The 57,671-nt window shown below is 66.7% G+C and carries 45 protein-coding genes and 5 pseudogenes; 24 read left to right on the forward strand and 26 right to left on the reverse strand.

From position 1 onward, the window contains the following. The first annotated feature begins 1,766 nt into the window (after positions 1 to 1,766). The 3 genes from ACIQWG_RS37750 to ACIQWG_RS37760 all read left to right on the forward strand — a co-directional run bounded on the left by ACIQWG_RS37750 (position 1,767) and on the right by ACIQWG_RS37760 (position 3,883). Positions 1,767 to 2,369 carry a replication/maintenance protein RepL gene (locus ACIQWG_RS37750; protein ID WP_404104664.1) on the forward strand — a complete coding sequence of 201 codons (603 nt, stop codon included), beginning with the start codon at positions 1,767 to 1,769 and terminating at the stop codon, positions 2,367 to 2,369. An 18-nt stretch (positions 2,370 to 2,387) separates the two neighbouring features. Continuing rightward, positions 2,388 to 2,786, forward strand: coding sequence for a hypothetical protein (locus ACIQWG_RS37755; protein WP_404104667.1), 399 nt, complete (start codon positions 2,388 to 2,390; stop codon positions 2,784 to 2,786). 179 nt (positions 2,787 to 2,965) lie between these two features. Continuing rightward, positions 2,966 to 3,883 (forward strand): hypothetical protein, encoded by a 918-nt coding sequence (locus ACIQWG_RS37760; protein WP_404104670.1) that lies wholly within the window; start codon positions 2,966 to 2,968, stop codon positions 3,881 to 3,883. 86 nt (positions 3,884 to 3,969) lie between these two features. Here ACIQWG_RS37760 and ACIQWG_RS37765 read toward each other — a convergent pair whose 3' ends face one another. The 3 genes from ACIQWG_RS37765 to ACIQWG_RS37775 are packed head-to-tail and all read right to left on the reverse strand — an operon-like array spanning position 3,970 to position 7,629. Next, a complete protein-coding gene (locus tag ACIQWG_RS37765; protein ID WP_404104673.1) occupies positions 3,970 to 5,901 on the reverse strand; it encodes a hypothetical protein in 1,932 nt (643 codons plus the stop codon). Then, positions 5,898 to 6,461, reverse strand: a complete 564-nt coding sequence (locus ACIQWG_RS37770) for a hypothetical protein (protein WP_404104676.1) — start codon at positions 6,459 to 6,461, stop codon at positions 5,898 to 5,900. Before ACIQWG_RS37770 ends, ACIQWG_RS37765 begins: the two co-directional genes overlap by 4 nt. Further along, positions 6,448 to 7,629 (reverse strand): dsDNA nuclease domain-containing protein, encoded by a 1,182-nt coding sequence (locus tag ACIQWG_RS37775; protein ID WP_404104678.1) that lies wholly within the window; start codon positions 7,627 to 7,629, stop codon positions 6,448 to 6,450. The genes ACIQWG_RS37770 and ACIQWG_RS37775 overlap by 14 nt, the downstream gene beginning before the upstream one ends. 346 nt (positions 7,630 to 7,975) lie before the next feature. On the opposite strand from ACIQWG_RS37775, the gene ACIQWG_RS37780 reads away from it, so the two are divergent. Beyond that, the gene (locus ACIQWG_RS37780; RefSeq protein ID WP_404104681.1) at positions 7,976 to 9,229 is read left to right on the forward strand and encodes a helix-turn-helix domain-containing protein; all 1,254 of its coding nucleotides are present in this window, start codon (positions 7,976 to 7,978) and stop codon (positions 9,227 to 9,229) included. Between the two features lie 219 nt (positions 9,230 to 9,448). On the opposite strand, the gene ACIQWG_RS37785 is transcribed toward ACIQWG_RS37780, so the two are convergent. The 5 genes and pseudogenes from ACIQWG_RS37785 to ACIQWG_RS37805 all read right to left on the reverse strand — a co-directional run. Then, positions 9,449 to 10,021, reverse strand: coding sequence for a hypothetical protein (locus tag ACIQWG_RS37785; RefSeq protein ID WP_404104683.1), 573 nt, complete (start codon positions 10,019 to 10,021; stop codon positions 9,449 to 9,451). Then, positions 10,021 to 12,555, reverse strand: coding sequence for a DnaB-like helicase C-terminal domain-containing protein (locus tag ACIQWG_RS37790; RefSeq protein WP_404104686.1), 2,535 nt, complete (start codon positions 12,553 to 12,555; stop codon positions 10,021 to 10,023). The genes ACIQWG_RS37785 and ACIQWG_RS37790 overlap by 1 nt, the downstream gene beginning before the upstream one ends. A 654-nt stretch (positions 12,556 to 13,209) precedes the next feature. Next, positions 13,210 to 13,696 (reverse strand): annotated as a pseudogene (locus ACIQWG_RS37795) (hypothetical protein). Between the two features lie 936 nt (positions 13,697 to 14,632). After that, on the reverse strand, positions 14,633 to 15,592 hold the full coding sequence (locus ACIQWG_RS37800) for an NAD-dependent epimerase/dehydratase family protein (protein WP_404104688.1): 960 nt from the start codon (positions 15,590 to 15,592) through the stop codon (positions 14,633 to 14,635). Between the two features lie 1,386 nt (positions 15,593 to 16,978). Further along, positions 16,979 to 17,420, reverse strand: a pseudogene (locus tag ACIQWG_RS37805) (prepilin peptidase); the annotation flags it as partial. A gap of 519 nt (positions 17,421 to 17,939) precedes the next feature. On the opposite strand from ACIQWG_RS37805, the gene ACIQWG_RS37810 reads away from it, so the two are divergent. After that, positions 17,940 to 18,482, forward strand: a complete 543-nt coding sequence (locus ACIQWG_RS37810; RefSeq protein WP_404104690.1) for a hypothetical protein — start codon at positions 17,940 to 17,942, stop codon at positions 18,480 to 18,482. Here the strand turns inward: ACIQWG_RS37810 and ACIQWG_RS37815 are convergent. The 3 genes from ACIQWG_RS37815 to ACIQWG_RS37825 all read right to left on the reverse strand — a co-directional run bounded on the left by ACIQWG_RS37815 (position 18,457) and on the right by ACIQWG_RS37825 (position 19,665). After that, positions 18,457 to 18,738, reverse strand: a complete 282-nt coding sequence (locus ACIQWG_RS37815) for an HU family DNA-binding protein (RefSeq protein ID WP_404104693.1) — start codon at positions 18,736 to 18,738, stop codon at positions 18,457 to 18,459. The two genes, ACIQWG_RS37810 and ACIQWG_RS37815, sit on opposite strands and share 26 nt — an antisense overlap. Before the next feature lie 253 nt (positions 18,739 to 18,991). Further along, positions 18,992 to 19,363, reverse strand: coding sequence for a fic family toxin-antitoxin system, toxin component (locus tag ACIQWG_RS37820; RefSeq protein WP_404104696.1), 372 nt, complete (start codon positions 19,361 to 19,363; stop codon positions 18,992 to 18,994). Beyond that, entirely contained in the window at positions 19,360 to 19,665 is a 306-nt protein-coding gene (locus tag ACIQWG_RS37825) for a hypothetical protein (RefSeq protein ID WP_404104698.1), read from the reverse strand. Before ACIQWG_RS37825 ends, ACIQWG_RS37820 begins: the two co-directional genes overlap by 4 nt. Positions 19,666 to 20,064: 399 nt before the next feature. Between ACIQWG_RS37825 and ACIQWG_RS37830 the strand changes: the two genes are divergently transcribed. Beyond that, entirely contained in the window at positions 20,065 to 20,577 is a 513-nt protein-coding gene (locus ACIQWG_RS37830) for a Shedu anti-phage system protein SduA domain-containing protein (RefSeq protein WP_404104701.1), read from the forward strand. 80 nt (positions 20,578 to 20,657) lie between these two features. Here ACIQWG_RS37830 and ACIQWG_RS37835 read toward each other — a convergent pair whose 3' ends face one another. Together ACIQWG_RS37835 and ACIQWG_RS37840 are read right to left on the reverse strand one after the other, a co-directional pair. Then, positions 20,658 to 21,026, reverse strand: coding sequence for a hypothetical protein (locus tag ACIQWG_RS37835; protein WP_404104704.1), 369 nt, complete (start codon positions 21,024 to 21,026; stop codon positions 20,658 to 20,660). A 481-nt stretch (positions 21,027 to 21,507) separates the two neighbouring features. Beyond that, positions 21,508 to 22,557: a hypothetical protein gene (locus ACIQWG_RS37840; RefSeq protein ID WP_404104707.1), complete on the reverse strand. Its 1,050-nt coding sequence runs from the start codon at positions 22,555 to 22,557 to the stop codon at positions 21,508 to 21,510. Between the two features lie 1,078 nt (positions 22,558 to 23,635). On the opposite strand from ACIQWG_RS37840, the gene ACIQWG_RS37845 reads away from it, so the two are divergent. Then, positions 23,636 to 23,791 (forward strand): hypothetical protein, encoded by a 156-nt coding sequence (locus ACIQWG_RS37845; RefSeq protein WP_404104710.1) that lies wholly within the window; start codon positions 23,636 to 23,638, stop codon positions 23,789 to 23,791. A 140-nt stretch (positions 23,792 to 23,931) separates the two neighbouring features. Here the strand turns inward: ACIQWG_RS37845 and ACIQWG_RS37850 are convergent, their stop codons facing one another. Further along, on the reverse strand, positions 23,932 to 24,330 hold the full coding sequence (locus tag ACIQWG_RS37850) for a hypothetical protein (protein WP_404104712.1): 399 nt from the start codon (positions 24,328 to 24,330) through the stop codon (positions 23,932 to 23,934). On the opposite strand from ACIQWG_RS37850, the gene ACIQWG_RS37855 reads away from it, so the two are divergent. Beyond that, positions 24,329 to 24,850: an NAD(P)-binding domain-containing protein gene (locus ACIQWG_RS37855; RefSeq protein WP_404104715.1), complete on the forward strand. Its 522-nt coding sequence runs from the start codon at positions 24,329 to 24,331 to the stop codon at positions 24,848 to 24,850. The genes ACIQWG_RS37850 and ACIQWG_RS37855 overlap by 2 nt on opposite strands. Positions 24,851 to 24,956: 106 nt before the next feature. Then, positions 24,957 to 25,247, forward strand: a complete 291-nt coding sequence (locus ACIQWG_RS37860) for a hypothetical protein (protein WP_404104718.1) — start codon at positions 24,957 to 24,959, stop codon at positions 25,245 to 25,247. Positions 25,248 to 25,771: 524 nt separating this feature from the next. On the opposite strand, the gene ACIQWG_RS37865 is transcribed toward ACIQWG_RS37860, so the two are convergent. Together ACIQWG_RS37865 and ACIQWG_RS37870 are read right to left on the reverse strand one after the other, a co-directional pair. After that, complete coding sequence (locus ACIQWG_RS37865; protein ID WP_404104720.1) at positions 25,772 to 26,512, reverse strand: hypothetical protein; 741 nt, start codon at positions 26,510 to 26,512, stop codon at positions 25,772 to 25,774. Then, entirely contained in the window at positions 26,512 to 27,231 is a 720-nt protein-coding gene (locus ACIQWG_RS37870; RefSeq protein ID WP_404104723.1) for a hypothetical protein, read from the reverse strand. Before ACIQWG_RS37870 ends, ACIQWG_RS37865 begins: the two co-directional genes overlap by 1 nt. A gap of 219 nt (positions 27,232 to 27,450) precedes the next feature. On the opposite strand from ACIQWG_RS37870, the gene ACIQWG_RS37875 reads away from it, so the two are divergent. From ACIQWG_RS37875 to ACIQWG_RS37885, 3 genes are all read left to right on the forward strand, one after another. Next, on the forward strand, positions 27,451 to 27,756 hold the full coding sequence (locus tag ACIQWG_RS37875; protein ID WP_404104726.1) for a hypothetical protein: 306 nt from the start codon (positions 27,451 to 27,453) through the stop codon (positions 27,754 to 27,756). Positions 27,757 to 27,832: 76 nt separating this feature from the next. Then, the gene (locus ACIQWG_RS37880; protein ID WP_404104728.1) at positions 27,833 to 28,024 is read left to right on the forward strand and encodes a hypothetical protein; all 192 of its coding nucleotides are present in this window, start codon (positions 27,833 to 27,835) and stop codon (positions 28,022 to 28,024) included. 295 nt (positions 28,025 to 28,319) lie between these two features. After that, positions 28,320 to 28,976 carry a hypothetical protein gene (locus tag ACIQWG_RS37885; RefSeq protein WP_404104731.1) on the forward strand — a complete coding sequence of 219 codons (657 nt, stop codon included), beginning with the start codon at positions 28,320 to 28,322 and terminating at the stop codon, positions 28,974 to 28,976. Positions 28,977 to 29,211: 235 nt separating this feature from the next. On the opposite strand, the gene ACIQWG_RS37890 is transcribed toward ACIQWG_RS37885, so the two are convergent. The 3 genes and pseudogenes from ACIQWG_RS37890 to ACIQWG_RS37900 all read right to left on the reverse strand — a co-directional run bounded on the left by ACIQWG_RS37890 (position 29,212) and on the right by ACIQWG_RS37900 (position 32,438). Continuing rightward, positions 29,212 to 29,586 (reverse strand): hypothetical protein, encoded by a 375-nt coding sequence (locus ACIQWG_RS37890; RefSeq protein ID WP_404104734.1) that lies wholly within the window; start codon positions 29,584 to 29,586, stop codon positions 29,212 to 29,214. 1,102 nt (positions 29,587 to 30,688) lie between these two features. Continuing rightward, a pseudogene (locus tag ACIQWG_RS37895) lies at positions 30,689 to 31,540 on the reverse strand (IS5 family transposase). A gap of 529 nt (positions 31,541 to 32,069) precedes the next feature. Next, a complete protein-coding gene (locus ACIQWG_RS37900) occupies positions 32,070 to 32,438 on the reverse strand; it encodes a hypothetical protein (RefSeq protein WP_404104736.1) in 369 nt (122 codons plus the stop codon). A 768-nt stretch (positions 32,439 to 33,206) separates the two neighbouring features. Between ACIQWG_RS37900 and ACIQWG_RS37905 the strand changes: the two genes are divergently transcribed. From ACIQWG_RS37905 to ACIQWG_RS37915, 3 genes and pseudogenes are all read left to right on the forward strand, one after another. Continuing rightward, complete coding sequence (locus ACIQWG_RS37905; protein ID WP_404104978.1) at positions 33,207 to 34,469, forward strand: ParA family protein; 1,263 nt, start codon at positions 33,207 to 33,209, stop codon at positions 34,467 to 34,469. Next, positions 34,466 to 35,551 (forward strand): ParB/RepB/Spo0J family partition protein, encoded by a 1,086-nt coding sequence (locus tag ACIQWG_RS37910; protein ID WP_404104739.1) that lies wholly within the window; start codon positions 34,466 to 34,468, stop codon positions 35,549 to 35,551. The genes ACIQWG_RS37905 and ACIQWG_RS37910 overlap by 4 nt, the downstream gene beginning before the upstream one ends. Positions 35,552 to 35,747: 196 nt before the next feature. After that, positions 35,748 to 36,450, forward strand: a pseudogene (locus ACIQWG_RS37915) (DUF2637 domain-containing protein); the annotation flags it as partial. A 1,619-nt stretch (positions 36,451 to 38,069) separates the two neighbouring features. On the opposite strand, the gene ACIQWG_RS37920 reads toward ACIQWG_RS37915, so the two are convergent. Further along, a protein-coding gene (locus tag ACIQWG_RS37920; protein ID WP_404104980.1) for an IS5 family transposase occupies positions 38,070 to 38,971 on the reverse strand; the annotation gives its coding sequence in 2 pieces (ribosomal slippage) (positions 38,070 to 38,606 and positions 38,609 to 38,971; 900 coding nt in all). Between the two features lie 38 nt (positions 38,972 to 39,009). Beyond that, entirely contained in the window at positions 39,010 to 39,207 is a 198-nt protein-coding gene (locus tag ACIQWG_RS37925) for a hypothetical protein (protein ID WP_404104742.1), read from the reverse strand. 636 nt (positions 39,208 to 39,843) lie between these two features. On the opposite strand from ACIQWG_RS37925, the gene ACIQWG_RS37930 reads away from it, so the two are divergent. From ACIQWG_RS37930 to ACIQWG_RS37965, 8 genes and pseudogenes are all read left to right on the forward strand, one after another. Beyond that, a complete protein-coding gene (locus tag ACIQWG_RS37930) occupies positions 39,844 to 40,734 on the forward strand; it encodes a DUF3152 domain-containing protein (protein ID WP_404104982.1) in 891 nt (296 codons plus the stop codon). A gap of 446 nt (positions 40,735 to 41,180) precedes the next feature. Then, the gene (locus ACIQWG_RS37935; protein ID WP_404104745.1) at positions 41,181 to 42,068 is read left to right on the forward strand and encodes a hypothetical protein; all 888 of its coding nucleotides are present in this window, start codon (positions 41,181 to 41,183) and stop codon (positions 42,066 to 42,068) included. Next, positions 42,065 to 43,459, forward strand: coding sequence for a peptidoglycan-binding protein (locus ACIQWG_RS37940; protein ID WP_404104749.1), 1,395 nt, complete (start codon positions 42,065 to 42,067; stop codon positions 43,457 to 43,459). The genes ACIQWG_RS37935 and ACIQWG_RS37940 overlap by 4 nt, the downstream gene beginning before the upstream one ends. Then, on the forward strand, positions 43,456 to 44,181 hold the full coding sequence (locus tag ACIQWG_RS37945; RefSeq protein WP_404104752.1) for an ABC transporter ATP-binding protein: 726 nt from the start codon (positions 43,456 to 43,458) through the stop codon (positions 44,179 to 44,181). The genes ACIQWG_RS37940 and ACIQWG_RS37945 overlap by 4 nt, the downstream gene beginning before the upstream one ends. A 262-nt stretch (positions 44,182 to 44,443) precedes the next feature. Then, the gene (locus ACIQWG_RS37950) at positions 44,444 to 45,718 is read left to right on the forward strand and encodes an ABC transporter permease (protein ID WP_404104755.1); all 1,275 of its coding nucleotides are present in this window, start codon (positions 44,444 to 44,446) and stop codon (positions 45,716 to 45,718) included. A 1,123-nt stretch (positions 45,719 to 46,841) separates the two neighbouring features. Next, positions 46,842 to 47,294: a MarR family transcriptional regulator gene (locus ACIQWG_RS37955; RefSeq protein ID WP_404104758.1), complete on the forward strand. Its 453-nt coding sequence runs from the start codon at positions 46,842 to 46,844 to the stop codon at positions 47,292 to 47,294. After that, the gene (locus ACIQWG_RS37960; protein ID WP_404104985.1) at positions 47,294 to 47,605 is read left to right on the forward strand and encodes a replication initiation protein, RepL2; all 312 of its coding nucleotides are present in this window, start codon (positions 47,294 to 47,296) and stop codon (positions 47,603 to 47,605) included. The genes ACIQWG_RS37955 and ACIQWG_RS37960 overlap by 1 nt, the downstream gene beginning before the upstream one ends. Before the next feature lie 389 nt (positions 47,606 to 47,994). Next, positions 47,995 to 48,443 (forward strand): annotated as a pseudogene (locus ACIQWG_RS37965) (DUF5707 domain-containing protein). Between the two features lie 898 nt (positions 48,444 to 49,341). Here the strand turns inward: ACIQWG_RS37965 and ACIQWG_RS37970 are convergent. Genes ACIQWG_RS37970 through ACIQWG_RS37990 form a run of 5 tightly spaced genes read right to left on the reverse strand, consistent with a single transcriptional unit; the run spans position 49,342 to position 55,148 of the window. Next, on the reverse strand, positions 49,342 to 50,172 hold the full coding sequence (locus ACIQWG_RS37970) for a carbohydrate ABC transporter permease (protein ID WP_404104760.1): 831 nt from the start codon (positions 50,170 to 50,172) through the stop codon (positions 49,342 to 49,344). Next, positions 50,162 to 51,064: a carbohydrate ABC transporter permease gene (locus tag ACIQWG_RS37975; protein WP_404104988.1), complete on the reverse strand. Its 903-nt coding sequence runs from the start codon at positions 51,062 to 51,064 to the stop codon at positions 50,162 to 50,164. Before ACIQWG_RS37975 ends, ACIQWG_RS37970 begins: the two co-directional genes overlap by 11 nt. 58 nt (positions 51,065 to 51,122) lie before the next feature. After that, complete coding sequence (locus tag ACIQWG_RS37980) at positions 51,123 to 52,409, reverse strand: ABC transporter substrate-binding protein (RefSeq protein WP_404104763.1); 1,287 nt, start codon at positions 52,407 to 52,409, stop codon at positions 51,123 to 51,125. A 47-nt stretch (positions 52,410 to 52,456) separates the two neighbouring features. Then, a complete protein-coding gene (locus ACIQWG_RS37985) occupies positions 52,457 to 54,121 on the reverse strand; it encodes an FAD-dependent oxidoreductase (RefSeq protein WP_404104766.1) in 1,665 nt (554 codons plus the stop codon). Beyond that, positions 54,114 to 55,148, reverse strand: coding sequence for a LacI family DNA-binding transcriptional regulator (locus ACIQWG_RS37990; RefSeq protein WP_404104769.1), 1,035 nt, complete (start codon positions 55,146 to 55,148; stop codon positions 54,114 to 54,116). The genes ACIQWG_RS37985 and ACIQWG_RS37990 overlap by 8 nt, the downstream gene beginning before the upstream one ends. Before the next feature lie 226 nt (positions 55,149 to 55,374). On the opposite strand from ACIQWG_RS37990, the gene ACIQWG_RS37995 reads away from it, so the two are divergent. Continuing rightward, positions 55,375 to 57,267 carry a hypothetical protein gene (locus ACIQWG_RS37995; RefSeq protein WP_404104772.1) on the forward strand — a complete coding sequence of 631 codons (1,893 nt, stop codon included), beginning with the start codon at positions 55,375 to 55,377 and terminating at the stop codon, positions 57,265 to 57,267. Positions 57,268 to 57,671 lie beyond the last annotated feature (404 nt).

Raw genomic sequence — 57,671 nt, forward strand, 5'->3', positions numbered from 1 at the left:
CCGCTTCGCTCTGCCTCCGGCAGCCGAATACTCGCTTCGCTCGTTTCGCGCGTCCCCGCGCGAATTGCCCGCCTCCGGCGGGGAGTTGGGAAATTGGCCTCCGGCCATTTCCCAACTTGCGTGCCTCCGGCACGGAAGGCGGGGAATGGTTTGTGCCTCCGGCACAAATTTATGGTGCTGAATTATTTTATGGCAGTGGGGTGTTCGGGTTCGAGTTGAGGGAGTATCAGGGGTGTTGTCGGTAGGGGTGTTTGGGGAATCTCCGATTCCCTTCGAGGGTACGGGAATTGACGGGTATTCCGTGGTGGAAAGTATTCCACGGAATACCCGTGTGCGACAGGGAGTCGGGCCCCCCTCCGGGGCTCCTCCTCCCTGTCGCCCGATGAGGGTTGGCTGGAGTGCCTCCGGCACAACCAGCCGCAAAGGAGTCAGGCAGAGCGAAGAGAACAGGGCCGAGAAGCGCGTCAGACGAGCTGGCGCAGGCCCGCCCCAGGTCGAGGCCCTTCCCCAGCGAGCACGTACCCCTGGGCCCCCGCTTCACGGCAGCACAGCTACATCCCTGACAGACCCATTCCCGCGCTCCGCCCCGCGAAGGCCGGCTAGTAGGCCGGGGACATGCTTCCAACTGGCTTGGAATTGAGGTTAGTTGACTGTTTGCGAGGTGATGTGGGCTCCATCTGCGATGAGGTGCTTCTTTAAGTAAGAGCTCTGAGCGAAAAGGCCCTCTGACCTGCGGCTTTACAGAACCCAATGTCGGTGGCCACCGACATTGGGTTGTCCTGAGTGTCAGTCAGTACCTACATTCAGTCTTGAAACTTGCGACTGTGCGCAACTCTCGGCAGAAACATGCGAATAGTCGCAAGGTTTGCCTCTCGATGCGTGAGGCCAGCGGATGGAGGGGCGGTACTTCCGCCATCGCCGCGAACCGACGGCTGCCACCTCGGAGCTCCGGAACGGCGCCCGGGCAGGCAGGGGGCCATATATGCGTCACTTACCACTGATCGTGACCGAGCGTAAGTAAACCCCGACATTGGAGCGTTGATGCGCTCTGCGTCTAAGAAATCGTTCATTCGGTGATCTGTATCGATCATCCTGCGGTGCCGGTGCGCCACTCTCGTGCGACGCGCTTCTGGCCCCGCACAACCAGGTTTAGCGTCCTTCATTGCTCGCCCCAGAGGAACGGGGGGTGCCCCGGCAGGCGCCCCCCGTTAAACCCTCGCTCACCCGACCAGGGCGATGCAGAAGGACTAAGTCATGGAACCACAACGCTGGAATGGCGGATGGCGCTTCGAGTGGAAACGCCCCAGCCTTGCCGACGCCCTCGCCGCGGGAAGCCTCTTCTACCTCCTCCACGATGCCTCGGCTGTTCATGAACTGACGGCCGCCGGCGTGGGCCTAGCCCTCCGCTGTGTCCGATGGATCCGAGTAGGCGAGTAGCCACTGGCGCCGCTACGCGGCCCCTGTCTATGGCATCCGGTGTGGAGTCGGCGGCGGACCTCACACCGGATGCCCGGCCTCCCTCACGGCTCGGCACACCAAGATTGCTCGCCGCGAACAACAACGCCGCGCTGCGCAACGGCAGTTCCGGAGCCCGCCGACATCCCCAAGCTGGGGGCCCGGCCGCTCCCTCCGCACTGATTCAGCGAAGTGTCGGCGGCCACCGACACAAACTTGCGGCGATCAGCAACTCTCCGGCGCGTAACATGCGGATGCTCGCAAGTTTTGCCGTACAGTGCCGATCATCTGTACGCGAAAGGATCATCTACATGGACGCAGCAGCCGAGAGCTTGCGCGCCTGGCGGGCAAGCCCTCGCTCCCAGCCGCCCAAGCCCTCCAAGCCCATGCGGGCAGTCCAGGCCGACGATGGCGGCGCGGACCTCGCTCGCCAGATTGCGGAGCAGTTCGGCAAGGGCCCCGTCCACGAGGTGAAGGCCGTCGTCTATCGTCGGCCTCCGCACGACATGCTCGGCGAGGCCGGCTATTCCCTCGTCAGCAACTACTTCCTGCGCCGCGTCCTGCCCTACTGCCTGATGCACAACATCATCAGCAAGCTTCAGGCAGCCATCCTGTCCAACCTCATCGGCAGGCAGAAGAAGGGCAAGATCGAGTGCACGCACGCCGAGATCGCCACCGAGCTGGGCGTGAAGCGCACCAGCATCGGCCACGCCCTGGACGCCCTGTGCGAGAAGAACCTCATCCGTAAGGTCAAGAGGTCCTCCTACCAGCTCAACCCCCGCGTCGCGTATAACGGGAACGGTCAGGAGCAGCGCGACTTCCTGACCGAGCTCCGTGCCCTCGCGCTCGACTCCAAGTTCCCCGACGAACTCGCTCCCGAGCTCACCCTGTTCTCCAGGACCGAGCTCGGCTGACCGAAGGGATCCCTCGCCATGCTTCTCAACACCACGGGCCTGCTGGGCATGCTCTACCAGCTCCAGCTGACTCCCACGGCGATCGATGTCCTGTCAGTGATGGCCGAGCGCCAGCAGTCCGGCGGCGCGGTCGGCATGAAGCAAGCGGAGATCGACGAGATCCTCGGCGTCGGCCAGGCCTCGATGAGCCGCGCGATGGGCCTCCTCGTCGAACGCGGTGTGGTGCTGCGCTCCGGAGGCGGCCGCGGGCACCGGTACGCCCTCAACCCCGCGGTGGCCGGCTACGAGTCGCAGCACGAGCTGGAGAGGGCGATGACCGAGCAGCTCGCCGTCGGCGGGCCGCCTCCGATCCGGGTGCCCGGCTACGCCAAGCGGCCTCCCAAGCCTGGCAAGGGCGGACTGATGTCCGTCGCCTGACCACCCCCAGACGCAGCGAGGCCCCGGCGGGATTGCCGGGGCCTTCTGCACCTGTACGCGTATGCGTTCAGCATCAGTATGCCCTCTCCGCAGCCGTGCACGCATCTGGTCGCCCACGACGCTCGCCCGGCGCTTAGACCCCCAACGCTCTCCGTCTGCGAAGAAGTGAGACTGCGCCAATGGCCATACCGCGCCCCTTAACGACCTTGCGTCGCTTTCGGATGAGGCAGGCGGACTCGTATGTCAGAGCCATGCAAAGCGATTTATGCGATGCCGGATATAGCTGGGTTGCACTGCCTCTTCATATTCGTTCTGCTCTTCAGTCCTATCATCTATGGCGCGGAATCGCCCTGTTTCAGTTCGGCTGCCGCATTATGCTGGCCTATTGCCTAACAATCATGATCCTGGCGAGTGTGGCTGAAGCGGCCGTGAGGTCGCCCACGATTGTGGTGCTTTTCTTTCTCTCTATCTACGGCATAATGTGTTCCTTCAGTGCTCCGTCACAGATGCGGCGAAGTCAGTTGGTGGCTGAATGCGCTGCAGCAATCCATGTCGTCGCTGGAGCAGCGAAAGCGAGTGGCCGTGACCGGCCCGATGCTGTGCGGCAGGTCTCCGTGGCAATGAGGACCGTAGAACGTGCCATCTTCAGGGCAGGCCGGTCTCACCAGACCGTGCCACGCGGCCGATGGTTTCGGCATGCACTACTACGGCGCCACGCCGAAAGAGTCGTCGCCACACTGCGGGCCGCCGAGACAGAGTTGGACGGGCCCCGGCCAGACGCGGCTCTCGAGAATCTCACCGGGCTGCTGTTGCGCATCGCCGCCAACAGTGCGGCCGGCCGCACTGGCGTGCTGCTGCCCGACAGCCTGACCGAGAACCACAAGGATGAACGCGTCCGGAACACCGAACTACTGCGAATAGCCGGTGTTGTGCTCATGATTCTTGCCGCCGCGAGCGGCGTGGTGGCGCTGAAGGTACCCGACATAGCAGCCGTGACCATCATCGCGGGCGTCGGCGTCCTCTCTGCCATCGCCCTCCTCGGCAGCGGTTGGACGAAGGCGGTCTCCGTCATCGAACTCCTTAAGGGCGGGCCCTGAGGAGTCTGCGGTGCCCCGGCTTGTTCGCGCCTGGCGGGCAGGCGCCGCCTCGCTCGTGAAGGCCCAGGAGCAGCTGCTCGATGGGCTCACACGGAATCGTTTGCTACACCGTCCCGGCCGGTCTCCTCGCTGCCCTGGGATCCATCGCCCGACGATTCTGTTGGTACGAGACGATCTGTATCCGACAGCTCCAGGGCGCGGTGGATGCCGTCAATGGGTGGCGAATCGTTGTCTGTGACGATGATCTGGAGCCGGTCCATGTGTTCGGTGGCGGTGTCCAGCAGGGTGGCGTACATCTTTCGCAGCCGTTCCAGATCGATTCCCTCGTGCCCGACGTTGCTACTGATGCCGTCGATGATCAGCAGGTTGGGCAGGGGCATGGAGTCGTCGTGGAGCGCTACCTGCTGGTGTGCGAGGACATGGGCGACGTTGACGAGGACCTCGACCCCCTGCGACTGGAGGTCGGAAAAGGAACGCCCGTCGACGACCGGCATGTAGGTATCCCGGTTGATGCGGGAGCCCGGCTGACTGTCGAAGCGGGGAGCGTCGAAGCTGCGGAGGGCGGTTTCGAAGGCTTCGTCGAGGGCGTCCAGACGCGCGTGAAGATCCGGGTTGGTGTGCCGGGCCGCGGCGATGCGATCGTTGAGATCTTCCTGTTCCCGCTCAAGCTCCGCGATCCGTTCACTCTGTCCCTGAAGTCGGTTGTGCAGGGCGAGAGCGTCGCCGATCCGGGCCAGGTGCTCTTCCAGCCGCGCCTGTTCAGCAGCGATGGCACGGATGTGGTCCGCCTGGTCGGTCACGTAGGTGGCCGTGGCGCGGTCGAGCTTCTCCCCAAGAATGGTGCGGCGACGTGTCTGGACGGCTCGGGCAGCCTCCAGCTCGTCAAGGCGACGTTTGCTCCGCTTGATGAGTTCCTCGGTCTCGGTGACCTGCTCGATCACGCGATCTTGCTCGGCGGCGAGCGTGGACGGGGCGGGATCCTGTGGCGGGGTCTCCAGGCACAGCCGGCAGGTGTCCTCGTCGCCCCGCTCGGGAACGCCGGCACCGCAGCGGGGGCAGGTGTGGAATTCGAAGTCGTTCAGCAGCCGCTCGGCGACCAGGGCGCGGGTGAGGCGGCGGCTTTGGGCGATGAGCTGGTCGCGCAGTTCCTCCAGCCGGGCGACGGAGACGGCTTCGGACGCGGCCGCGTCCGACATGCGGGCGAGCTCGGCCTCCACCTCCCCGATCTCCTCGCGCAGCGAGACAGTGGCGGGGCTGGTGACTTCGCGGGCCAGGACCAAGTCGGCCTGGCGGGCCTGGAGCAGCTGCTGCTCGGTCTCCTGCCTCTGGACCTCGAGCTGCGCACGGGAGGCGAACGCAGTCGTCTCCAGGATGCGATCCAGGGTGGTCGCATCTGCGGTCAAGGCGTTGAGCTCGGTTGTAACGGTACGGAGCCGCTCGCGGAGCCCTGCGGCTTCGGGGTCGTAGAGGCCGTAGAGGATCTCGAAGACATACTTGCGCTTGATGTTCTTCTGCGTGTTGTCCGGGGTGCCGAAGACGGAAGTGTCGATCTCCTTCTGCCGCAGGACGCAGTACATCAGGTAGTCGCTGATCGTGACCGGGATGAGCGGGCTGGCTTCGTCCGTAGGAGCGCGGGGAACACGGATGCGGGGCAGCCCGAGCATGCTCAGCCACCAGTCGCGGAAGGTCTGCTCGTAGCCAGCCTGCAACTGGCTGGCCGGCAAGCGCCATACCTCTTGCTCGCCGCCGATCTCGGCAATGTCGACCTTGGCCGTGGACGTGCTGACCAGCTGGCGCACGATTCGGAAGCGGCGCTCACCGACGAGCACGGTGCCGGAGACAGAGCGGCCCCGCAGCTCCGGCACTACGCTCACCTCGGCCCCCAGCAGGGCTCGCAGACAGCCGACGGTGGCCGTCTTACCGCCGCTCATGGAGCCCACGATGGCGTTCATACCGGGCTCGAAGCGTACGGTGCGGCTGGTGTTGACCAGCGTCAACTCTTCAATGCGCAGTCTCACAGGTGAGTCCCCCAGTCCGCCTCGACGATGTCGGGGAACGTCTCGTAGATGAGGTCCTTCAAGGTGGTACCCGTCAGGTTGAAGTAGCGGCGCAGCAGCAAGGCCCGCTCCCGCACGGGGCGCCAGCTCTCGGTATCTGCAAGGGCGCGTGCGACCTCGTGCCCGGCCTGCGTGGTGCGGTAGGTGGCGACGGAGTCCTCGTGCTTGGGCTCGATCAGACCCTTGCCCGTGAGGGCGCCTAGCAGGGCGTAATAGGCGGGGTCCCACGGCCCGTAGCGGTATCGGATCATGCTCTGCTCGATGGCCCCAGTCAGCCAGGGGTCCTCGCCAACGTCTGTGCCGGGCCGCCGCGCGGACATCAGCTTGCGGAAATGCCCGGGATAGCGGAGCAGGAAGTCGAGTTTGGCGAGCTTCATCCGGCCCTCGATGCCCTTGCTCGACTTGGTCTCGGAGAAGACGTCGATCAGCACCAGCAGGCGGGCCTGGGCATCAGCGGAGGGCGGACGGCCGTCAGCGGGCCGGTCCACCGGCGTGGGTGTGGCGGTGTCAGGAGGCGTCACGCGCGTTCCCCCAGTCGAAGCGGCACTCGTCCGACACGGCGCACGCCCGTCCCATCAGAAGGACCCCGTCCTGTGCGTACAGCGGTGCGCGATCGTAGGCGCCCGGGTTGCTCTGTAGTTCGACCTGCAGGGCGTCGAAGATGGCGTTCGCCGGCCGGGGGTTGTCTTCATGGGCGCGACCGACGCGGCGTGCCAGGAAGAGCAGCCGTTGATCGAGGTCCTCATCCACCGCCGGATCGGCGGGCCAGGTGCCGAGCGCGGCTTCGCGAAGCCGGTAGTGGTCGGCGTTGGCCCGCATCATCTGCGCGTCCTGGATGACTTCTCGGGACGCCGCTCCCTGCCGGAGTTTGCGGACCAGGCTGGTCTCGGAGCCGGTCAGCTGCTGAGAGAGATCTTGCAGCAGGACGTGGTCGGGGCGCGTGAGCCGCTGCCGTACGTCGGCGATGACCGCAGCAGAGACACGCTTGCCAAGCACAGCGGCCGGCGGGTTGTCGATGGCGAGCAACTCGGTCCACCGGGCGACGGGGCGGCCCTGCATGGCTTCCCTCGTCCGGCGCAGCAACTCCGTGTAGAGAGCGTCGATCGTCGCCATCGGAAGCCCGGGTCCCAGGTCGGCGAGCACACGCGTGTTGTGCGCTTCGACGCTCTCCCTGCGCACGAAGGACCGCACCCGCACGAGCCCCAGGAACTCGCTCAACCGGTCGTCATCGGCGGCCTTCAGGTGGGAGGCCACTCGCTTTCGGCAGGCTTCCAGATCTCCGCCCTGTCCGCGCGACAAGGCCACCACGAGCGCGTCGGCGGGGTCGAGATGGCCCTCGATGCCAGCGGTCAGCTGGTAGACCTGGCCGGCACCCCGCACCGCGGTGTGGGTGCGCCACAGGCTCTTCAACGGCTTCTTCGCGATCACGTCCGTTAGCGTCCAGGGCTCCACCGCGTCCCGGGTCTTGATCTGCTGGTAGTCCCAGAACAGTCCCCCATCCGGGCAACGGGGGTCCCCCCTGCGAGCGACGACGATGTCCTCGATGTGCTCGCACGTCACGTGCTCAACAGTGCCACCCGCCAGCATCTCCAACACCGCCTGGACCGCGATGTGAACCTGGTACTCGTATCTCCCCAACGTGACCGAGCCCGAGTCATCAGGTGCTTCAATCTCGATCGGATCGGCCATTCGCCCCCCAGCTCGTTACTACCCGAGCACGCAGCGTAAAACGTCTGCGATCTTCCGTCGACGCCGTCGGGCAAGAATCTCCGAAAGCAGGGCAGGTTGGGCAAGGTCGGCGCAGCGCTGCCCGCTTCCCCGGAAAGGTGCCAGCGCCTCCGGACGACCATCGTCGACAGGGATGGCGCCGGAGCACTTCGATGCGGCGAGGGAGAGGCCACGCGGTTCTACGACTTCGGTGTGCTGAGTGCCGTAGTTCCTCACCGAGCTTGCCAAGAGGGCCAGGTGACCATCCTGCTTCGGACGTAGTGGAGGCCCGGTCTGCTGTAGCCGCTCGCTCCCTACACTCTGGCCCATGAGCTTCACAGCACTCCACCGCGCCGTCGGAGCACCACCAGGTCCCCTGACCGATGAGATCCTCGACGCGGCAGTGGCCGCTGGTACGGCGGAGACAAGCGATCTGGATTGGAAGGGTGAGCTGCCACCGGCGAAGGGGCTGACGCAAACGGACTTCCCCAAGGATGTCGCGGCGATGGCGAACAGCGGCGGGGGCCTGATCGTCTATGGCGTGAAGGAGTCGCAGAAAGCAGCGACCAAACGCGTCGATGTCGGCGAGTTCGACGAGAGCTACGAACGATCGCTGCGCAGCGCCGCAATCACCGCCATCTCACCGCCTGTATTCGGTCTGAATGTGCATCGCCTCGAAGCCGAAGGCAAACGGGCCATCATCGTCGAGGTCCCCGCAAGCATCGACGGACCTCACCTGATCTACAGGAACGATTACTTCGGTGCGCCCGTCCGGAACGACTCGGACACCGTGTGGATGAAGGAACGGCAGATCGAAGCCATGTACCGCGCTCGGTTCGAGGAGCGCCGGCACGCGAGCGAGGCCTTGGACGCTCTGTTCGGTGAAGCGTCCGCTGGACGTGACTCCGACAAGCGCGCCTGGCTGATCGCAGTCGCCCATCCTCGCACCCCTGTTATTCGTGAGCGGATGACTCGCGATAGGGCGCGCTACGTGTTGGCGACGACGGAGGCTCTGGCGCTGACCTATGCCGAGAACAGAGGAGTTCATCCGTTGCGTAACGTTGACGTGCACAACCCTCGTCCTGGTCTGCGCCGCTGGGTCGCTGTGAGTATGGCCACGATCGATCGGCCGAGCTGGAGGGAAGCCTGGGTGAGCATCCACCACGACGGCTCGGTCACCCTTGCGGCTGCGGTTGGCGGGCATCGCAAGGCAGTTGACGAATACTTCGAAGGCTGGGAAGTCGAGTCATCCGCCATCGAGTGCGCCATCGCGGATGTCATGGCACTCACCCGCACCACTGCTGAAGCGACTGGAAACGAGGAGTACGACGTTCGTGTTGGGATCGAGTGGTCTGGCCAGGAACCGCTGACGATCCTCACCACGGACAATTTCGGCCATACCTATGGCGGCGCTTCGACTCCACTGCACCGCTTTACGCCGGTTGAAACCACTGTGAACGCGATGGAGTCCGCATCCGACTACCACTGGCACGTTCACGACCTTGCTCAAGACTGCGTAAATCAGGGCGGCATCTCGAATGTGCTCATTATCCGGCCCCCAGCGCGCGACGACCAGCAGTAGCCAGGCAATACCGCCAAGCTTCAACTGCCCGCCGTCCACGCGGCGGCGCCCCGACAGGCTCACCTCTGCCAGGCTGTGCCTGCTGCGGCTGTGTACCCGCGGCTTCAAGTAATCGGCCGTGCGGCGCCGGGCGTTCGCGGCTGCCTCTGCGTGCACGCTGATCAGCTGTAATGCGGGCCGTTCAGAGCTGGTGTTTACGTGCGCGGTCCCTCCGATGTGTTACCTGAGTTCAACGGAGTAGCTGTGTCCGTCGAAGGTCCATCCGTCGGTGCCTTCGCCGATGTCCTGCACGATGACGTCGTCGATGAAGTGGTCCTCGAAGTCGTCGTCGGTGAGCTCGTCGGCCATCCAAAGTGCCTCGATGGCGCTCCAGTCGCCCGATCGGCCGTCGATTCGCAGGGGTGCGGCGGCGCGTGTTCCGCGCTGGCGTCGGTCGCGGCCGGTGGTGACCCAGCCGCTGATCTCGAAGTCGCCGTCCTTGAAACGGTCGGGGATCGGGTCCGCGGGGACGATAGCGACGTTCTCGTAGGCGGTGTGGATGAGGTCGCGGTAGCTGCGGCGGACGTTGTACTCGGGGTCGGACAGCCAGTTGAGCAACGTTTTGACGGTCACGTCGAGGCCGGCTTCTTCCAGGGCCTGGTAGCCGCGGTGGGTTCCGGTGAGCTGGCTGAGCTGGGCGTGCCAGTGCTTGGCGTTGTACGACGACAGCCGGTGGCGGGGGGTGACCTGGGTGCGCAGGAGGTCGTTGAGGGCGGCGCCGAGGGATCCTCCGTGGCCGGTGGGCCCGGCCATCAGTCGTCACCCTCGGGGATGAACTCGCCGGGCTGGATGAACTTGGCCTTGACCTCGCCGAAGCCGGTCCCGATCCGGTACGTGGCCGGCGGGGTGTCGTCGGGTGTCCAGAAGACGGCCGCGTCGACGTTGCGCAGGGCGATGAGTGTGTGTCCTTCCTGGACCGCCTTGAAGGCCGTGGTCCAGTGGCGGACGGAGGCCTCGGCGACCATGCTCATGCGCCAGTCCGGCCGCCAGAACGGGGACTTCTGCTCCTCGCGCTTGGGCCACAGCAGGCGCAGCGCGATCGACAGCCGGGTCTTGTAGGCCTTGTATGGTTCGCCGCCGGCCTGGACGAGTTCGATACGTGCCTGGCGGGCGGCGGCGTAGAAGGGCTTGAACAGGGACTCGTTGGCCTTGCCGGTCCAGGAGTCGTGGATGGCCGGCATCGCGGCGAGGTGGCCGTCGCGGACGAGCCTCTCCAGCTGCTTGATGTGCGGGGTGGTGACCCACACGCGGCCGTGCTCGTCGGGCCGGTCGATGATCCGGCCCAGCGGGTGCGGCATGTCGGTGCGGGGCCACACCGGGATGTCGATGAGGTAGATCCCGGCGCTGGCCTTGTCGAACGCGGCAAGGGGTCCGGTGTGCAACAGCTTGTTCGGGGCCAGCGGAACGGCCGAACACGCGGACGGGTAGCTGCCGTTGCGGTCGATCAGGCACAACACGCCCGCCCCGAAGGAGGCGGGGACATCGAGCTTGTCCCGGCGGACACGCTTGCCGTTGTCCCGGATGTAGGGCACCCGGGAGCTGGCGACATCGGGGTGGACCCAGCGCGGTTCGCCGTCCATGTGCTCACTGATCAGCGGCCACGGACCGCTCTCCCGGTCCTCGATACGGATCACCTTGATCGGGTGCATCTTCGAGCGGCCGACCGCGTCCTTGAGGAGCTTCAGCGCGGGGAACGGTGCGCTGTCCGGCTCGTCCTCCTCATCCCCCGGCCGAATTTCGACGCCTGCTTCTTCCGCGTCGTCTTCGTCGTCCGGGGCAGGGTCAGTCGCCGCGACGGCCTGATCAGCTGCCAACTGCCCGGTACCGGCGGACACGGTGGTGTTGTAGGCGTTCAGCGCGGCGGCGAGGCCGCGCCCCTCGGCGGTCTCCGGCACCGACGGCGGGGCCGCGGCCACCTGGGCCAGGGACGGGCCGAGTTCGGCGAGGGCCGTCTGGTTGCCGCCTGCCAGCGCGGTGCGCAGCGCGGCCAGCACATGCGTGACGGCGGCCGGCAGCCCCTGCTGGGCGCCGGAGGTGTAGGGAAGCGCGGCTTCGGCCAGCTCCCGCTCGATGGCGGTGCCGATGCCCGGCGCGGGCCCGTCACCGGCAGTGCCGGCAACGGGTGCTGCTCCGGCGTCGAGGAAGCGGGCGTGCAGCAGATCAGGGCCAAGATACGCCGAGCCGATCGCGCCGAAGTCCCGCTCCGCGACGGTGACCTGGACCTTGGCCGGATCACCGGTCGGGGCGAGCGTCAGCGTGACGTCGGCGTCCAGGAGACCGAGGAGCGTGGGATCGACGGAGTCCACGACGGCGAGGACCGGCACTTGCAGGGTGCGCGCGAGGGTGGCAAGGGCCTGGGAGGCGTCCGGGAGCCGGTCCCCGGACAGCGGCAGGCGGGCGTTGTGGGCGGCCTGGAGCCGGTCGACGACCACGAGGGCCAGGTCCTCGACGTGCGGGGCGGTCTCCGCAATGGCTTCGGCCGTCAGGTCGCTGCCGTCGTCGATGAGGAGCACGGCAGCCTGCTGGCGGAGCCGTTCGGCGACCTGCTGCTCGTGCTCGGTGAGGCGGCCCTGCTTCAGGCGCGGGTAGTCGCCGCCGGTCTCCGCGGCAAGGATCCTGCGGAAGATGTCGGCCCGGTTCGGCCCCGACGCCGCGTACAACACCTTGCGGCCGTCGACGAGCGCGGTCTTCCTGGCTGCAGCCAAGCCCAGCAGGCTTCCGCCGCCGGCCGGGGGCGCTGCGACGAGCGTCAGCAGCCCCGGCTGCAGCCCGCCTGCCGCAGCATCGAGTCCGGGCAGCCCGAAGGTGGGGCCGCCGACCGGGCCGGAGGCGAGCACGGAACCGATCGTGTCGCCCAGGGTGGCGAGCCTGCGCGGCGCGCTGCTGCGACTCTGAGTGCCTTGACTGTTCACCGCGCCTCCTGCGGGCGCCGCATCGGAGGCTGCGGCCGGATCGGACGAGTGGGACACAGAGTTGGCGTCGACGGGCAGCAGCACCGCGACCGGTGTACGGCTGCGGCGCAGCACCTGCGGCTCGCCGTGCGCGGCCCGCGAGACCAGGTCACCGAAGTCCTTCTGCGCCGCACTGAGGACGTGGGAAGGGAAGGCGCCGGGCTGCCGGGCCGCGGGGAACCGGTCCAGTGGGGCCAGCAGGGCACGGTCGTCCCGCTTGTGGATCAGGGTCGTGACCCCATCCTCCTCGGCGGCCTTCACCAGGGCGTACAGCTCTGCGCGGGCTTCAGTCGCGGACTTCGCGGTCTCGGGCGACTGCTCCTGGCCCTGGCTCACTCATCCTCCAAGCGCGCTCAACTCTCCCCGGATTGTATCGGAGTCCACTGACTCTATGGGCTTACCTCATACATTTTCGTCGACTTATTCACTCACTATTCGAGGCCAATTGTGTTCTGGTCGGTCGGAGGGTTCACGGCTTGGGAGGTTACCGCCACACGATGACACGAGGGCCGGGACATGGCCCGTCCCTCGCCTGCTGGATCAGCCCACGCGGCACGCGTTGCCGCCGCGGTCAGCCCAGCTTCCCGGTGCTGGTTCCTCTTCTACGCGCGCTTCTTCGTAGCCCTGGCGGCGCCCGTCGCGCCCGACCGCAACTGCGGCCCGCCCTACCTCGCGACCTGGGCGAGCAGACTCGCCGAGGACCGGGGGGGCCAGGTACCACGATTTCGACCCGCTGCGGCATCTGCAGCGTCCGATGGTCATGGACGAGATGATGGCGGCCACCATCCCGCCGCACCGCCGACACATCTCCGATGACGCAGCGCCGGCCTCCACCCTGACGTTCCGGCCCCCAACGCCTCGCCCCGGGCGACTACGAGGAGTTCCTGGCGGCGCACCTGCCCGGCGCCCGCGTCAGCAACGGCTGGCACATCGCCTCCTTCGCCCTGGCCCGCCACGCCTTGCTCTACGAACCGCAGCCCTCGGCCGTAGTCACCTGACCTGCGGGTCTGCGAAGAGAAGGACTCGATCGGGCCTCGACATCGAAGCCGAGCACCGGGTGGCCAGAGTCGCCCTCCGGGTCCATCAGCACCGGCTTGCCCAGCCGCCGCCCGATCTCCCGGAGGAAGCCGCAGAACACAGCAAGTCGATCCTGGCTCTGCAAATCACGCAGGTCGACGTCGAAGTCGACTTCATCGGCGGCATAAAGCGGAAGATCGCCAACACATCTGCCGTCGGCCAGACCCGCAGCTCCGGGCACTCGGCATCCGCCGGGCGAGACAGCACAGCCTCCGCCCGGGGAATCGAAAGCACCGCTTCTCCCTCGGAGTACTGGCACTTCCAGCCCCTTCTCCGCGACAAGATCGAGGGCCGACTGCCAGTCGTCAACCGAAGCATTCGGGAGACGCACGTCTGGCAACGCCCCCATCAGATCGGGGTCGAAGAAGCACTTCACGTCATCCCACAGCAGATCAGCCACCCCGCCATGCTGCCCGGACCGCCGACCCAACGCACCCCCGTTTCCTTGACCAAAGACATAGGGGCACCCCCGCTGCCTGAGCCTTGTCAACGCCTGCTCCCCCGCTTCCAGCCCTACACCCGCGCCCAGGGCGTTCCCGAAATCCTCCAAGTCGCAGCCGCCTAGCGCCCAGGCGGAGCTACGGGACACGTTCGGATGGGGCCGTCTGTCGGCCTCAACATCTCGTTCGACTCGACGGTTCCGCACGCTCGGCCCCGCTCGTCGGGTGGCGGGGCCGGCATGTCCGTGCCGTCAGTTTCCTGAGCGACGCAGTCCTCCAGCTCTACGGCCAGTTCCGGGTCCGGTTTCGGGATCGTGCCGAAACCAGCGTCGTTGTCGACCTCCAAGCGTCGTACGGCCTCGGCAAGGGAATCAAAAAGCGGCACAATGCGGCGTTCCTCGAACCCGCCGATTCTCGCCGCGGTCTGGCCGCAGTCGTGCACTGGCAGCCGAGTGGGCGATTGGTAAGGGATCAGGAAGGAGCGGCAGCTGCCTGAGCCAAGGTGACCGCGTCGGTGGCTAATCTGAGTGCCATGAGGTTTCCAGTGTCAAACATCGCCTGAAATTATCCTCGCATCGTAGCCTACACATCGTTTGGTCCAGTTCTGATCCTGCCCACCAACTGCACGATTCGCGGCACTCGTCGTGGATTCGCCTACATTCTCGGGCAGTTCCGGCTGGGTTTTCCTCTCGAATCCCTTGGGGTTCCGAGCGCTGTGTACCAGGTGCGGCGGGGCGGCCTTAGCGACTTGAGCACCCTAGGCGAAAGGGTGCGTAGGCGAGGTTCCTAGCGGAACTCGCGCTAGCCATGCTGAGGTTTCGGAAGACATCAGAAACTGCGACATTGGTGGCCTGCGATGCCCCTCGGACCGCGGTCGGCCATGTCGGTGAGGCCGGTCACCGTCCGGCGAGCAGCTGCTCGTACCAGGTCACCGTGGCGTCGATCGTGTCCGCGAGCGGGGTGGGCGTGACGCCGAAGGCCTGCTCGAAGGCCGAGGAGTCCACGATCTGGGGCTCGGTGTGCTGGTAGAACATCTCGGCGTACTCGGCCATGAACTGCTCGTCGAACGGGCCGAAGGGCCGGGGCTCGGGCAGAACCACGACGTTCAGGGCCTGGCCCACCCGCTTCTCGATCATCCCGTGGATCTCGCGGGTGGTGACGGCCGGCGCCGTCGGCAGATGCCAGACCCGCCCGTCCCCCTCCGGATGCTCACCGAGGGTGGCGAGACCCGCGGCCACGTCCTCGATGTTGGTGTAGCTGTGCGGCAGGTCGATGTCGCCGAGGGCCAGGACGTCCCCTCCCGTGAGCGCGCCCGGGAAGGCGGCCCCGCCGAGCGAGGAGTTCAGCACGCCGGGTCCGACGAAGTCGGCGGAGCGGGCGAGGACCACCCGGGCTCGTCCCTCACGGTGCGCGGCGAGGTACTTCTCGTCCAGCTCGGCACGCATCCGCCCCTTGCGGCTCGTCGCGTTCCACGGAGAGTCCTCGGTCATCACCGCTCCCCCGGTCTCGCCGTACGGGTAGAGCGTGTCGAGTACGACGAGCCGCGCGCCGGAGGCCTCCACGGCACCCAGGATCGCCTCCTGGATCCGAGGCATGACCTCGACCTGGAGGTGATAGCCGACGTTGACCGCGTGATAGACGACGGCGGCTCCGGCCGTGGCGGCCCGCGCCCCCTCCGCCGTGCTCACATCGGCGGCGAACCGCTCCACTCCGTCCGGCGCGGGACCCTCGCCCTTGCGGTCGACGAGACGCACGGGGTGCCCACGCCGGACCAGCTCCCCGGCGAGGGCGGTCCCTGCGGGACCGGAGCCGAGCACGGCGTGCAGGGAGCGGGTCCGGTCGGTGGTGGCGTTCATGGTGACTCCTTCTCGACTTCTAGGTTACTCATTCTTGAACGTAACCTCTACAACCATCAGTCGCTCTCCGTAGCAGTCGAGGATGTCGCCAGTCGGGATTAGGTTCTCGACTTCGGCTTTATCGATCGTAACGGCGTAGTCGCAGGCGCATCCTCGCCCCGAAACGACCGGCGAAACTTTGATCCGATCGTTGGAATCACGCCTGATGGTGGCGCGAATGACTTGCTGCGCTCCGCTCTGCCGCCCTAGCAAGTCATCGACGCTGATTCTCTTTCTGCTCATGAAAACGTCGACCCTTGTTCGGCTGTGATGCAGCGGTCTCTAGAGTCTCTGCATTCACTACTACGACACCTTCGATATTCGTGCCACCCGACGCGGGATCCGATGCGGCTTCATGAGAGCACCTATCCTATTCTGGCGGGCACGATCCATATGTCGGCGGCGCAGGCGTTCTCCAGAGCAGCCCGTGTGGCGGCTGCCTCGATCCGCGGCCTACTCCTCCGAGACCCCACACCAGACTGCGGCCTACCTCTGCGGCCGGCAGCCCCAATACACCGCCGCGCGTGTAAGCACGCTCCGCCCCCGACTGCGCAGCCCCGGCCGCGTTTTTGCGCAGACGCTGCGCACCGGGTCGTGGGTCGCACGCAATCGACTTGCGTGTTAAGCCCTGCCGCTTGGATGACGCCGTCGGCGGTCGTGCGCTACGCCTCGGGGCCGGGTAACCAACAATGCGCCACCTGGGCGCCGAGCCATGGCCACCCACGCACGAGATCGTCAGGGTGCCGGGCGTGACGGCGCGCCGCGGCTGTGCCACGACGAGGCGACGAAAGGCCACGACGGTCGACCACGCGGAGCCGCAAGCCGGACGTCGGCCGTAACAGCACTCACAGAAAGGAGGGCCACTCCTCAGACAGTGCAACCAGGAAGCTGGCGATGTCCGCCGGAGCCTCGGGGGCACTCGCCCAGTGCATCGGCCGACAACGTCCACTCGCCTAGCCGGAGCGCCTCAGCGATGAACCGGCGGCCTTCGACCGGGCCAATCTCGCGCGCCAAGGCGGCGAAGGCCCGCGCCTGGTTGTCGCAGCGGACGTCGGCACGGGCATAGGATTCCGCCGCTTGCAGCCGCCCGGCCTGGGCCAGGGCCGTGACCAGGGCTGGCAGGGCCCAACGCGTTCCGTTCGGCAACTGCTCTGCGAAACGTACGAGGGCGGTCGCCCCGTCGTAGTCGCCGTTCGCGGCCGTGGCGGCTGTCAGCGCGGCCAGCGCCTCCTCCTGCCAGAGACCGTTATCCACCTCTGCAGTGCCTCCGCGGCGCTTTCGGTCAGGTCTTCGGCCCGGCCGGAGGTCTCCCGATGCGGCCGCGCCCTGTGCTGCTCGAAAGTGAGAGCCGAGAAGTGCGGACGTCCAGCTGCCGCCTGCGCCGGGCAGCAGCGCGGCCACACCGAGCAGGACGAGCGCGGCCGCGGCGAGGGGCAGCATGAGCACGTCGGGCAGCCGGTGCACCGCGGAGTCGACGGCGGCGAGCAACACCACGGCCGGCGCGAGCAGCAGCCAGACCGCCAGCTCGGGGCGGGCTTCTGCGGCTGCCGCCAGCGCCGCGCAGACCACGGTCGCGATGACGGCGACGGTGGACGTGTGCGGACCGTACGTATCACCGTGGGTGCAGCGCAACCGGCCGACCCATCCGTTTCCTACACCGGTGAAGTAGTGCCCGGCAGGACACGCTGCTCGCCACGGCTCATCGAGCGGCACCGAAAGCCGGTACGCGGCCCGCGGTATGAGCAGTCCGGGTGCCTGCACCCCACAGCCCGCCACCCTGATGCTCCAGAACGTCCCCACTGGATGGAGCGCAAGAGGTCCGTGCCGTGTGCGCGGCTCTGACCCTGCCTGGGAGGAACGGGGCGCCGGGCGAGTAAATGCCGGGCACGGTGCCGCGCTTGGGCCCCACGATCGGCGCAGCACGCGAATCACCAGGCAGGCGCCGCACGATGGACGAACTTCGTTTCGACGCGCCCGTTGGGGCCATGGCCATCGGTCACCGGGACAACAGCCTCATGCTCCTCAACGAGGTCGGGGCGCACAGTCTGCGTCTGCAGCTGGAGGTGAAGACGCCAGCGGCCGTTGAGGCAGGGCGCGTGTTGACTTTGGAGACTGTGTTGTGGGCACCGCACGGCACCGGCCATCGGGGCATGCTCGGCACTGCCACCGCCACCGTGGCGTTCCGCCCCGACTCCGTCGAGCGCCCGGAACTGCGGTACTGCTCACCAGCACACAGGTTCGAGCCCTGGATGAACACCGGTCCGGTGACCTGCGCCTGGAGATCGAGATCCGCGCGACCCTGCCTCAGGTGAGCTCCTACCCAAGTGCCGGGGCGACGCTGCACATCGCCGTCGCCGAGAGCCGGTGGCGTCAGCAGCTCGAAGGACTCGGGCCGTTCCTCGCCGTCGAGATGTCCGTGCCGTTCCCCGCCGACAACGAAGGGCGCCAAGAGGCCGTCAGCTACCTCTTGGAGGCACAACGCCGACTGCGGGATGACGATATCGACGGCGCCATGCTCGAAGTTCGCCGCGCGCTGGAGTACATCAAGGTCAACAGCGGCTGGTCCTGGCCCGGAAGCAAGCCCGCCCGCGAACGCACCCCGGGAGAACGCTGGGCTTGGATCCGGTCCGCCTTGGAGGACCAGGCGAGCGGCGCGCTGCACAAGGACGCCGTCACCAGGGAGTTCAAGTACAGCCGCACCGATGCGGAGACGATGATCACCGCGGCGGCGGCGCTGCTGCGCCTGCTGGTTAGACCGCCTCCCCGTGAGCCGCTATCGGTGATGCAGAGGAGAGTCCCCGGGTGTGAAGGACGAGGTCGAAGTCCTACTTGCCCTTGGCGGCGTCCTTGAGCTTGGAGCCAGCGGAGACCTTCACGCTGTAGCCGGCGGGGATCTGGATCGGGTCGCCGGTCTGCGGGTTGCGGGCGGTGCGAGCGGCGCGGTGGGTACGTTCGAAGGTCAGGAAGCCGGGGATGGTGATCTTCTCGTCGCCCTTGGCGACGACCTCACCGGTCACCTCAGCGAGGGCGGCGAGCACGGCGTCGGCGTCCTTGCGGGTCACCTCGGCGCGCTCGGCGAGTGCGGCCACCAGCTCACTGCGATTCATGATGTTACTCTCCGTATCCGTGATGTGCCTGCTGATTCTGCGGGCAGGCCGTGTCCCGGATCATCCTTTCATTGGTGTCGAAACTGGTGGTGCGCCGGTCTCTCCGTCGCAGAACCGGGGCGCGGCGGGTGGCATCGTCGGGCACATGTTCGCCAGATTTCGCCGACGCTCTGTGACCACCCGTTCCGTGTCTTCGGTGCTGACAGACGGGCGTAGCCGGCGACTCGGGCCGCACCGAGCTCCGGCGGGCGCTTCAGCTGCGGGACCAGGCACGCAGCTGCGCTGCGACCTCCTGGACGCTGGCACCCTTGTGCTTGGCGCGCATGACGAGCGCGAGGGCGTCCTCCGGCTCGTAGTCCATGACGACGCCGTTGGTGTTGAGGAAGGTCTCGGCGACCAGCCAGGCGAAGAACTCGTTCCTCCTTTCCAGCGGCTCGTGCAGCGCGATGGTCTCGAGCATTGCCGAGGCCTTCAGCCAATCGCTGGAATACACGTCGCGGCCCATGTAGTGGGCCTGGACCCGGGCGCAGACGGCGTCCAGGACACCCAGGTCGAGGCAGGCCGGGTCGCCCGGGAGAGTCTGTGCGATCTGCAGGAGCTCTTGCGGGGAGAGAAACCGAGTCACGCTGCGTGCCCGCGCTGCGAAGCGTGCAGGTCGCGGCTGCTCATGGGCGCGGGGTCGGGCCACGCGGCCGTGCCGGTGCCGCCGGCAGTGGTGTGGGTGTCCTGGGCGGCGAAGACCTCGGCGAGCTGCGGGACGCGGTCGCGGGTCCGGCCGAGGGCCTTGAGGAACGGGTCTTCGGCAGCCTTCAGCGCCGCGTCGCGGACGAAGTCCTCGGGGGACTTGCCGACGAGGTGGGCGGCCGCCTCGACGCGCGCGTACTCCTCCGGCTCGAAGGCCGGGACCTGGGATCCGTTCTGGTCCATACGAGCGACGGTACCAGCGGGTCCGGCCGGCGCCGAAGTCGTTCGGGCAAGAAGAAGGGAGGCAGCGGTCGTGAAACGGCGGGTGCCCGAGATGGGTGCCCCCGCACCAGGGCGCGGTAGGCGGGGGCCCGAGCCTCGTCGTCCTGTCAGCGATCAAGGCACTGCGACCGTATCGCCGTGCCGCGCTTCCGGCGTCCTGTGCTGGTCGGACGGGTGATCAGGCCTGCACCGGCCCGCTGCCGCTCACCGCAGGTGAGGAAGCGGGCGAGGAAGGGCCTCGTTCCCGAGGTCCGGAAGTGGGCCAAGCGCATCCGGTGGGACGTGCTCGGCCGGTCGCTGCTCTCGGAGCGGTGAGCTGCTGGCCCTCAACCTGAGACTGGTCAACGGCGCGGCACCCCGGTGGCGTCCAACAAGCCGGAACTGATCGAGGGCGCCCGTGCGGACAGCCTGCTGTACCTGATTGACGAGGCGAAGATCGTTCCTGACGGCACATGGGCCGCCCGGAGGTCGACGGCCGCCGCCTGTCTGCTGTTTTGCGAGATCAAGACCCACCTGACATCGCTGCTGGCCAGCGCACCGTACCGGGTGCCAGACGTCTATCAGGTCTCCAAGGACGTCGTCGGCGCCGTGGCGCAGGTGCAGAAGACCGCCTACAAGGCCCAGCAGCTGATCAGCAGTCAACTGCATAGGCACTTCCGGGACGACGGCGCCCCGACCGGCATCGAAGTGTCCACCGTCCGCCCGCAACAGGTGCTAGTGATCGGAAGTCTCAGCGAGTTCAGCGACGGTGGCGCGGCCAACCCGGAGAAGATCACTTCCTTCGAGCAGTACAGGCGGTCCATCCAGGACGTCGAAGTCATCACGTTCGACGAGCTCTACGAACGGGCGTGCTTCATCGTGGAGGACTGCTGAAGCCCGACCGCGCTATGCCGCAAACTCCCGAGGCGTGAGCAGCCAGTCCGCACATCTCGGCTGGCTGCTCCCGCCGGCCGTCAGTGAGTGTCTCGGGCGATCCGTCGGCCGACCGCGACCCACGTCGACTCGGCGCTTCTCTCGGGTACGGCTCCCGTCAGACCATCGAGATGATCAACGGCCTGGCGGGTGACATAGCGATCGGGGTGGGGTGACTGCAGGTAGCGGCGCAGCAGGTCGGCATCGAGGTCCTGGCGCTGGAGGTAGGCAGCGATCGTGCCGACCACAAGATGGTTGTGAGCGAGGGCGTCGGTCAGGGCGTACAGGACCAAGCGCTGCCACTCGCTCTTCCGGTCCTCATGCAGGGTGCCCAGGCTCTGGGCGCGCGCGAGGTAGGCGCAGATGTGCCGACAGTGATAGGTGACCAGTGCCAGCAGCTCCGGCGGCACACCTTCCCCTGTGGAGGAGGGACCAGGCGGCACAGTGCATGCCGCGGGCGCTGGCTGCAGACCATCACGGATCTGCTGCAGGCCTTCCGTCTGTTGAGGTCCACGGGGGATTTCGCCACGGCGCTGGAAACGCCTGCGCGGGTACGAATTGGTCACGACAGTTCCGTCTCCGGCCAGTCCCACGATCCGGCACTCCTGTGTGGCCGAGACGCTGCGAGCGACGCCGTGCGTCTAGGGCCTACCCGTTCGCACCAGACGTGGGCTGGCGCGACACTCGACCGGGCACCGTCGCAGCGCAACGAAGGCGGCACCACTGGCAAAACGATCCGCGACGCAGCGAGGTTACGAGCCCCTGCTGTCGGTCCAGGCCAGTCACGAGAGCGCTCAGAGCTGAGACACCCCGGCCTGCACGCAGGTCCCCCTACCCCCGTCAGCGACGTCTCGTGCACCCCATGGTGGTAGTACCTTGGCGGCTGACCTGTCACACACGGCTCAGGTCCTCGAAGCACGCAGCCTGGGCGATGGCGTATTGGCAAAGGCGGAGCCCGTAGAGGTCGAGGGCGTCGTCAGGGTCGTCCGCGTAGTGGCCGGCAACCGCCGGCCAGTTGTTCCAGGTGGCGCGGGCGGCCGCCCGGTCGCCATCGGTGCGCGGCCGGGCGGCGGCCGATTCTGCCTCCAATCGCTGCTTCAGCCTCATGCAAGCCGCCCATTCAGGGTTGTCCATCGGCTCAACAGCATGATCGCCAGCGGCGAGGATGGGCTCTGCTGCGTGGGCGAGCTGCTGGTCGTATGTCGCGACAGCGGTCAGCCGCTGGGAGATGAACTCATCCGGACGCTGGGGGCGCCAGCGCATGCCGGAGCACATGGCTGTGAGCTCGGCGGCGATCTCAAGGGCGTCCAACCCGCGGTCCGTCAAGGGGCGCAGCACGTACTCCAGGCGCCGGAGCGGCACCGTCTGCGTCCAGGAGACGAGCGCGCGCACCAGCCGGATCGTGCGCTCCGCGTGCCGTACGTCCGTCGCCGTACGACGGCGACCGTTGATCGGGGTGCTCTGGTGAGAGGTTCGTGCTCCTGCCCGGCTCGCGCTCCTGCGAGGGGTGTAGTTACAATCCCCCGCTATCTTCAGCTGACCCACTTCCTTAACCTCAGTACGGGAAGGGGTCTCACAGGAGCTCAAACTGCGGTTATCCACAGGCGAGTTACTTGCGGCGCCCACCGGCTCAGCAGGCACGGGACCGGTCGCACGCTGGTCGATCACGATCCGCGCGGTGTACCCAGTCCCGACGATCGTGTGACCGAGCGCGTGATCGTAGGCGGCCGGGATCACCGCCCCGTACACCGTCGCCGTACGTGCATACCCTGCCTGCCCCCGGGCGCGGCGCGCGTTGACACGGCTGCCGCGCTCCACCCACACCACCGAGCCCATCTCACGCAGGTATGCAACATGCCGGCTGACCGTCGCCCGCGATAGGCCCAGCCGCGACACCATGCCCTCGAGGCAGTACCGGACCTCACCGTTGTCGTAGTCCATGCGCGCCGCCAGGTCCCGGGCGACCGTCAGCGTCGTCGCCGATGCCCGAGGATGAAGCCCCTGCCCCACCAGCCACTCGACCGACCGCAGCCATCGCCGCGGGCCCGAACGTCGAGACCCGGTCCGCGACACCACTTGGTCGCCAACCGGCACCGGCGACGCCGGGAACACCACGGCCCGCGACTCCGAGGTCGCCGGGACCCTCATCGAGACGTCCCGGAAAGCCGGTGCACGGAGGCCACCGCGGTCCGCTCGCAGCGCGAACTGGACAGCGGATGGGGAAACTGTGACCAGGAATACGGCGCAAAACACGCCAATCGGGCATGGATGGGCTGACAGAAGGCAGCACGATGCTGCAACATGGAAGTGCCTCTCCTCTGGCTCGATGAGGGCATGCAAAAGGCGCCTCTGGCGCTGGTTCTGTCGGGAACCAAAGTTCGAACTGTTCGACCAGCTGCTAACTGGAAGAACAGCTCCTTCGGGAGGGCCCGCTAAGCCCAACCGGTGGCAGATGGGACGCCATAGCCGAGGTGAGTGCTAGTCACTTCGGTGGCCGGGCGTCCCGGCGGCAACGAAACCCGCTCAGCGGGCGCCGCCCATCGCGACTACTCCATCTCGCCCCCTTCCGGGGCTGGAGTGCGCTCGCACGCAGACGCCTGCGAGAAGATAAGGAAGGCACCCTGCCGGAGCGACGCACGGATCATCGTCATCGCTTCCACGGCGGGTGCCTTGGTGTGTGCCTGGAGGGCAGTGAGGGTACTCTGCTGCACGTCGAGACCTTCCCTGGATAGGTCCTCGGCCATGGGATCCAGAGCGCCAACTCGGGGATCCCACTGGGTCCGCGAGTCCTACCTCGCGGGCCCTTGCCTTTTTCACGGTTCTTTTGTCCTCGATACCGTACATCTCAGGGATCTCAGAGTGACACCCCGGTATCGCTCGTGTTGCCCACACACAGATGGTTCCTGACGAAGCACCAGAGACCGCACGAGCCCCCCACTCCGCTCCGTGCCTGCATCATGGGCGCCGGACACGCCACACAGCCACGGCCAGACACTTCCTCCGACATGACACACCGCAGATGACGGAACCCCGTCCAGCTACAAACCGGCTCACCCCCGCGCAGCGCCTGGCCCTCTTCGTTCTCGACGGCACACTGGTCGACCGGCAGGCCGCCTACGACGACGCCGTGGTCCGCCTGTGCCAGACGAACAGCTTCAACGCCTCGATTGAATAATGGCTGCTCGCTCAACTGGCATACCGAGCGTACGAGAAGGACTTCGCGCGACTGTGCCGCCTCTACAACCCGGACGAGCCCGCCACCGACCTGTGACAGCAGTACGTCAGCCTGATGGCAGCCGCCGTCACCTCCCGACCTCAGGTACTCGAAGGAATAGCCGAACTCCGCGCAGCAACCTCGACGATCGGCATCGCCACCAACGCGCCCTCCGACATCCAGCGCGCCGAACTCGCCGCAACCGGCCTCACCAGCCTCGTCAGAACGGCATCGCTGTCTCGGGCGATACGGACATCCGCAGGCCGGATCGACGCCTCTTCGAACTCGCAGCCGCCCGGTGCGGCACGAGCCTGGCGGAAGGCGGTTGGATGATCGGCGACAACCCGGAAAGGGGCATCAGCGGCGGCCACAAGGCTCGACTGCACACCTTCTGGCTGCGCGGCCGCCCCTGGCCGGACGGCCTTCCCACCGCGAACCACACCGTCGACAACGTCGCCGAGGCCATCGCCATCCTCCTGAACCAGACGGAGTATCGCCATGGACCAGCCGTCCGTCGGCATCCTCCACCCCGGCAGCATGGGCGCCGCCGTGGCATCCTGCGCCGCAACCAACGCAGCGACAGTCCTGTGGTGTACGGACAGACGCAGCCCGGCCAGCGCAGCCCGCGCACAGCAACTCGGACTGGAACCGGTGCCTACCCTGCACAAGCTGCTGGACCGCAGCGACGTCGTGATCAGCCTGTGCCCGCCGGCCGCAGTCGAGGACGTCGCCCACGAGGTCGCCAGCTTCCCGTACGCGGGCCTGTACGTAGAAGCAAACGCCATCAACCCCGAACGCGCCCTGGGCATAGCCAGGCTGCTCGGACCCGACGCGACCGTCGTCGACGGCGCCGTCGTCGGCTCGCCACCCATGAACGGTAAGAGACCGACTCTGTACTGTCCGGCCCGACCACCGCGACCAAACGCGTGGAGTCACTCTTCACCGGCACCGCGGTGCCTGGCGAATCACGAGCACCGCATCGAATGGGACCTGCGGACCCCATCCCACCCCACCCTTTAAGTAGCGGCTTCGACGTAGCCACTGCCGATGGACGAGCAGAACAGCCAGCTCCCCCGATGGTCCAACGGTCCACGCATGCTCTAGCGGCGGGATCAGGTCCGTCACGATGTCGCTGACCACGGGGGCTCCGATGAGCCGCACCCGCCTGGACCGCATCCGCGCCTCGGTCGGCATCGCCCAACTCGCCCTGCATCAGATTGAAGACGACCTGATGGCCGAAAGCATCGACCAGGCCGAGCTCGCCGCGATCCTGCGTGAACTCGTCGACGCGCCGACCCGCCCGGCGGGCTCACAGCCTCCCTCGCCCAGCTGCTCACCTCCGCCGCGCGCCGGGCGGAGCAGGTCAAACCCCTGGACGTGGCGGTCGGCCAGCGCGCGCAGCTGTCCTGCGCGCTGAGACAGCCGGTCGGCGAGCGGGCCGGGCAGTGCCTCGGAGGTGGCGTGCTTCTCCAAGGTCTGGGCGTGCTAGAGGAGTTGATGTGCACGGTGGTCGGTGCGTGCGACGTTCGCGCAGGACGGCTGGCAGCGATCCAGCCGCGGAGCGTCAGTGACGTCCAGGCGGTGGCCCAGGGCCCGGTCGCGGTTGTAGACGTACATCAGGAACGAGCGTGGGTTGTCGTAGACGGTCAGGGCAGGGTTGCTGAGGATGTTTGGGGCCTAGCGGTGAGTGCGGATCAACCCGGCGAAGGGGGGCCTGGGCGGAGGCGTGGATTGCGCGCCGGGCGGCCGGCCCCGAGATGCCTGTTCCGGCGGCGAGGTCGTCGTCGGTCGTGGAGGGTGCTGAGGGTGTCGGCGGTGGCCCGGGCGGTCTCGATGTCGAGCAGCTCGTGGATGTCGCCGCGGCCGCGGGCTACTGGTGGAGGCGGGTATTGGAACTGTCCGGATACCTCACCCTTGAGAGTGTTAGGCGCGACGGCTGACCTACTCCGGTGGCACAAAGCGTGAGCGTTCCGCTGAAGGGAAGCGACGCCCTTCAGCGTCGAGTAGGTCGATCAGGTCAATGAGCTGGTGCTGGATCCGGACTAGGCGGTCACGGGCTTTGTCGGGCTCACGGGCTGCGAGCTCGACGTAATCGAGGAGTTCTTGCGTCCATTCGGAGAACGCACCGTCAGCAGTGAGATGGGCGCAGAATGTGGCGTAGCCGATGCATCGGCGGTCACTTGCCTCGCTGTCCGGATCAATCATGATTTCACCAATCGCTCTTTGATCCGTCCGGAAGATCCGGAAACACTCTGCATCCAAGGTGTGCGCGTCTCCGAGGGTCCTGCTTACCCTGTTGAGGGTGAACATGATCCGCTGGTTCGCCCGGTTGCTCCCGAGGTCCAGGAACTGAAGATCCCTGCGGAAGATCTCGGCCCATCCCAGGTACTCAGCGAACAGGAACGCAGTGCTCCTCTTCACGTAAAGGGCTTGCTCTTCAGCGCCCGCCAGCAGGAAGGCACTCGTGAATCCCCTCCTCCCCCGAAGGTCGACTTGGTAGCCCGTGAGGATGTTGAAGATCCTGCTCTGAAGATCGAAAGCTGCCCATAACAGCGCATCCCGGTATCGGCTCATGTAGTCCCTGCGATCGCGGGACTTCGCCTGAGCCTGCAGCCGATGCCCCAGGACTGCCGTAAACACCGCGCCCATAACGGCGATCACAGCCGATACGACTGCGATCATTAGCAGCCCCCGTTTGAGGTTCCCGATGGGGATGAGTAGGGTGGTTGAAATCCGTCGCTAATTGCAGTGCTCTCCCGTCTGGAACGCTGGCTGACTCCGGGACGGCCGCCTGAGAAAAGCCAAGGGACGGCGTCCGGTGTGCCGATCTTGGCCTTGCCGCAGGGGTTGGAGACGAGTGCGCGGACCAAGTCCGCCAGTGATGCCGGGAGTACGACCGGCGCGGTGCCGAACGTGATCGTGACGGACTCTTCGCCGAGCTGGGGGTCGTCGACGGTGAGCTGGGTGATTCTGGCGATCTTCTGCGCGTAGAGGAGCAGGAAGCGGCCGGCGACTCGATCCTGGGTGGGCAGGCTGTTGTCGTGGAGAAGGCGTCGGGCGTCGTCCCAGCGTTTCTCGCTGTCGATGGTGCTAGTTGGGCCGGTCCAGCGGATCGTGCCGAAGGTGAGATCGCTTGCATGCCGGTGTTGAACCGACCAGCGGATGAAGTGGCCGGTCTCGTTCCTGTAGGTGACGTCCGGGGCGGAGCCCCACTGCTCGACGGCGGCTTGCGTGCACGTGCCGAGAGTCAAGCCGTTGCTGGCCTGCCAGTCGAGGCAGTTGGCCGCCGCGGTGACGTGGCAGCGGACGTTCAGGGCTTGGAGTTGGGTGGTATGCCCTTCGCCGAGGCGGAGCTCCAGGTGGGCCGCTCCGGCCAGGGCCACCTTCTGTTGATGCACCACTCCAGACCATCCCTTCTGGAGGGCAGATCATGCATGAAACAGGAGCACCTCGGCAACACGCCTGCTCAGGCGGCTAGTTCGTAGTAGGGATTGATTCCTTCGGCCCGTCGCCCTGAGCTCACGACCTGCGACTTCTCACCCATCTGATGCAATTCCTCGGGGGTCGGCGCACCCGGCGCTTATCGCGGTGCGCATAGGAACGGCATCGTGGTCCTCCGTGTGATCGACGGCGACATCATCGAGGTCTGCGGCGATGGCCAAGTCGTGCCGAAGGGCCGCGTAGCCCGTGAACGGCTGCTGGAGATCGACACCCCGAAACACGGCGCCTGCTTCACCGATGACGCGACCGCCCGCACAGCCACACTGCTGCCACCAGGAAGACGCGGGCGCGCCGAACGGGCCATGCAGCTCGTGGACCGCTACGACCGCTACCCCCTGTACCTGTGGAACGAGCAGGGCACCTTCGTCAACGAATCCCTGGTCGAAGCGGACACGCCGAGGCCACCCTTACCCACCCAAAGATAAGTACTGGAGCAGAATCTCCGGCGCCGAAAACACGGCCCGCCAAGCCAGCGCCGGCTTGTGGAGCGCCTGCCCCGACATGTCGATCAAGTCCCCCACCCTCTCCGAGACCCCACCGGACACACCAGCGCATCCGAGCCTGCCGGACGGCCCACCGGCCGGTGTCCCCGACGTGGACTGCTCCGACCTGTCCGGCCCCGTCTGGGTCGGCCCCGAGGACCCCCACCGACTCGACAACGATGGTGACGGCATTGGCTGCGACGCCAACTGAACTGCTACGACTCCCGCAGGTAGATCGCCACGCCCATCCATCGCCAGCAGCGGGCGACATCGACTCTCCGCAATCACGCGAGACTGCTGAAATCCAACCAGCTCGCCGATTCACAGAATGTGAAATGCCCCCAGCGGGCAGAATCCTGACCATGCCCCGCCGCGCCCGGAAGACCGCCAGTCCCACGAAGCCCCTGAACAGGCCCCCTGTCAGGGTCGGCCGGGTCGACTTTGCGGCCATCGTTGGCACACTGCGCAAGCTCCACGAGGACGCAGAGGACCCAGAGATTGGACGGATGGCAGCAGACGCCGAACTGTTCCAAGCCCTGCTCTACCTTGAATCCCATGCTGCCGCCCTCAAGGACGACACGGCACGGCGCACAGCCGCAGTCCAACGCGTCATGCTGTGGGAGTACCTCCGTGAGCAGACCGACCTCCACCAAGCACAGGCGATCGAGCATGCACGGACTGCCGGTGCTGCCTGGGCCGAACTCGCGCCAGCACTCGCAGTGAATGCCCCCAGCGCGGCATACAACAAGGCCCGGCGCTTGAAGGTCGCCGTCCTTACCGATGCCGCAACCGAGAGCGGTCCAGTACGTCGCACTCCTGAAGCAGTTCAGAAGGTTGAGCAGCAGGTAGCTGCCCGTGCCGCCGTAGAACGGCGCGCTCAACAGGACGCGGCGCGCCGGCATCAATTGCTCGCTCCAGTCGCCCGCCGTCTGATCGAGCATCGGCAAGGCTTGGACGACGGCGACGACGTCACCTTTTGGTTGGATCAGATCGCCTCAGTTCTTCCCAACTGCCAGACGCCAACTCAGATCGTCAGCCTCGAAACCTATGTAGCAGCGGTGGTCAGGCACTTGAGAAAGGCCGGGGCTGCGAGTGGTCGACTCGCGGGCATGGACACCGATGCCCAGCTTGCTTATGCAGCTGCAGCAGAGGTCGTCCCCTGAGGAGCACGACAGTCCCCCCATCGTATCCGTAGGTCCCTGCTCCGCTACGCCTGAAAGCCTGATCCGGGTCCGCGGCCGGCTGCGGACGAGCCCGGGGCCGTCCAGGTGGCTACCGTGCGGATGGTTCGCATCGGCTGCATCGAGGTTGCAGCAGTGTCCGAGGAAGCAACGGAGTCGGGCCTGACCTGGGGTGACACTCGGCGTGCCGCAAGCCGTTCGAGCGCCCGTACCGGTATCACTCGAGGTCTTCCCACGTCCAGAAGACAGCAGCGTTGCCATCGGGCTCCCGCCCGAATCTGAACCGGTTCCGGTGGTCCCCGAGTCCGATGAACGGATCGAAGTGCCCAGCGGCAGGGGGCTGTGCGGCCAGGGGCGCGGCTTGCTCTGGTGGCCTGGCCGCCCGCCGACTGTCCAACGGCCGGGCTACGGCGCCCGGGCCGTCGACGGAGACGTGGGTGCGCTTGCGTGCCAGCAACGCGTCCACCTGCTTCTGCGCCCGGGCCACCAGCAGCCGGGCCACGGCATACGGGTCGTCGAGAGCGACATGGGCGCCGCTGCAAATCCTGTCCCTGCTGCTCGCCTTCTCCACCGCCCTCAACATCGCGATCACCGCAAGCCTGATGGACCGCCGCTCCGGTGTCGGCCTTCCCAGGCGATACTCACCGGCACGGGCAGCGCAGCCACCAGCCTGGGCGTCTACTTCGCCGCCATCGCTGCCTTCAAGTGGCCAGACCCGGCCCGGGCTTCCGGTGCCCGCAACCGCAGCCCGGTCAGCTAAGCCAAAGACAACAACCTTTCCCCCCGCCGCGAGATCCACGATCTGGTTGTGAGGCCAGCTCACACAGCCCAAGCCTTCCTCCGACAGCTGCTGTGACGGCCCCGCGCCCCCGAAGAGTGCCCCGGGATGCGGGGTCTTTCGTGACCGAGGGCCGAGTGGTTGGACGATGGCGACAAGCTATCCGCTCGGTGAGATACATCCGGTTGCTCGCGTGCCGGTGGTGATTACGGCGTAATGACCCTGAGCATCTGCTCCTCGTCTGAAGGATGCGGGTGTCAGCCGCGTTCTGGCGTTCAGGCGTGATTACGCCGTAATCACGGTGCTGTGGTGGCTTGCATCGGCGGCCCACTCGGTGACAATCCGGGCGGGCTCGGTGTCGGCTGCGTCGTGTGGCGTCCCTGAGGGACAACGGCCTCGGGGCGAGCCGGGTGATTACGTCGTAATCACGTTCGCCGCAGCGACTGGCCTGCCTGCTCTAGGTGCGTCGTGGCGAGTGCCTGCGAGGCGTGCAGTTCGTGTCTGATGCCATTGCAGGCGTCTCCCCATGAGCGTCCCGAACTCCGGAGCGACGGTTGCCTAGAAGGTTCACCTGCGAGAGAGGGCCCGCGTGAGCCCAGCAGCGATGGTGGTAGCGAGGACCCAGCCAGCCACGATCAGGGCTGCAACGGGTGGTGCTCAGCGGGCTTCACCGCCGGCGGAGGATGGACCGCGAACACCAAGGCCGCCGAGACAAGGAGGACCAGCAACCACGTCGCGGCACGCATCGGCCTAGCCGTAACCGACCGTCCAGTCCTGGAGGATGCCCCACCAGCGCAGGGCCGCTGGCTGCACCGTGCGCCGCCGCGGGCACTGCGACAGCGTGACGTCGCGTGCCGCGTCGTCGAGGCCCTGCCGTAGACAGACTGCAGGGAGCTTCGGCCCAGGCAGGTGGCGTTCACGCCCCAACCGTCGTCGCAGCTGACCGATCGCTTCCGGATGATGTGCGGAGTCGTCGGAGGCAGATGATGCTGCAGGCGAGTTCCAGGAGGCCCTGGTGGAGGCCGGCGCGGCGTTCGTAGCGGATCCGCAGTCGTTTGAACTGGTGGAGCCAGGCGAAGGTGCGCTCGACGACCCAGCGGGTCTTGCCCAAGCCGGTGCCGTGAGCGACGCCGCGCCGTGCAATGAGGGGCTTGATGCCGCGCTGCCACAGCAGTCGGCGGTACTTGTCGTAGTCGTAGTCGTAGCCGCGGTCGGCGAAGAGTCGCTTGGGTTTGCTGCGCGGACGTCCCCGCAGTCCCCGTATTCGGGGGATTGCATCCAGCAGCGGGATCAGTTGGGTGACGTCATGCCGGTTCCCGCCGATCACGGACACGGCCAGCGGGGTTCCGCGGCGGTCGACGATCAGGTGGTGTTTGGAGCCGGGGCGGCCTCGATCGACCGGCGACGGCCCGACGTGGTCCCCCCTTTGAGGGCCCTGACATGGGAGCCGTCGATCGCGCAGTCGTCCATCTCCAGCAAGCCGGTCTTGCGTAGTTCGGAGAGGAGTTCCGTGTGCAGGCGGGGCCAAACACCGGCCTCGGTCCAGTCCCGCAGGCGGCGCCAGGCGGTCACGCCCGAGCAGCCAACCACACTGGCGGGCACATCCCGCCAGGCCACACCCTTGCGCAGCACGTAGACAATGCCCACGAGTGCAACACGGTCAGGCACCCGAAGCCGGCCTGGGTGTCCGGTGCCTTCGAGCGGGCTGCGGCGGCAGCAGTGGGGCTATGCGCTCCCACAGGTCATCAGAGACAAGATCATCGGACACCCCGTAGACCCTGCCGACAAAGATCACCGGCTGCCAGCCGACACGCCGATCTCATTCTGAAACGATCAGTAAGAGACAGGGTCCCTTCGACTCCAGGAGCCAGGCGGCATCATCCTGACGGCCTGGCGCTGATACCAAGCACCAGACTGACTCCACGCAGAAGCGATTACGGCGTAATCACCATCCCGTGATGGGCTGGGCGTCACACCCAGCCCTCAAGAGGACCAGCTACCAGCAGTAACAGGCTGGCGAGGCGGCTGAGCCGCGCGATGGCTCCCGAGGACCGATCGGTGCGGACGCGGTACGGGTGATTACGACGTAATCACCCTCGCGGGGTCTCGGACTTGTTCGCGCATGCCGATGAGAGGTCCACTGACAGCCTCGCCTAGCGAAGCTCGGAGCAGCCGTTTCAGGACCTTACCTCCGAGGTCACATGAGCTGAGCAGTGATGGTGTTAGTGAGACCCCGTCGACATCGATCGGAGCCGTAGCCAGGCACTCCTGTCAGCCTTCCGGAGCGCACGGCAGGTTCAGCGACTGGCGGTGCTCTCCTTCATGGCGGTGACCATGTATTTGAAGCCCTCCTCCTTCTCCAGTCCGAGCTCGTGCGTGAGCGTGTCCAAGTTGGCCCGCACGACAGGGTGCTCGCACTCCCGAGCCACAGACAAGAATTGCTCATAAGGCACTCGCTGGTAGTCGTAGCCAAAGCGATTGATCGTGGCGAGCAGGACCAGCTGCGCCGCAACCAGGCGGTCGAACCGGAACCTGTCCTTCTCCCCGCGCGTCGCGCCGTCCAGGAACATGAAGACCGCGCGGAACTCACGATCGTCGTCCGCCAGCCGACGGCTGAACTCCTTGAGCGACAGCATCTGCCCGTCCTGATAGAGGGCGTCGGCCATGTCGGCCAGGTGGTCACGGAAGAAGTGGTCTCTATTGCTGCCACCGTCGTAGGAAGCCCCGCGTATAAGTCGGCCTTGGTCCACGCAGCGATGTTGATTTTCATCGCTTCGAGGAACCGTCGATCAGAAGCAGCCGCGACAACACTGTCGACGTACAGTGCCTGTCGTTCGATCAGGCGGCACGCAGCCACCAGACACAGGATCCGGTACGTGAATGAGCGCACGTAGTAGCCGGACCCCGCGCACGAGCCTCGCATGAACAGCCACCCGTGTCCTTCATGCTCAAGGAAGTTCCACAGCCGGTTCCGCATCGCACCGCCGGTTTCGAGGAACAATCCCTTGTACATAGCGATGCGGTTGCGTAACTCCTTCTGCTGCTCGTAGGCGTACTCGATGTCCAACTTGCGACGGTGGAACCGCTTATCGAATCCGTACTTGAGTGACGGCGTGACCAGGGCGACCACGAGGGCTACTGCCGCAGAGACTACGGCGGAGGCCAGCGAGACGGGGAGCGATGACCAGGCAGATCCCATGCCCTGAGGGAAGTGCCTCGCCTCCGGCGTGTAAGAGGGACGACGCTCGCACGGCGGGCTAAGACCTATGTCAGCGGCGGTGTCTTCAGGCACTCGCGGTCGGAGCATGAACCGTGCCGCGGATGACCACGTCGTAGTCACCGATGGGGCCAGCGGAGCGTCTGACACCCCAACAGTTGCATGAACTAACGTGTCGGTGCCGCAATGGATCTTGGACGTTAGTATGGTGTCCCTCATGACTTCGCCAGCCACGCCCAGCGACCGCGAGAAGGTTGTCTCCAAACTGCCGACTTGGCTCCGGCAGAACCTCAAAATCAGAGCCGCTCAACACGGCATCGAGATCCAGGCCGCGGTCGAGCAAGGCATCCGAGACTGGTGCAACCTGGCCGCCACAACTGCCACCGTTGACACTGCCGGAGCCGACTCCTTCTCCACGTTCCTGCCACCGGGCCAATGGGAGGAGTTCCGGCAGATCGCCGTCGACCGGAAGGTCTCTCTCATCCAGGGACTCGCCCAGTCCATCCAGCTATGGCTCGACTCCAACCCCGCCCCCGACGTGGCACGGCCGGAGATCACCCGCCGCATCGTCGTCTGCAACCAAAAGGGCGGTGTCGGCAAGACAGCCATCACAGCAGGACTCGGCGAAGCACTCGCCGAAGATCCGAACAACCTCCACGCCGTACGCGTCGCCAAAGCCCTCACCAAGGCGCTCCGGGCAAGCGAGGCTCACGCCGGCGAAGCAGAGCCGGAGAACCCGCTCGACATCGAGAACCTACCCGGCCCCGGACTGCAGGTCCTGCTCGTCGACTTCGACCCGCAGTGCCACCTCACCAACCAGCTCGGTGCCGCTCCCCTGCCACTGAACGGCGACAGCCTCACCAACCACATGGCGGGCGACCCCAAGGGCGACCTACGCGACCTCATCGTCTCCGTCGACGACGACAACTTCGACGGCCGACTCCACCTCTTGCCCGCCTGCAACGACGCCTTCCTGCTTGACGTACGGCTGTCCGCCGTCCGGGCGCGGGAAGCCGCCCTGGAGAGGGCACTCGCTCCACTCGAAGCTGATTACGACGTAATCATCGTCGACTGCCCGCCCAGCCTCGGCCTCAGCATGGACGCTGCTGCCTACTACGGGCGACGCCGTGACGCCGAGAAGCCCGGCCAGTCCGGCGCCTTGATCGTCGTCCAGGCAGAGGACAGCTCCGCGGACGCCTACGAGCTGCTGACCACGCAGATCGACGACCTACGCAACGACCTTCAGATCGACATCGACTACCTCGGCATCGTCGTCAACCTGTACGACAGCCGCCGCGGGTACATCGCCACCTCCTCCCTCCAGGGATGGGTCGACATAAAGGATCCGAGGGTCGTCGGACTCATCGGAGACCTCAAGGAACAGAAGGAAGCCGTCCGAGTGAAGATGCCCCTGTTGTCCTACGCGCCCAAGTCGCAGCAGTCGATCGGCATGCGTGCACTCGCCCGGGAGGTCCTGTGAGCAAGGCCGACCAGCTGGGAGCGGGCAGGTTCGGCGGGGGAGTGCGAACGGTCAGCGCCCGCCGTCAAGCCGTGGCCGCTGCTACAGGCGTGCCCACCGAAGGTGTCGCACCCCCGACCGAGCTACCCCTCGACCGCATCAGCCTGAATCCAGACAACCCCCGCTCGAGCCTCGGCGATCTCACCGACCTCTCAGGCAGCCTGAAGACCCACGGCCAGAAGCAAGCCATCACGGTCATGAACCGTGATGCCTACGTGAAGGCCAACCCGGATCGCGAAGCAGACCTCGAGCCGGACACCACATACGTCGTCATCGATGGCAGTAGCAGGCTCGCTGCCGCCCGCGAAGCCGATCTCGCTGCAGTCAAGGTGATGGTCAGTGACGACCAGGGCTCCACATCTGAGGAATTGCTGGAATCAGCCCTGGTTGCCAACATCCACCGCCAGGACCTCGAGGAACTCGACGAAGCCCGCGCTCTGCAACGTCTCCTGGCCATCCACGGAAGCCAGAGGTCCCTGGCCAAGAGGCTTCACCGCTCTCAGGGCTGGGTGTCTCAACGACTCGCACTGCTCAACCTGACGCCAGAACTCCAAGCTCTCATCGGTGAAGAGCCCATCGATCTCCTGCGGGCGGTCGGCAACAAGCCGCACGCCGAACAAGCCGCCGCCCTCGACGAGCTGAAGACCGAACGGACCCGCAAAGAGACGGACAAGCTCTCACCCAAGCCCCAGGCTTCACCGGAGACGGCGGCTCCGGGCGAGCCCCCAACTGGGCATGCCGACATTGACTCCGGCGTAATCAATAAGGATGCGGCGAAGGCCCAGTCCAGTTCACCCGAACCCCGCCCTGAGGCAGAGTTGTCAAACAGCGACGAGGCGACAGCCGTCCCGTCGGTTCCTGTACAGGCAATCGCAAAGGAGACAGCCGCCAGCGGGCGAGACCAGCAGCCGAAGCGATTCCCCTATCAGGACGGGGCAGACGCGGCATGGTTCTTGATCAACAAGATGCCGCCGGACGAGTTCAACAAGATGCTCGAGCTGCTCATCAATCACCGCAACACCCAGGCCGTCCCCTCGGACTGAGCCGAGGAACTGCTCGGCGATCCCAACGGAGACGAATCTGGGCCTAGGGGCCACCCCGCACCAGAGGACTGGCCCCTAGGCGCCGGGCTTCCTGCCAGTACAGGACCATCGGCGTCCTCTGGCACACCACAAACCGGGTCAGTCCGTGGGAGTGTGAGAGCTGCTCAGTTGTGTGGCTTGGATAGGGGAGTGGGACGTGGCTGCGGGGACTGGCGAGACACCCCAGCTGACCCGAGCACATCGGGTCCTGATCGCCGTGGTCGTGTTCGGCGCCGTCATCATCGCCGGCATCGGCTTTGCGGGTTCGTACGCCGCCGTCCGTGAGCTGGCTGTCATGAAGGGCTTCGGGGACTTCAGCTACGTCTTCCCGATCGGCATCGACGCGGGCATCTGTGTCCTCCTCGCCCTGGACCTGCTGCTCACCTGGATCCGAATTCCCTTCCCCCTCCTGCGGCAGACGGCCTGGCTGCTGACGACCGCGACGATCGCGTTCAACGGTGCTGCGGCCTGGCCCGACCCGCTTGGTGTCGGCATGCATGCCGTGATCCCGATCCTGTTCGTCGTCGCTGTCGAGGCCGCCCGCCACGCGATCGGGCGCATCGCCGACATCACCGCCGACAGGCACATGGAAGGCGTTCGCTTCACCCGCTGGTTTCTCTCCCCGCTGCCCACGTTCCTGCTCTGGCGGCGGATGAAGCTGTGGGAGCTCCGCTCCTACGAGCAAGTCATCAAGCTGGAACAGGAACGCCTCGTCTACCAGGCCAGCCTCCGCTCCCGCTTCGGGCGTTCCTGGCGCCGCAAGGCCCCGGTCGAGTCCCTGATGCCGCTGCGCCTGGCCCGGTACGGTGTCCCGCTCGCCGAGACAGCACCCGCTGGCCTGGCAGCTGCCGGCATCGACGAGTTGCCGATCGGCTTCACCTTCACCGTCGAACGGGCGCCCGCCTCAGCCCGCTCGGAGGACGCCGCTATCGAGGCCGCGGTCGCAACACACGAAACACCAAGCCCCGATAGGCCTGAAGCACGCAGCCGCCAGGCCATGGCCCTGAACGCGGCCACGGAGAAGTTGTTGGCCCCACCACCGCGGAGGGGCCAGGCGGATGAGGACGCGGCCGAAGGCTTCGCCGAGGCCTACCGCGCCTGGCTCACGGACTTCCAGACCGAACCCACCGCCACCCAGTTCGCGCACTGGCTCCAGCAACACGGCACCACCACCGGCGCCGGCGAGGCGCTCAACGAAATCCAACTGGAGCCTCTGCTCCTCGTCCTCAAAGAGCGCTACGGGCCACGGTCTGAACCCGTCGCCGGGGGAGAGGAACAGACGGACGACGAACGATCCTGGCACGAGTACTTCTACACCTCCTGGAGCACGTATGAGCAGGAGCACGGGACATACCCGGACGCTGCTGCCCTCGCCACGTATGTCTTCGAGCGGGACGGGATCACCGGCCCGGGCGGCCGGCCTCTCACCGGTGAGGACCTGACGGCATTCGTCAACGAGTTCCAGCAGAGCGAGGTCGGCGAGGCCGACACGCAGGTGGGTGCCGCAGCCGGCGAAACGGGCAAGGCCCAGGTGCCGCGGCCACGCGAGGAGGAACCCGAGTCTGCCGGTGCCGGCGTTGGAGCACAGGCAGCGAAGGATCAGCGTGGCCCCCGGCTGACCGCGATGGTCGACGAGCTCCCCGACCAGGAGAAGAAAGAGTCGCCCGCCGCGGCGACCGAACTCACCACCGTCGACCGCTACTACTTGGCATGGGCGGAGTTCCTGACACAGCGCGGTGACGAGTTTCCGTCCTCGTCGCAGGAAGCCCAGGAACTGTCTGCCTACCTCGCGCAGGAGAAGGGCATGTACGGTCGCGGTGGAAAACCAGTCAGTCCCTCCAACCTTCGCCGCTACCTCGTGGCCTTTCGGATCTACACCCTGTGGGCTGAGCAGCGAGTGCGCAGCGACGTGCCGTCGCTCGACGTCGTTGCGCAGCAGTGCGCAACGCAGGGGATCACTGCGCAGCACAACAAGCCCATCACACCTGACTACATTGGAGAACAGGTCGACCACTTCGAACGGCGCTGGCAGGCCCTCACCCACCACCACGCTCAAGCCCAGCTCTGACACCTGCCCGCCTCGCCTGCGTAATGAGGTCGCCCCCTACCGCTTCGCAAGTTGCACAATGGGAAAGGATCAGGTCAGGCTGACATTGCGCAGACTTTCCCATCATTGCGCAGCCCTCATGACCGACCATCTGCTTGGCCCGGAGATGCGCAATAACCGCCCCTGATTGGCGGCATCGGGAGCAGCCGCGCGAACCCTGCACATCGCGCCCCGGTCGGGGACCGTCACCCATCGCGCCCCCCAGAGCCCGCTGCGCAGTCCGCGATCTGTGATCGCCCCGGGCGGACACGGAGGTGGCGTGATGCCCTTCGGACAACAGCTCGAAGTCCGCGCCGGCATGAAGCGCAAGGCGCGCCGCTCGTGCGGAGGGGCTGTCGTCCAGGGCGAGCGCGGATTCAAGGTCGCTGCGGATCACATGCCTAGTCTGCCGGAGCTCTGCCGACCGGGGCAGCCGTCTGCCGGGCAGGTCAGGCAGAGGATCTGTCGGCGGGTGATGAGGCAGCAGGCGAGCTTGAGGAACGCTTCGTGGATGTCGGCTCTGCGTTCCCACCGGGTGCGAAGGCGTCGGAAGCCGTGGAGCCAGGCGAAGGTCCGCTCGACCACCCACCGGTAAGTGCCCAGTCCGGTCCCGTGCATGGTGCCGCGGCGGGCGATAGCCGGGACAATGCCGCGGGCGCGGCCCTGGTCGCGGTAGATGTCGTGGTCGTAGCCACGGTCGGCGAACAACGAGTCCGGCTTGCGGCGGGGACGGCCGACCTTGCCGCGGACCGGCGGGACCGCGTCGAGCAGCGGCAGCAACTGCGTGACGTCGTTGCGGTTGCCCCCGGTCAGCAGGACCGCGAGCGGGGTGCCGTGCCCGTCGGTGATCAGATGGTGCTTCGAGCCGGCCCGGCCCCTGTCGACCGGTGACGGGCCCGTATGGATCCCCCTTTTAATGCCCTGACGTGGGAGGAGTCGACCACACACCGGGACCAGTCCAGCCGGGAAGCCGCGTTGAGCTCGGCTAGCAGGGCCTCGTGCAGCCGCTGCCACACGCCGGCCTCGTTCCAGTCCCTCAGACGACGCCAGCACGTCATGCCCGACCCGAAACCAAGATCTTGGGGCAGGTACTCCCACTGGATCCCGGTGTGCAGCACGTACAAGATCCCACACAGCACCGCCCGGTCCGGCAACGGCTTACGACCCGGATACCGGAACCGGCGCTCACGCTGCGGCAGCAGCGGCTCGAGGCGGTCCCACAGCTCATCCGACACGATCCACGGCGACGTTCCCACACCGGACCGAACGCTCAACTCCCGCCTCGGACACGGCAACCAGGATCGGTCCACCTCTTTGTGTTAGCCGCTGTTAGTCAGGTGAAGAGAGCAGCAAGAGCACTCGTCACGGCGGCTGCGAGGGTGATGGCCGCAGCGAACGTTGGCGCGGCACGGGTGAGAGCAGTTGGGAAGGATGCGCCGCCCATGCGCGCGAGTTTGCCCGCGCCAGCTGCGACCAGTAGCGCTACGACGATCACGAGGGCAATGGTGAGAAGAATGACGGCGACGTTCACGGCACGCTCCCTGTCCACGGTGGGCTGGTGACGTAGTCGAAGGTCGCCGAAGCGCTGTTCGACAGGGTCCGCCGGAGGAAGCTGCACACCAGCGAACACGACTCTCGCAGGGGAGAGCGAGTGCAGGACAGGCGGAACCACGACGGCGACAACCCAGCACTCACCGAGCTGCGGAGAAGGCTGACCGACGCGCTGGCCGGCAGCCGGTTGGAGAACAAGGACCTTCCCTTCCGGGCGGGGCTTGGGCTGAGCGACCGCCACCCTTTCTTCCAGTCCGGTTTTGGCAGCGCCATCTGTCCGACGTCCCGAGAGCGGTCCTTCCCGCGCTCACGAGGAGTAGCAATGTGACGGCTTTGCGGCTACATCAACGACGTAGAAGCCATCACTGATAGCCCACTCTGCGCTCATCGCAGCCCCTTTGTGGTTATCGTTTCGTTACCGTTCGCGCCAGGTCCGATCACATGGCCGACACAACATCGACGACTGTGACTGCGCACTATGTGATTCCTTCGCCTTCTCGGTCGTGCCGCAGGAGTCGTCCCACGCACGGCCTCGGACGTGGCAGGAGAGGCACCGACGCCCGGCGGAAAGGTTTTGCCGCACTGGCGTGCAGCTCCGCGCTGACTCCCGTGAATGATGAGGGAGCGGCGTGTGAGTAGGCGCCCCAGGGCCCGCGGCAGGCGGGCTGGACACCGCCGCAGAGGCTCCCGTCAACCCAAGCTCATCCGGGCCTTCGGCGTGGCTCTCGTGGGCTCGATACTCTGCGGCCTTGCCATCGTCCAATGGATTGGCGGCAACGCGACCGTGTCCGAGTCAGCGGTGGAGAAAGCCCGGCTCTCCGTGCCCCCGCGAGGGGCTGTCCCCCACGCTGATCGTTCGAGTCCCTCGCAGCACCGGACAGCTTCGCCTGCCGAGCCGACGAAGTCCGCGGAGCCACCAGAGCCACCCAAACCGTCAGAGCCACCGGAGGTCCCTGTCTCCGGTGCGGGCACCTTCACCACCGCGCAAGCCTCCGGCAGCCCCGTCGGCCGGGGACCGCTGCGTCGCTACAGCGTGCTGGTTGAGGATGGCATCGATGTTTCCGCCGAGGAGGCAGCCGCACAGATCCAGACGATTCTCGCCCACGAGCGCAGCTGGGGGGCGCATGGACGGGGTAGCTTCCAGCTGGTTTCCTCCAACGCTGACTTCGTCATAAAGATCGCCACCCCGGACACCGCCGACCGGCTCTGTCTCCCTTTGGACACTGGCGGAGAGCTGAACTGCGAGACGCTCGACGGGGTCGTGGTGAATCTGCGCCGCTGGGTGCTGGGCTCACCGCAGTTCGATGGGCCACCGGAGGAGTACCGACACTTGATCATCAATCATGAGGTCGGGCATGAGATCGGCATCCGCACGCACATGGGCTGCCCAGGCCCGGGACAGCTCGCGCCGGTGATGATGCAGCAGATCAAAGGGCTGAACGGCTGCCTGTCCAACGCCTGGCCGTACGACGAGGACGGTAATTACATCACCGGTCCGATTGTGTGATGAGCCGGGACCGTCCATCCCCTCGGCCCTCGCCAGGAGAGCGGAGAGGAACCACGTCCGGACCGGCCCGCCGATCGCCCGCCACGGCCGGCTGCCGACCACGGGGTTACCGTTTCGTTATCGCGCGGGCCAGGCGCTATCACATTGCGAACCCAGCATGAACAGCATGACCGCGCCTGATGTGAAGTCAGGGCCCTGACCTCCGCCCGCCCGACTGGGACCGAAGAGAGACAGGGGCCCGACAGGCGGATTCGCCGCATGGGTCCACTGCTCTTGGGCAGCTCAGCGGCCGGGGCGGCAGTCGTACCTTCCGCTGATTCGCTGCCGAGCTGTGGTCGACAACGTGACCTCCGGCACCCCGAACCCATTTCTGGGGGACGACTCTTCACCTCAGTGCCTCGTTCCCCCATCCCTGAGACGAGAGAGATGGCATGACAACGTCGAAAATGCCCGTAGCGGCCATCCTGGCGGTCGGCCTGCTGCCGCTGCTCGCCGCGTGCAGCTCCGCCGACCCGGCCACGGACGGGCAGACGTCCGCCGGTCAAACGACAGCTGAGGAGAACGGCGAGCTCGCTGTTCCGGCTGACGCAGACCCCGAGACCAAGAAGCGGTACCTCCTCCAGAACGCCCTGGCGTCCTGCATGAAGAAGGCGGGATTCACCTACCAGCCGTTCGTCCCCCCGAAGAGTCTGGTGGCCAAGGCGATAGACGGCTCGGACTATGCCCTGGCCAAGGAATACCGTCAGAAGTACGGATTCGGCATCTTCGCCAGCGTCGTCTACCCGGGTGCCCCGGGCACGTCCAGCACAGACGGCAAGCAGGAAAGTCAGGATCCGAACGCGGACTACATCAGCAAGCTCACCCCTGCTCAGCAGACCGCTTACCACGAGGCGCTGAGTGGGGCGTCCGGCAACGGCCCCATGGACATGGGACAGGGCGGCTGCAAGAAGAAGGCATGGGAGTCGGTGGAGGGACCCCTGAAGCCCGGGCAGTTGGTGGGAGCCACCAATCCGAAGGATGCGAGAGCCGACGAACAGGCACTCAATGGTGATCCGCAACTGGTCGAGCTGGCCCAGTCATACGCCTCGTGTCTGCGTGGTCACGGCATCAAGGTGACCACGACACAGCCAACCGGGATCGGTGATACGGCCACTCGCTCCGTGAGTGCCAAACTGCCGGCGACCGGGCTGACCGGTATGAGCAAGGAAACAGCCCTGCCGCAGCTCACCCAGGAGATCAAGACTGCTCTGCAGGACCTGGAGTGCGGCAAGGAGTTCCGTGCCGCCTACTTCCCCAAGCTCAAGAAGCACCCCCGCGCCGGGGGCAAGGGATGACCATCAATGTCGGCCGTAAGCAGCTGTTCGGGCTCATCGGTGTGGTCGTCCTCGTCGGAGCGGGCGGCTGGGTGGCGGGAACGCAGCTTCAGTCCCCGGCCGATGCCGCCGCCGGATTGCGTCCCCCCAAAGCCGGGCCCGTGACCGTTGCCGTCGAACGGCGCCAACTCACCGCGAACGTGGTGGCGCAGGGCACGGTCGAGTTCGCCTCGCCCCAGCCGCTGTCCCTGGCCGGCGCCGTGGGTTCCGGCTCGGCGGCCGGCGGTTCGCAAGGTCAGCCGGTGGAGCAGCGGGTCACCAAGGCACCGACCGCCAGGAAGAAGCTCAAGCAGGGCGACGTCCTGATGGAGGTGAGCGGCCGCCCGGTGCTGGTACTGACGGGGTCCGTGCCGATGTACCGCACGATCGGGCCGGGCACCTCCGGCAACGACGTCGCCCAACTGCAGAAGAACCTGCGGCAGCTCGGCTTCTACCGCGGTGACCTCAACGGCGTCTACGGGCAGGGAACCTCCTCCGCGGTCACCAGTTGGTACAAGAGCAAGGGATACCAGGCCCAGGAGCCCAGCGTGGAGGACCGGCAGAAGCTGGGACAGCTGCAGGAGGCCGTGACCAACGCGCAACTCAACCTCCTGTCGGCCAAGAACAACACCACAACCGGCAGTGACCCCAAGAACGACACCACGTCGGCCGAGCCCTCGCCCGCGGGGGAGGATAAGGCATTGGACGAGTTGAAGCTGAAGGCCGCGCAGCAGGCCCTGGATTCGGCCAACAACGCCCTCAGCGCCTTCCAGTCCTCCTATGGAACGACGGTGCCGGCCGGCGAGATCGTCTTCCTCCGCGAGCTGCCCATGCGAGTGGACAAGGTGACGGTACGCGCGGGGGACGCGCCGAACGGCGAGATCGGTACCGTGACCAGCTCGGATCTCGTGGTGGAGGCGGTCGTCGACGGCACGAACGCGCAACTGCTGCGCCGGGGAATGGCGGTGCAGCTGAAGACCACGGACGACAAGGAGGCCAAGGGCGTCGTCACCGAGATCGGTACGGGGGAGAGCGGTGCGGGGGAGAGCGGTACGACGTCCGATCAGTCGGGCGGCATCGCCGCACCCGTACAGGTGAAGATCTCGGTGCCGGAGCCCGGGCCACTGGCCGGGAGGTCCAAGGAGTCGGTGACGGTGACGGTCGAGACCGGTGCCTCCAAGGGGCCCGTTTTGACCGTTCCGGTCGCCGCGATCCGTACCGCGGCCGATGGCCAGGCTCGGGTGCGGGTCAAGCGGGGAGAGTCGGTCGTGACCGTCCGCGTCACGGTGGGGCTCTCCGCGGCGGGCGTAGTGGAGGTCAAGCCCGCCGACGGCGAGCTCGAGCCGGGCGACCGAGTGGTGGTGGGCGAGTGAACGGGGGAGCGGATGGGGGAGCGGACGAGAGTCCGGAAACCGTCATCGAGCTGACCGAGGTGAACCGGATCTTCGCTTCGGACCCACCGGTACACGCGCTGCGCGGGGTGCATCTGACGGTACGGCGCGGTGAGCACCTGTCGATCGTCGGGGCGTCCGGTTCCGGGAAGTCCACCCTGCTCAACACGTTGGGGCTGTTGGACCGGCCCACCTCGGGGTCCTACCGGCTGGACGGGGTGGAGACGACCGGGCTCGGTGACTCGTACCGTACCTCGCTGCGGGGCAGCCGGATCGGATTCGTCTTCCAGTCCTTCCATCTGCTGCCTTACCGCACCGTCGAGGAGAACGTCATGCTCGCGGAGATGTACGGCAAGCCCTCTCCCGCGCGGGGGAGAGGCGGCCGCCGCGCCCGGGCGATGGAGGCACTGGAGCGGGTGGGAGTGGGGCACCGTCGCGGTTTCCGGCCCGATCGGCTCTCGGGCGGCGAGCGTCAGCGGGTCGCCATTGCCCGAGCACTGATCAGCGACCCCGCGCTCCTGCTCTGTGACGAGCCCACGGGCAATCTGGACAGTGAGAACACACACTCCATCCTGGAGCTCTTCGACGAGTTGTGCGGGCAGGGCATGACCCTGGTAGTGATCACCCACGACGAGGTGGTCAGCCGCCGCGCGAGCCGACGGGTACGGATCACCGACGGGCAGCTCAGCGAGGTGGCTGCGTGAGGCCGGTGTCACGCCACGAGATTCCGGGGCGGTCGGGTCCGATGGTCGCGCAGGTATCCGCAAAGGACATACGCCGTGCGGCGGGCGGCCAGGGCAACCACTACTTGGCTTCGCCCTCTGTCGTCCAACCGCTCGTGCTCGTAGGAGGCCCGCGCCGTGACATCGCGCTGCGGGCGAACGAAGGTAGGACCGCGTGAGCTCGACCCCTGACGTGATGACCCCAGCGGCCGCGGAGGGTGGGGACGTGGAAGCGGCACCTCGTGTGCCATGGCACAGGCGGGGGCTCCGCGCGAAGGTGAACAACGGGGACGGGCAAGGGATCGCGCGGCCCTGGATCGATCCCAGGGATCTGTGGGCGGAGGCCCTGTCGGGCGTGTTGGCCCGCCCGATACGGTCGGCGCTCACCACCCTCGGCACGGTGCTCGGTATCGGCACGCTGGTCATCACCATCGGTGTCGCGTCCACAGCGGGCAACCAGATAGTCGGCAGGTTCAGCGCGCTCACCGCCACCTCGGTCAGCGTGCAGGTGCCAGCCGCACCGCCGGGCACGGACAGCGGTCCGCTGGTGGACTGGTCCGGCGTCGACGCGGTGCAACGCCTGGCCGGGGTGACGTCGGTTGCCGCCCTCGCGGAGTCCGACGCGACCGCCAACGTGCCCGTACGGGCCAACAACGTGGTCTCACCGGATGACTCCTCGGCCCAGACCCTGGCCGTGGTGGCCGCCTCGGAGGGACTGCCGGCGGCGGTACGCGGCACCATGGCGCAGGGCTGGTTCTACGATCCTGGCAACGTCACCCGCCACGATCGTGTGGCCGTGCTCGGCGACCAGGCCGCGAAGCTGCTCGGCATCCGGAGTCTGGACGGCGCCCCGGCTGTCTTCATCCGCGGGCAGGCCTACACCGTGATCGGAATCCTCGAGGGCATCCAGCGCGAGCAGTGGCTCTCCACTTCGGTGATCCTGCCGCCCACCACGGCGGCGGACTTGCTGGATCTGAAAGACGTCAACAAGGTCCTGATCAACACCTCGATCGGAGCCGCGCAGCAGGTGGCCAGGCAGGCGCCCGTCGCCCTTGCCCCCGGGCACGACGGCTCCCTGACCGTGTCCGCCCCGCCGGACCTGTCCAAGCCCCGCAAGGGGGTGCAGGGTGACGTCAACGGCCTCTTCCTGGTGCTGGGGCTGGTCTCCCTGGTCGTGGGCGCGATCGGGATCGCCAACGTCACCCTGGTGACGGTGATGGAACGGACCGGGGAGATCGGGCTGCGGCGTGCGCTGGGAGCGTCCCGACGGCAGGTGGCCGGGCAGTTCCTGCTGGAGTCCACGACCATCGGGCTACTCGGCGGTGTCATCGGGGCCGCCCTGGGGATCGCCGTCGTGGTGTGCGTGGCCGTAGTCCGGCAGTGGACCCCGGTACTGGATCTGCGCCTCGCTCTGGGTGCACCGCTGGCCGGAGCACTCGTCGGACTGCTGGCGGGGCTCTACCCGTCCCTGCGGGCCTCACGAATGGAACCGGTGGACGCGCTGCGCGCACCCTCCTGACGGGCACGATGGGTGACAGGCACAGGAGGGCCGCCGTGGGTGCGGCAGTGGGCTGCTGAGAGGCCAGGGGCAATGAGTGCCTGACAGCGGGCGAGAGCATGGGGCCTGCGGTGCGGCGCCTGTCCCGCTGACGCAAACCCACGGTGCAGAAGCGGGAGCCGCATTCGGTCAACTTGCAGGCCGTGTACTGCTCGGCATCCAAGAGCTGGCGACTGCCTCTGCTTCCCGATCGATCCATCGCGCAGAGCTCTCCTGCCGGTGACCGTGGTTGCCTCGGCTCGCGTCACCACACCCACGCCGCAGGGACGGCGGTCAGTAGAGGGTGCCGGGCACACCGGGGGTCGTCGTCAGTGGCTGGGGCGCGTGGTACCAGGGGCCTTCGCCGGCCCCTGGACCCCGCTGCCCTGCCACTTCCCGGCGCGAATCCGTTTCGTCGTGGCCCAGACCTTGCGCGCCGGAAAGCGGCAGGGTCGTACGTACGTGGGCACCCGCGGCCTTGTGGGAAGCCTCGGCTCAGGCGATCGAGCGTCGACCGTGAGTAACGGAGTGCTGTGTTGGAGCAGAGGTGTGTTGGTCCCATGGCAGAGCGAGCAACCAGTCAGTTCGGCCGGCAGTGAGGCGGCTTTGCCGCCGCAGCGTCATTGGCCTGGGGTGAGGTCGGACCTGAGAGGTGCTGTCCCATCAAGAGAGCGCGCGCTCGCCATTTGGGGCCTGACCTGCAAGAACACCTTGAGGGGCCAAGATCGGCGGAACTGCCTGGCAGTTCCGCCGGCCGCTGAGGGCGTTCGAGGGAACTGAGTAGGCAGAACCCTCAGACGTGTCACCCAGTCCCGTGAACCGCACACCACGGCTCAGCGGACTGGGACAGCGATTATCTGATCTGTCACCACTGCTGAGGGATCTGACTACCACGATCCTCCGGACGTGGCAGATTGACGTGACGTACATCAGTCGGGATCGAGGAAGCCGAGAACACCGGCACGCGATCTGTCCCACCCGGCAAGCGACACGGCCGAAGGGCGGAGTTAATTGACTTCTTGCTCATGTACGTTAAGTTCATCTGGTCGGCCTCACGGCCGCCCCTCATAAACCGTCCGTCAACCCCCCTTACAGGGAGGGCCCATTGGGAGCAGTACGCAGGCTGGTCGACGCCGACACCGGCGAACCGGTCCCTTATGCGCCATACGCCTTCTCTGGCAGGCACACACAGGTCGACAAGACGCGGGTCGAAGCGATCACCGAGTCCACGGCCTTCACGCCCAGCCAGAAGTTCCTCATCCTGTGGTGGATCGGGGTCTCGCCTGAGGGGATGGAACCGCTCAGGGCCACGGGAGCTGATATCGCCAAACGGGTGGGAATGTCCACCGATGCCGTGGGGAAGATCAACAGGAAGTTGGCCAGACACCGCATCCTGATCGTGCGAGGACGCATCGGGAACTACAACTTCTACCGCATCAGCCCGTACATTGCCTTCCACGGAACGGGACTTGAGCAGCGCGAAGCGGTGAAGACGTGTAATCCTCCGGAAATCCCTGGATTTGACGAGAACGCCCCTGCGCGGTGGGAGGCCCAGTGATCAGCAGCGACGACAAGCAGAAGAACCTTGAACTGCTCGAGAAGACGGTCGGCATGACGGCCAACCAGCGTCTCGTCGTCATGCTGTACGCCCTCCACCCGACCGACCGGTCCGGCGCCGTCCTCGAGACCGCCGCCACACTGGCCAAGCTCGTCGGCATGGCCCCGCCCGTCTTCTCGCGCACGCGCAAACAGGTGATCGAAGCGGGCTGGCTCGAGGAGACCGAGAAGATCGGGCACATCAAGTACTACAGGCTGGACCCCAAGCGCATGGGCGACAACGTCGTCGTCCCCCTGCGCCGCGCGACCTGACGTCCTCCTGACCGCACCTCATGTACGTCACGTCAATGAGGTGCGGTCAGGAGGACGTCTCCCTTGACCTCGATGCAAGTGCCGGAGCGGGTCGGCCGCGGTAGCGCGCGGGCCCGGGGACTAGGGCCAGCAGTCGCTCTCACCGAGAGAACCCGTCGTACGGGGCAGACCACCGAACGCGAGAAGCCTGCAAGCAGGCACCGCCTCGGACGGCAGCCCCCCGGCACAGTAGTGCGAAATCGTCCCTGGCTGGCAATCCACGTACAATTGCTCAGATCAAGTTGAGTTGTTGCACTCACTGCCCGGACACCTTGACGCTGCGAACATCTGTGCAGCGGCGCAGACTCGAGCGCCGGATCATCCCAGCCGACCGTCAGGGAGACCTTGCCATGTCCCGCCGTGTCGCGCTGTCCGCAGTCGCCAGTGCCGTCGTCCTCGGGGGTGCCGGAGCCTTCGTCTACGCCTACGCCGGGGACCAGGAGCCCACCCTGGCGAACAGCACCACCCAGTACAGCGCCCCCGACGGTGGCCGGGACGGCTTGTTCACCTTCACCACTGACGTCACGGCGTCCTCCGGCATCAAGGACCTCAAGGTCATGGCCTGGCCCGAAAAGTTCTCCTTCGCCAAGGAGGAACTGACCGTCAAGGACCTGGCCGCCGCAGAGTCGGCACCTGCAAGTCTGCTGGCAACGACACAGTGCGCTGCACCTACACCACCAAGGTGACAGCGACCGACGCCACCTCGAACCGGAACGGGACCTGGCACGTCGCAGCCCCCGCCACCACAGGGGACGCCACCACACTGAACCCTAAGGCAGCAACCTTCACCGGCAAGTGAAGAGAGTGACCCGGGGATTGCAGAGTCCTGGTCAGCCTGATTTCACGACTGCCGTCTTTGCCCTGGCCGCGGAGTTGGAGCCGGGCCCGCGCGGGGCCGGGATTGGTTTCAGCCCAAGGCCTGCGGCGGGACCATGGGGGCGCCTCGCCGAGTGAAGGGCCTCCTGACCAGACACCGGCACCACTTGTGGCGCACCACGCAGACAGCGTGGAGGATGTCGAGCGCCCGGGCGTTGCCCCGGCCGATGCGGACGAGCACCTGATCCGGAAGGCTGGGAAGGCCGCCGTCGCGCTGATGCGTATGTTCCCAGGACTGGGCGAGGTGGTACTGCACGACCTGCGCTGCAAGCGAACCGGGCGATCGAGAACAGCTTCTCGGGGAGCGGCGCAAGGTCAGGAACTCCGTTATGACACCCGTGTCACTCGCGCTGTCGAACCTCGTCGCCACGGACACCGGGTCGGGGGCAGCGCGTCGTAGGGCAGTCAGGACATCTTGGAGGATCGGGCCGGGTTTTCGCCGCTGCAGTTACTGTCGCCCGCAGGGGAATCGAGCCAGGCAGCGCCGCACGGGTCACCCCGACGCTCTACAACACGCGCTCGGAACTCGACTGCCTGGTCAAGGCGTTGCGCCAGGAGAGCGGCGCCTTCCTGCGATGTGACGTCGAGCTTCCCGGCCCCGAAGCCACCCCGGCGAGTCGGCCTGCCTGAACGCCTGGTAGATTCGCGGCGCACGCTCCACAGCCCTGGCCCCGACCCGCGTTACCCTGCGAGTCAGGGCCGGCGACGGCCGGAAGGCCCGAGCCCAAGAGCCCACCGGCCTCCTGACTGACAGGACCCCGTCTGCCGCGCACGCCCCGGCACCAACGGCTGACAGAGGCCACCTCAGCGGCCCACTCTCCTCACCCCTTCAGGCCCGTCTGTGCCAGGCCCTCGATGAAATGGCGCTGGGCCAGTGCGAACACAATCAGGACCGGCATCGCCGACAGCGTCGAGGCAGCCAGCTGGACGTTCCACATGGGGCCGCCATAGGTGTCGACGTAATGGGTCAGCGCCTGTGGAAGCGTGAACAGATCGCGGTCCGACAGGTACACCACCGGCTCCAGGAAGAGGTTCCACGAGTGCAGGAAGGTGATGATGGCGACGGCGCTGAGTGCGGGACGGGCCAGGGGGAGAGCCACATGGAAGAAGGTTCCGAACCGGCCCAAGCCGTCCATGCGGGCGGCGTCCTCGAGTTCGTCCGGCAGGGTCAGGAAGAACTGCCGCATGATGAAGGTGGCCATGACGCCCGGGGCGCCGAGGACGGGCACCAGGATCAGCGGCCAGTGGGTGTTGGTCAGTCCCCATCCGTGGAACAGCTGGAACAGAGGGACGATCGTGACCTCGCTCGGGATCAGCAGCCCGATGAGCACGACGACGAAGAGGACGTTCTGGCCCGGGAAGCGGATGCGGGCGAAGGCATAGCCGGCCATGGCCGCCACGGCCATCGTCCCTACGGTGACGACGAGCGCGATGTAGAGGCTGTTGACGTACTGCCTGGCGAAGGGCTGGAACGTGAAGACCTCTTCGTAGCTGGAGAAGTCCCATCGGGAGGGAAGAAGCGTCGGCGGGAAGCTGAGCAGTTCACTGACCGGCTTGAACGACGAGGTGACCATCCACCAGGTCGGGAACAGAAACGGCAGACACAGCACGACAAGCAGGCCGTACAGGCCGACCTTGGCCCTAAGACTCATGGAAGACCCACCTTCGGCGCAGGCGCCACTGCACAAGGGTGAGCACAGCCACGATGAGGAAGAGCAGCACCGAGATGGTCGCGCCGTAGCCGAAGTGGTGGAACTGGAAAGCCTGCTGGTAGAGGTAATAGACGAGCACTGTCGTCGAGTTGCCGGGGCCGCCTTGCGTGAGGACGGCGATCTGGGCGAACACCTGAAGGGAGCCGGCGAAGGTGATGATCGAGGTGAGCAGGATCGTGGGGCTGATGAGCGGGACCGTAATCCGCCGGAACCGGGTCCAGGCACCGGCGCCGTCGATCCTCGCGGCTTCGTAGAGCTGTGGAGGAACGCCCTGCAACGCCGCGAGGAACAGAACCACGTTGAGCCCCACGTTCTTGATCACCTGAACGACAACCACCGACAGCATGGCGGTGGGGCCGCTTCGCAGCCAGTTCGGTCCGTCGATCGCGGCGACGTCGAGCAGGCCGTTGATTCCCCCTTGTGGCTGGAGGAGGAACTGCCACACGAGCGTCCAGGCCACAAGGGTGACCAGGACCGGTGAGAAGAACACCGCCCGGAAGAAGGCGGTGCCCGCCAGACGCTGGTTGAGCAGGCATGCCAGGAACAGCGCGAGGCTCAGGTTGAGGGCCACCAGACCCACCGAGAACACCGCGGTGTTGCCGAGCGCTTCGCGCAGGGTCTGGTCGGACAGCAGCTTGGAGTAGTTGTCCGTGCCGGTGAACTCGAAGGTCCCGGCCAGGACGTTCCACTCGTTCAGGCTGTACCACCCGACCAGGCCCAGCGGCACCAGGACGAACAGCACACTGCCGATCAGCTGGGGCGCGACCAGGACGTAGCCGACCAGGGCGTCGCGGCGGGACAGCGTCCAGAAGACACCACGCGGTGCCCGCATGTGCAGCTGCCGCCGCCGTGTCGCTCGCGGGGGTGGGGCGGTCTTGGTGACCGTCACCTCAGGATCCCAGCATCGGCTGAATCTTGGCGCAGACGCCGCCGAGGACCGCCTTGACGTCCGCGTTGGGCTTCCAGAGCGGGTCGAGTGCCGCACGAACGGTCTGCTTCAGCTCGTCCATGCCCGTGTGCTGGGGCTTGACGATGCCCTTGCTGATGCCGTCGATGACGACGGACTGCACCTGTTCGGGCTTGAGCAGCGGATTGCTCTTGGCCAGAGTACCGGCATTGAGCTGGGCGGACCGGGCCGGCGGGAAGAACTGGCCGAGCTTGGCGGAGTTGGCGGGGCTGGTCATGAAGGAGAGAAAGTCCGTGGCGGCGTCGGCGTTGGGCGACTTCTTCATGACCCCGATGCCCGCCTGCCCGATCACCGCGTAGTCGCCTTTGGGACCGGACGGCAGCGGAACCAGGTCCCAGCCGAACGTGGCGTCCTTGAGCTGGGCGGACCGCGACATCTGGGCGATGGCCATCGCCGCGTCACCGGCGAAGAAGTCGACGACCACACCAGGCTGGGGAGTCGCCTTCGACTTGAAGGCCGCGTCGTGGAAGAAGGTCATCGCGTCGAGCATGTCCGGGCTGTTGAAGCCGCAGGTCTTGCCGTCGTCGCTCCACGGCTCTGCGTCCCACCCGCCCCAGATGGTGGCGAGGTTGTCCCAGTCCTTGTACTCGAAGTCGGGTATGGAGAGGCCAGCCTTGTCTCCCTCCGCCACAGCCGCGTTGACCTTCATGGCGTTGTCCCAGTTCCACTTGCCGTCCTTGATCAGCTCAGCGGGTGTCTTCTGCCCCGCGTCCTTGATCACGTCAGTGTTGACGAACACGCCGAACGGAGAGGTGGAGAAGGGATAGGCGTACAGCTCGCCGTCCTTCTGCCACAGCTTGGTGGCGGTGGGGACCAGGTCCTGCTCGTCCTGGATCTTCTCCTTCAGCGGGGCCAGAGCGCCCGAGTTGATGAAGTCGGGAGCGGAACTCTCCAGGATCCAGGCGAGGTCAGGGGCATCGCCCCCGGCGATCTGGGTGGTGAGTGCAGTGGTGTAGGTCTCACGGGGCAGAGAATCGAACTTGATCTCAGCGATGTCCGGGTGTGATCTGCGGTATTCCTTGGCGATGTCCTCAAGGAGTTGCAGGTGACCCTCGTCCGCCGTCCACACCGTCATCCGCAGCGTCACGGGGCCTTCCTCCGCGGACCCGGCCGAGCCACCGCACGCGGTCACGAAGGTGAGCGGCGCGAGGACGGCGGCGACCAGAGGCAAGGTCTTTCGCCTGGTGCGAGTGGTTTCAGTGATTCCCATGACTCTCGGGCTCCTTCGTGGTGTGCAAAGTCCGTGACTGGGGCCGGTCAGTAACTCGCTACGTGGGGCCAGGTCAGCTCCAGCCCATCGCTCGTCAGTCTGCGCTGGAAATCCTTAAGGAGGCCGGGCCGCTCCCGGACGGCGTGCGGGGTTGTGCCGTGATCGAGGCAGAACGCGGCCAGCGTGCCGGCGGCCTCGCCGATGTTCCATTCGACCGGGTGCAGCCGGTAGGCGCCGTTGGTGATGTGGGTCGTGCCGATGTTCTTGCTCGCGGGGAGCAGGTTCTCCACGCGCTGCGGCACCAGGGCACCGAGCGGTATCTGGAACGGACAGGAGGCGACGTCGATGTAGTTGTCACCTCCGGTGGAGGGGTGGAGGTCGATGCGGTACATGCCGATGCCCACCGAATCCGGGTAGTCCACGGCGCCCTTGTCCCCGCGGACGGCGACCGACAGATCCTGCTCGGTGACGGTGTACAAGGCCCGTATGCGCCGGGATTCGCGGATGTAGGGGGCCTGGGCCAGGCCATCGTCGCTGCCGGTGACGTCGCCGCGCAGCCGCAGGCCCGGGAATCCGTTCCCGCCGTCGGGACGGGGGGCTTCGGTCTGCATCCAGTACAGGAGCGAGCGGGACAGCTCACGGGCGGCGGCCAGGTGCCGGTCGGCGTCCGGGACGTCGATCACCGGTCCGTCCAGGTAGTCGATCATGGGCCAGTTCACGAGCGTGATGTCGCTCTCGTACGTCCCGGGGACGAAGTTGCGCCGGGCGGCGATCCGGCGGAAGGTCCACAGGTTCCCGTCGCCGGCACTGCGGCGCTGGTCAGCGACTACGAGCAAGGGGTCATCGTCGGGATTGGGGGTGAACGACCGCTCCGTCGTCTCCAGGGTGCGCGGGTTCGGGCAGCGCCAGGACAGCAGTCGGTCGCCCCAGAAGTCCGGCTGGTACGTCCGCCAGTAGTCGTAGGTCGCCGGCCGGTCGATGGTGTGGTTGCCGTCGACATGGTCCATGGCGAAGCACACCGACACGGCTTGCAGGTTCAGCGGCTGAGCCTCGGCGGGGGCGCTCGGCTCGCCCGTGTCCGCCTGTGACTCGAACCCGGTGACGTACTCGGCTCCGGTGAGGGGAAGAAGTTCCCCGGTCTCGGTGGCGTCCAGGATGAAGGGGGCAACAGCGGTGACGGTGCTTGCGTCGTCGCGGTGGCGGAGCCGCACGCTCGTCACACGGTCACCGTCGGTCTGCGCCTCCACCGGCCGGAAGGGCTGCAGCACGCGCAACCGTCCGGAGCCTCGGTAGGGGGCGAGCATGGCGTCGATCACCGCGACGGCCACGCGCGGCTCATGGCACAGGCGGCTGACGTGCCCGGCGCCGGGATTCAGTTCCGCCCAGGCCCGCGAGCGCTCGGTCAGTGGGTAGTGCGCGCGGTAGTACCGCCGGATTCCGTCACGCAGTGCCCGGTAGCTGGCGGTCACGCCGAACTGCTCCACCCAGGAAGGCTCGTCGGGCGGAACGGCCTGACTGGTGAGCTGTCCTCCGAGCCAGTCGTACTCCTCGGTGAGGACGACCGTACGCCCGCCGCGCAGGAGAGCCAGGGCTGCCGCGACACCCCCCAGGCCTCCTCCGACGACCACCGCGTCCGCCGAGAGCTCGGCCTGCGGCGCCACCGGCTCGGCCGCATGAGTCCCTGGCGTACCCAGTGTCAACGCCTCAGACATGGTGGTTCGTACCTTTCGTGGTATGGACGGGCGCGAGGGTCGCGCCGGCGACCGGGGTGCAGGCGAGCAGTTCCTGCGGCGCTCCGCCGTTCTGCATCACGTCCATCAGAAGATCCACGGCTCTTCGCCCCATCTCCCGCCGGGGGATGGCGAAGCCAGTGAGGTCGACGTCGACGTCGACCTGGCGGGTCAACGCGCCCAGAGCCAGGATCGAGAGCTCCTCCGGTACCCGCACCCCGCGCTGCCGCGCCGTTTGCACCAATGCCAGGCCGTCTGCGGACTCCTCGACGAAGACGGCGGTGACTCCGGAGCGGATCAGCTGCTCGAAGTCGGGCTGCGGGAAGTGGACGCCGTCGGCGCCCAGTTCGGCTATCGTCTCGCGAAACCCTCGGTAGCGGTCCGTCAGGGACTCCGCGCCCGCCGCGGCGCCCACGTATGCGAGCCGTCGGTGCCCGAGGCCGTGCGCCTGCGTCACCAGTGCGCGCACGGCCGGCGTGTAGTCGGCGCCGACATAGGGCACCGGACCGCCCGCGTCATCCCGGCGGCCGAGGGACACGAACGGGACTTGCTCTGTGAGCAGCCTGGCCAGCTCGCCGCGGTCCAGGCTCCGGCCGAGCAGAACGCATCCGTCGGCGAGGCGGATCCTGCTGTCCTCGCTGAAGATCCGGCGTCGGCCACCAGCCTGCTTGGCGCTGGTGAACAGCAGGAGATCGCAGCCGACCTTCTCGGCGCGCTCCTCGATGCCCACCAGAAACGGGTGGTAGAAGTCGGCACTCGTTGAGGGGAAGACCGCCTCGTAGGTGAAGACGCCCAGGATGCGGTTGCGCCGCTCGGCAAGCCGGCGGGCGGCGGGGTCGGCGACGTACCCGGTCTCCCGGATCACTTGCAGGACCCGCTCACGTGTCTCGGCTGAGATGCGTACGTCGCCGTCCGGGCGGTTGTTGAGGACGAGGGACACCGTCGTCTGGCTGACCCCGGCCATCCGGGCAATGTCGTGCTGAGTCAGACGCCGGTTGGCGGCGGTCACGGTCGGAAGTGTCCAATCCTGGCGGGGACATGGGGCAGATAATACGCATTATCAGTGAGTGAGACCCGAGTCTGGGGCAGCTCCCGTGGATCGTCAAGACACGGGAGTAATCCGTATTAGCCCTTGACCGCAGAGAGAGCTACGGGTGACCGTGTCCGACCAGCCGTACCGTGACTGAGAGTTGACACTCCGCCGCGTGTGTCCCCCCACTGCAGGAGCCGCACTCATGAAGCACAAGAAAGCTCTCTCCCGCCGCAACCTGCTGACAGGCGCGAGTGCTGCCGCCTTCCTCACCGCACTCGCCGTCCCCCGCACATCCATCGCGTCGAGCCCCACGTCCTCTGCCGCCGCGCTGCCGGATCTCACACCCCTGCCCGCCGGGGCCCCCTTGCGGAGAGCCTTTCTCCCGGAGGAGCAGAGCTTCGCCCCGTATCTGGTGAGCCTCGCCGCCATGGTGAACGGCATTGAGGACACTGATCCGGCCACGACCGGCTTCTTCGGCAACGGCTGGTGGCGCAGTCCGAACTCCTGGTACAACGCCCGCGTACAGGAACACGTCTACACACTCGCCTGGTTCGCCACCCAGTCCCGTTCCTGGAATCCGTACACCAAGAGTCCCGCGCTGCTGGCGGCACTGGACGCGGCGCTCGGTCATTACCTGCGCTTGCAGCACTCGGACGGCTCCTGGCCGGAGTACTCCAGCAACGAACACTCGCTGTCCGCCACCGGGTTCGGGCTCGGCTACCTCAGCAAGACCCAGGCGTTGATGCGCTCCGCAAACATCCTGCCGAGCCGCAGGTCGCAGATCAGCGCCGCCCTGCGGCAGGCCATGACCTGGCTGCTGAACCCCTCCAATGGCGCGGTCTGGCAGACGCGCCTGACCTTCGCCAACCAAGTCACTGGCGGCCTGGCCGGCGCCTGTCTCGCGCTGGAACAGGACCCTGACGCCGCGCTGTGGCAGCAGCTGACGGCCGCCCTGGAACGGCTGAGGACCAATGGGCAGAGCCCCGCCGGCTTCTTCTACGAGGAGGGCGGCATGGACATGAACTACAACTTCGAAGTCATGCTGCCGGAGATGGCCGACGCCTGGCGGAAGTCGAACAACCCGCACCTGGTCACCATGACCGAGAAGTACACCGAGTGGCTCGGGTACAACATGCTCCGTGAGCCGGACGGCTCCGGCTGGATCACCAACATCGCGCCGTCCACACGGACCAGCACGCTCTTCTACAACGACACCAGACCCGATCCCGAACGGACCGCCCTGAATTCGCAGTTCGTGCCGGTCGTGCCCGACCTCGGGGCCTTCTTGTCGGCCCGGGAGGACCTGGCCGCGGCACGCGCGCAATGGGCTGCCGCCTCCGCACCGGTCTCCGGGCTGGTCAAGCAGGACACCTCACCGCGGATCCTGACCCACGCGCTCTACGGCGAGCGCTTCGCCACGCGGAGCGCCAAGCAGCGGGCGATCGCGGCGCTTCCGTACCTGGCGTCGAGCAGGTTCACCGAGCGGCGCACCGACCAGGGAAGGGACTTTCTCTACGTCAAGCGCCGTGATGTCTACCTCGGCGCGTACCTCGGCACCAGGCCGACCACGCATGTACGAACCGGCCTGTCCTTCCTGTGGCATCCGGTCGCCGGCACGGTCATCCAGTCCCTGAACAACAACAACTACGCCTGCTGGGCCACAGTCCTGCCAGGTCAGGCCCCTGATGCCGACGGCCCGGTGGTGGGCACCGTCCACGGGGGCGAGCCGTACGCATTCCGATTCAGCTCCGGCTCGGGAGTGGTCACCGATGTCTCTGTTGCGGACCGTCTCGTCCGCAGGTCGGTGCGGGCCGGAGTGGCGGCGACCGAGCAAATCCCCCTCGTGCTGCATCCGAACGACCAAGTGGCTTTCACCAACGGAACCCGGCTCACCTTCGGCGGCTCGGCCACCGCTACGGCGCACGGGTTGGAGCTGCACCGTGGCAATGCAGTGATCAAGATTGGCTGGGAGACCGCCCGTAGCGCAACGATCACCGCTGCGAGCACCGTGTTCTACATGGGCGGCAAACGCATGCACATTCTGCGCGTCCCCCATGCCGGGCAGATCGATGTGACGATCAGGCTCTCCCGGTGAGCTGCCTCGAGCAGCCGCTGGACAGTCCGGCGGTCCCCTCCGGGCTGCCGGACGGTGGCCCGGAGGGGGCCCGGAGGGGGCCCGATGCCGGCGTCGCCTCGTGGGGCGTGCTCCGTCCCCACGGGCTGCGCAAGCGAGCAGGAACGGGAAGTAGCCATCCTACGGGCAACATCTGGGTTGCGGTGGGTTCCGTATCACGACGATAGATCGGCCCGGCGGGCAGAAGCGCCGCCGGGCCGATGTGCCGGGTACGGGGGCAGCCCGGCAATCTCTGCTACGGCCAGCCGGATCGGTTGGTTCAACCCTGGATCCGAAAATCTGTGAGCCGTGGAGCGACTGGGAGGGGGCTTCAGTCGCTGTAGGCAGCGACTGAAGCCCCCTCCCAGTCGCTCCACGGCATCAAG

The sequence above is a fragment of the Streptomyces sp. NPDC098781 genome (genome assembly GCF_044759995.1).
Taxonomy (GTDB): domain Bacteria; phylum Actinomycetota; class Actinomycetes; order Streptomycetales; family Streptomycetaceae; genus Streptomyces.

Bases quoted from the DNA above. Each gene is read 5' to 3' on its own strand.
- ACIQWG_RS37840 (WP_404104707.1), bottom strand. From the start codon at position 22,557: ATGGACTACGACAACGGTGAGGTCCGGTACTGCCTCGAGGGCATGGTG.
- ACIQWG_RS37995 (WP_404104772.1), top strand. From the start codon at position 55,375: ATGAAGCACAAGAAAGCTCTCTCCCGCCGCAACCTGCTGACAGGCGCG.
- ACIQWG_RS37935 (WP_404104745.1), top strand. From the start codon at position 41,181: ATGCCCGTAGCGGCCATCCTGGCGGTCGGCCTGCTGCCGCTGCTCGCC.
- ACIQWG_RS37800 (WP_404104688.1), bottom strand. From the start codon at position 15,592: ATGAACGCCACCACCGACCGGACCCGCTCCCTGCACGCCGTGCTCGGC.
- ACIQWG_RS37760 (WP_404104670.1), top strand. From the start codon at position 2,966: ATGGCCATACCGCGCCCCTTAACGACCTTGCGTCGCTTTCGGATGAGG.
- ACIQWG_RS37985 (WP_404104766.1), bottom strand. From the start codon at position 54,121: ATGTCTGAGGCGTTGACACTGGGTACGCCAGGGACTCATGCGGCCGAG.
- ACIQWG_RS37975 (WP_404104988.1), bottom strand. From the start codon at position 51,064: ATGCGGGCACCGCGTGGTGTCTTCTGGACGCTGTCCCGCCGCGACGCC.
- ACIQWG_RS37755 (WP_404104667.1), top strand. From the start codon at position 2,388: ATGCTTCTCAACACCACGGGCCTGCTGGGCATGCTCTACCAGCTCCAG.
- ACIQWG_RS37860 (WP_404104718.1), top strand. From the start codon at position 24,957: ATGTCGCTGACCACGGGGGCTCCGATGAGCCGCACCCGCCTGGACCGC.
- ACIQWG_RS37815 (WP_404104693.1), bottom strand. From the start codon at position 18,738: ATGAATCGCAGTGAGCTGGTGGCCGCACTCGCCGAGCGCGCCGAGGTG.
- ACIQWG_RS37785 (WP_404104683.1), bottom strand. From the start codon at position 10,021: ATGGCCGGGCCCACCGGCCACGGAGGATCCCTCGGCGCCGCCCTCAAC.
- ACIQWG_RS37780 (WP_404104681.1), top strand. From the start codon at position 7,976: ATGAGCTTCACAGCACTCCACCGCGCCGTCGGAGCACCACCAGGTCCC.
- ACIQWG_RS37775 (WP_404104678.1), bottom strand. From the start codon at position 7,629: ATGGCCGATCCGATCGAGATTGAAGCACCTGATGACTCGGGCTCGGTC.
- ACIQWG_RS37930 (WP_404104982.1), top strand. From the start codon at position 39,844: ATGAGGGAGCGGCGTGTGAGTAGGCGCCCCAGGGCCCGCGGCAGGCGG.
- ACIQWG_RS37940 (WP_404104749.1), top strand. From the start codon at position 42,065: ATGACCATCAATGTCGGCCGTAAGCAGCTGTTCGGGCTCATCGGTGTG.
- ACIQWG_RS37980 (WP_404104763.1), bottom strand. From the start codon at position 52,409: ATGGGAATCACTGAAACCACTCGCACCAGGCGAAAGACCTTGCCTCTG.
- ACIQWG_RS37970 (WP_404104760.1), bottom strand. From the start codon at position 50,172: ATGAGTCTTAGGGCCAAGGTCGGCCTGTACGGCCTGCTTGTCGTGCTG.
- ACIQWG_RS37850 (WP_404104712.1), bottom strand. From the start codon at position 24,330: ATGGCGATACTCCGTCTGGTTCAGGAGGATGGCGATGGCCTCGGCGAC.
- ACIQWG_RS37865 (WP_404104720.1), bottom strand. From the start codon at position 26,512: ATGATCGCAGTCGTATCGGCTGTGATCGCCGTTATGGGCGCGGTGTTT.
- ACIQWG_RS37845 (WP_404104710.1), top strand. From the start codon at position 23,636: ATGACGGAACCCCGTCCAGCTACAAACCGGCTCACCCCCGCGCAGCGC.
- ACIQWG_RS37905 (WP_404104978.1), top strand. From the start codon at position 33,207: ATGACTTCGCCAGCCACGCCCAGCGACCGCGAGAAGGTTGTCTCCAAA.
- ACIQWG_RS37855 (WP_404104715.1), top strand. From the start codon at position 24,329: ATGGACCAGCCGTCCGTCGGCATCCTCCACCCCGGCAGCATGGGCGCC.
- ACIQWG_RS37825 (WP_404104698.1), bottom strand. From the start codon at position 19,665: ATGGACCAGAACGGATCCCAGGTCCCGGCCTTCGAGCCGGAGGAGTAC.
- ACIQWG_RS37885 (WP_404104731.1), top strand. From the start codon at position 28,320: ATGGCAGCAGACGCCGAACTGTTCCAAGCCCTGCTCTACCTTGAATCC.
- ACIQWG_RS37900 (WP_404104736.1), bottom strand. From the start codon at position 32,438: ATGGCCGACGCCCTCTATCAGGACGGGCAGATGCTGTCGCTCAAGGAG.
- ACIQWG_RS37750 (WP_404104664.1), top strand. From the start codon at position 1,767: ATGGACGCAGCAGCCGAGAGCTTGCGCGCCTGGCGGGCAAGCCCTCGC.
- ACIQWG_RS37880 (WP_404104728.1), top strand. From the start codon at position 27,833: ATGTCGATCAAGTCCCCCACCCTCTCCGAGACCCCACCGGACACACCA.